The organism is Streptomyces sp. NPDC001920 (assembly GCF_053594495.1).
In genome coordinates, this window is the sequence record NZ_JBSFEP010000008.1 from 56619 (window position 1) to 112287 (window position 55669).

At 71.3% G+C, this 55669-nt stretch carries 53 protein-coding genes and 1 tRNA gene (2 of these 54 only partly in view); 35 read left to right on the forward strand and 19 right to left on the reverse strand.

Annotation, left to right across the window (positions count from 1 at the left end; all coding sequences use genetic code 11):
* The 3 genes in view from ACWCPI_RS15320 to ACWCPI_RS15330 are tightly spaced (at most 56 nt apart) and all read right to left on the reverse strand, a layout consistent with a single transcriptional unit that may run on beyond the window.
* On the reverse strand, positions 1-145 hold the 5' end (the start) of the coding sequence (locus ACWCPI_RS15320) for a serine hydrolase (RefSeq protein ID WP_451038578.1). 755 nt of this gene lie to the left of the window's left edge; 145 of the gene's 900 nt are visible here — the first part of the coding sequence; the start codon lies at positions 143-145; the stop codon falls past the left edge of the window.
* Between the two features lie 56 nt (positions 146-201).
* Positions 202-585 carry a hypothetical protein gene (locus tag ACWCPI_RS15325; RefSeq protein ID WP_451038579.1) on the reverse strand — a complete coding sequence of 128 codons (384 nt, stop codon included), beginning with the start codon at positions 583-585 and terminating at the stop codon, positions 202-204.
* Entirely contained in the window at positions 582-821 is a 240-nt protein-coding gene (locus ACWCPI_RS15330; protein ID WP_451038580.1) for a hypothetical protein, read from the reverse strand. Before ACWCPI_RS15330 ends, ACWCPI_RS15325 begins: the two co-directional genes overlap by 4 nt.
* Positions 822-983: 162 nt before the next feature.
* Between ACWCPI_RS15330 and ACWCPI_RS15335 the strand changes: the two genes are divergently transcribed.
* From ACWCPI_RS15335 to ACWCPI_RS15350, 4 genes are all read left to right on the forward strand, one after another.
* On the forward strand, positions 984-1778 hold the full coding sequence (locus tag ACWCPI_RS15335) for a helix-turn-helix domain-containing protein (RefSeq protein ID WP_451038581.1): 795 nt from the start codon (positions 984-986) through the stop codon (positions 1776-1778).
* A complete protein-coding gene (locus ACWCPI_RS15340; protein WP_451038582.1) occupies positions 1771-1995 on the forward strand; it encodes a DUF397 domain-containing protein in 225 nt (74 codons plus the stop codon). Before ACWCPI_RS15335 ends, ACWCPI_RS15340 begins: the two co-directional genes overlap by 8 nt.
* Before the next feature lie 193 nt (positions 1996-2188).
* A complete protein-coding gene (locus ACWCPI_RS15345; RefSeq protein ID WP_451038583.1) occupies positions 2189-2989 on the forward strand; it encodes an endonuclease I family protein in 801 nt (266 codons plus the stop codon).
* A 119-nt stretch (positions 2990-3108) separates the two neighbouring features.
* A complete protein-coding gene (locus tag ACWCPI_RS15350) occupies positions 3109-3336 on the forward strand; it encodes a hypothetical protein (RefSeq protein WP_451038584.1) in 228 nt (75 codons plus the stop codon).
* Between the two features lie 11 nt (positions 3337-3347).
* Here ACWCPI_RS15350 and ACWCPI_RS15355 read toward each other — a convergent pair whose 3' ends face one another.
* Both ACWCPI_RS15355 and speB read right to left on the reverse strand, forming a co-directional pair.
* Positions 3348-5042: a thiamine pyrophosphate-binding protein gene (locus ACWCPI_RS15355; RefSeq protein ID WP_451038585.1), complete on the reverse strand. Its 1695-nt coding sequence runs from the start codon at positions 5040-5042 to the stop codon at positions 3348-3350.
* Positions 5039-6019: an agmatinase gene (gene speB, locus ACWCPI_RS15360; protein ID WP_451038586.1), complete on the reverse strand. Its 981-nt coding sequence runs from the start codon at positions 6017-6019 to the stop codon at positions 5039-5041. The genes ACWCPI_RS15355 and speB overlap by 4 nt, the downstream gene beginning before the upstream one ends.
* A 216-nt stretch (positions 6020-6235) precedes the next feature.
* Here speB and ACWCPI_RS15365 point away from each other — a divergent pair, with 216 nt between their 5' ends.
* From ACWCPI_RS15365 to ACWCPI_RS15375, 3 genes are all read left to right on the forward strand, one after another.
* Entirely contained in the window at positions 6236-7696 is a 1461-nt protein-coding gene (locus tag ACWCPI_RS15365) for a PucR family transcriptional regulator ligand-binding domain-containing protein (RefSeq protein WP_451038587.1), read from the forward strand.
* A 74-nt stretch (positions 7697-7770) separates the two neighbouring features.
* On the forward strand, positions 7771-8559 hold the full coding sequence (locus tag ACWCPI_RS15370; RefSeq protein WP_451038588.1) for a phosphatase: 789 nt from the start codon (positions 7771-7773) through the stop codon (positions 8557-8559).
* A gap of 182 nt (positions 8560-8741) precedes the next feature.
* Positions 8742-9389 carry a DedA family protein gene (locus ACWCPI_RS15375; protein WP_451038782.1) on the forward strand — a complete coding sequence of 216 codons (648 nt, stop codon included), beginning with the start codon at positions 8742-8744 and terminating at the stop codon, positions 9387-9389.
* Between the two features lie 31 nt (positions 9390-9420).
* Here ACWCPI_RS15375 and tesB read toward each other — a convergent pair whose 3' ends face one another.
* The 4 genes from tesB to ACWCPI_RS15395 all read right to left on the reverse strand — a co-directional run bounded on the left by tesB (position 9421) and on the right by ACWCPI_RS15395 (position 12819).
* Complete coding sequence (gene tesB / locus ACWCPI_RS15380) at positions 9421-10287, reverse strand: acyl-CoA thioesterase II (protein ID WP_451038589.1); 867 nt, start codon at positions 10285-10287, stop codon at positions 9421-9423.
* A gap of 56 nt (positions 10288-10343) precedes the next feature.
* On the reverse strand, positions 10344-11501 hold the full coding sequence (locus ACWCPI_RS15385) for an acyl-CoA dehydrogenase family protein (RefSeq protein ID WP_451038590.1): 1158 nt from the start codon (positions 11499-11501) through the stop codon (positions 10344-10346).
* A gap of 97 nt (positions 11502-11598) precedes the next feature.
* Complete coding sequence (locus tag ACWCPI_RS15390) at positions 11599-12174, reverse strand: Uma2 family endonuclease (RefSeq protein WP_451038783.1); 576 nt, start codon at positions 12172-12174, stop codon at positions 11599-11601.
* A gap of 51 nt (positions 12175-12225) precedes the next feature.
* On the reverse strand, positions 12226-12819 hold the full coding sequence (locus ACWCPI_RS15395) for an SACE_7040 family transcriptional regulator (protein WP_451038591.1): 594 nt from the start codon (positions 12817-12819) through the stop codon (positions 12226-12228).
* A gap of 95 nt (positions 12820-12914) precedes the next feature.
* On the opposite strand from ACWCPI_RS15395, the gene ACWCPI_RS15400 reads away from it, so the two are divergent.
* From ACWCPI_RS15400 to ACWCPI_RS15445, 10 genes are all read left to right on the forward strand, one after another.
* Entirely contained in the window at positions 12915-14531 is a 1617-nt protein-coding gene (locus tag ACWCPI_RS15400; RefSeq protein WP_451038592.1) for a carboxyl transferase domain-containing protein, read from the forward strand.
* Positions 14532-14545: 14 nt separating this feature from the next.
* Positions 14546-16474, forward strand: a complete 1929-nt coding sequence (locus tag ACWCPI_RS15405; RefSeq protein ID WP_451038593.1) for an acetyl/propionyl/methylcrotonyl-CoA carboxylase subunit alpha — start codon at positions 14546-14548, stop codon at positions 16472-16474.
* Positions 16471-17406: a hydroxymethylglutaryl-CoA lyase gene (locus tag ACWCPI_RS15410; protein ID WP_451038594.1), complete on the forward strand. Its 936-nt coding sequence runs from the start codon at positions 16471-16473 to the stop codon at positions 17404-17406. Before ACWCPI_RS15405 ends, ACWCPI_RS15410 begins: the two co-directional genes overlap by 4 nt.
* A gap of 6 nt (positions 17407-17412) precedes the next feature.
* Positions 17413-18573, forward strand: coding sequence for an acyl-CoA dehydrogenase family protein (locus ACWCPI_RS15415; protein ID WP_451038595.1), 1161 nt, complete (start codon positions 17413-17415; stop codon positions 18571-18573).
* 194 nt (positions 18574-18767) lie between these two features.
* Entirely contained in the window at positions 18768-19814 is a 1047-nt protein-coding gene (locus ACWCPI_RS15420; protein ID WP_451038596.1) for an ABC transporter substrate-binding protein, read from the forward strand.
* Positions 19815-19935: 121 nt separating this feature from the next.
* Entirely contained in the window at positions 19936-20769 is an 834-nt protein-coding gene (locus ACWCPI_RS15425; protein ID WP_451038597.1) for a siderophore-interacting protein, read from the forward strand.
* A gap of 159 nt (positions 20770-20928) precedes the next feature.
* Positions 20929-22371, forward strand: a complete 1443-nt coding sequence (gene desA, locus ACWCPI_RS15430) for a lysine decarboxylase DesA (protein WP_451038598.1) — start codon at positions 20929-20931, stop codon at positions 22369-22371.
* Positions 22355-23632, forward strand: coding sequence for a lysine N(6)-hydroxylase/L-ornithine N(5)-oxygenase family protein (locus ACWCPI_RS15435; protein WP_451038599.1), 1278 nt, complete (start codon positions 22355-22357; stop codon positions 23630-23632). The genes desA and ACWCPI_RS15435 overlap by 17 nt, the downstream gene beginning before the upstream one ends.
* Positions 23629-24162: a GNAT family N-acetyltransferase gene (locus tag ACWCPI_RS15440; protein WP_388799940.1), complete on the forward strand. Its 534-nt coding sequence runs from the start codon at positions 23629-23631 to the stop codon at positions 24160-24162. Before ACWCPI_RS15435 ends, ACWCPI_RS15440 begins: the two co-directional genes overlap by 4 nt.
* Entirely contained in the window at positions 24159-25931 is a 1773-nt protein-coding gene (locus ACWCPI_RS15445) for an IucA/IucC family protein (RefSeq protein ID WP_451038600.1), read from the forward strand. Before ACWCPI_RS15440 ends, ACWCPI_RS15445 begins: the two co-directional genes overlap by 4 nt.
* Positions 25932-25995: 64 nt before the next feature.
* On the opposite strand, the gene ACWCPI_RS15450 is transcribed toward ACWCPI_RS15445, so the two are convergent.
* Positions 25996-27585, reverse strand: a complete 1590-nt coding sequence (locus ACWCPI_RS15450; RefSeq protein WP_451038601.1) for a beta-N-acetylhexosaminidase — start codon at positions 27583-27585, stop codon at positions 25996-25998.
* Positions 27586-27697: 112 nt separating this feature from the next.
* On the opposite strand from ACWCPI_RS15450, the gene ACWCPI_RS15455 reads away from it, so the two are divergent.
* The 3 genes from ACWCPI_RS15455 (at position 27698) to glmS (ending at position 30820) form a co-directional block, all read left to right on the forward strand.
* Positions 27698-28585, forward strand: coding sequence for a DUF4429 domain-containing protein (locus tag ACWCPI_RS15455; RefSeq protein WP_451038602.1), 888 nt, complete (start codon positions 27698-27700; stop codon positions 28583-28585).
* A 145-nt stretch (positions 28586-28730) separates the two neighbouring features.
* Entirely contained in the window at positions 28731-28988 is a 258-nt protein-coding gene (locus ACWCPI_RS15460) for a hypothetical protein (RefSeq protein ID WP_451038603.1), read from the forward strand.
* 14 nt (positions 28989-29002) lie between these two features.
* Positions 29003-30820 carry a glutamine--fructose-6-phosphate transaminase (isomerizing) gene (gene glmS / locus ACWCPI_RS15465; RefSeq protein ID WP_451038604.1) on the forward strand — a complete coding sequence of 606 codons (1818 nt, stop codon included), beginning with the start codon at positions 29003-29005 and terminating at the stop codon, positions 30818-30820.
* Positions 30821-30971: 151 nt separating this feature from the next.
* Here glmS and ACWCPI_RS15470 read toward each other — a convergent pair whose 3' ends face one another.
* The gene (locus ACWCPI_RS15470; protein ID WP_451038605.1) at positions 30972-31538 is read right to left on the reverse strand and encodes a GPR1/FUN34/YaaH family transporter; all 567 of its coding nucleotides are present in this window, start codon (positions 31536-31538) and stop codon (positions 30972-30974) included.
* Positions 31539-31688: 150 nt separating this feature from the next.
* Positions 31689-32216, reverse strand: a complete 528-nt coding sequence (locus ACWCPI_RS15475; RefSeq protein WP_388799960.1) for a universal stress protein — start codon at positions 32214-32216, stop codon at positions 31689-31691.
* Between the two features lie 358 nt (positions 32217-32574).
* Here ACWCPI_RS15475 and ACWCPI_RS15480 point away from each other — a divergent pair, with 358 nt between their 5' ends.
* The 4 genes from ACWCPI_RS15480 to ACWCPI_RS15495 all read left to right on the forward strand — a co-directional run bounded on the left by ACWCPI_RS15480 (position 32575) and on the right by ACWCPI_RS15495 (position 35410).
* A complete protein-coding gene (locus tag ACWCPI_RS15480; RefSeq protein ID WP_388799964.1) occupies positions 32575-32889 on the forward strand; it encodes a hypothetical protein in 315 nt (104 codons plus the stop codon).
* Positions 32890-33265: 376 nt separating this feature from the next.
* Positions 33266-34510, forward strand: coding sequence for a helix-turn-helix domain-containing protein (locus ACWCPI_RS15485; RefSeq protein ID WP_451038606.1), 1245 nt, complete (start codon positions 33266-33268; stop codon positions 34508-34510).
* A 107-nt stretch (positions 34511-34617) separates the two neighbouring features.
* Entirely contained in the window at positions 34618-35220 is a 603-nt protein-coding gene (gene orn, locus ACWCPI_RS15490) for an oligoribonuclease (protein WP_388799970.1), read from the forward strand.
* Between the two features lie 117 nt (positions 35221-35337).
* Positions 35338-35410, forward strand: a tRNA-His gene (locus ACWCPI_RS15495).
* A gap of 340 nt (positions 35411-35750) precedes the next feature.
* Here the strand turns inward: ACWCPI_RS15495 and ACWCPI_RS15500 are convergent.
* Positions 35751-36806, reverse strand: a complete 1056-nt coding sequence (locus ACWCPI_RS15500; protein ID WP_451038607.1) for a LacI family DNA-binding transcriptional regulator — start codon at positions 36804-36806, stop codon at positions 35751-35753.
* A gap of 379 nt (positions 36807-37185) precedes the next feature.
* Here ACWCPI_RS15500 and ACWCPI_RS15505 point away from each other — a divergent pair, with 379 nt between their 5' ends.
* The 4 genes from ACWCPI_RS15505 to ACWCPI_RS15520 all read left to right on the forward strand — a co-directional run bounded on the left by ACWCPI_RS15505 (position 37186) and on the right by ACWCPI_RS15520 (position 42004).
* Positions 37186-38508, forward strand: coding sequence for an ABC transporter substrate-binding protein (locus ACWCPI_RS15505; RefSeq protein ID WP_451038608.1), 1323 nt, complete (start codon positions 37186-37188; stop codon positions 38506-38508).
* The gene (locus tag ACWCPI_RS15510) at positions 38505-39536 is read left to right on the forward strand and encodes a carbohydrate ABC transporter permease (protein ID WP_451038609.1); all 1032 of its coding nucleotides are present in this window, start codon (positions 38505-38507) and stop codon (positions 39534-39536) included. The genes ACWCPI_RS15505 and ACWCPI_RS15510 overlap by 4 nt, the downstream gene beginning before the upstream one ends.
* The gene (locus ACWCPI_RS15515) at positions 39533-40435 is read left to right on the forward strand and encodes a carbohydrate ABC transporter permease (protein WP_451038610.1); all 903 of its coding nucleotides are present in this window, start codon (positions 39533-39535) and stop codon (positions 40433-40435) included. Before ACWCPI_RS15510 ends, ACWCPI_RS15515 begins: the two co-directional genes overlap by 4 nt.
* Positions 40436-40573: 138 nt before the next feature.
* Positions 40574-42004 (forward strand): GH1 family beta-glucosidase, encoded by a 1431-nt coding sequence (locus ACWCPI_RS15520; protein WP_451038611.1) that lies wholly within the window; start codon positions 40574-40576, stop codon positions 42002-42004.
* Positions 42005-42168: 164 nt separating this feature from the next.
* Here the strand turns inward: ACWCPI_RS15520 and ACWCPI_RS15525 are convergent, their stop codons facing one another.
* The 3 genes from ACWCPI_RS15525 to ACWCPI_RS15535 all read right to left on the reverse strand — a co-directional run bounded on the left by ACWCPI_RS15525 (position 42169) and on the right by ACWCPI_RS15535 (position 45848).
* Positions 42169-43635, reverse strand: a complete 1467-nt coding sequence (locus ACWCPI_RS15525) for a glycoside hydrolase family 18 protein (RefSeq protein ID WP_451038612.1) — start codon at positions 43633-43635, stop codon at positions 42169-42171.
* Positions 43636-43743: 108 nt separating this feature from the next.
* A complete protein-coding gene (locus ACWCPI_RS15530; RefSeq protein ID WP_451038613.1) occupies positions 43744-45147 on the reverse strand; it encodes a sensor histidine kinase in 1404 nt (467 codons plus the stop codon).
* Positions 45144-45848, reverse strand: a complete 705-nt coding sequence (locus ACWCPI_RS15535; RefSeq protein ID WP_388799994.1) for a response regulator transcription factor — start codon at positions 45846-45848, stop codon at positions 45144-45146. Before ACWCPI_RS15535 ends, ACWCPI_RS15530 begins: the two co-directional genes overlap by 4 nt.
* Positions 45849-45946: 98 nt before the next feature.
* Here ACWCPI_RS15535 and ACWCPI_RS15540 point away from each other — a divergent pair, with 98 nt between their 5' ends.
* Positions 45947-46468 (forward strand): hypothetical protein, encoded by a 522-nt coding sequence (locus ACWCPI_RS15540; RefSeq protein ID WP_451038614.1) that lies wholly within the window; start codon positions 45947-45949, stop codon positions 46466-46468.
* A 15-nt stretch (positions 46469-46483) separates the two neighbouring features.
* Here ACWCPI_RS15540 and ACWCPI_RS15545 read toward each other — a convergent pair whose 3' ends face one another.
* Both ACWCPI_RS15545 and ACWCPI_RS15550 read right to left on the reverse strand, forming a co-directional pair.
* Positions 46484-47353, reverse strand: coding sequence for a spermidine synthase (locus ACWCPI_RS15545; RefSeq protein ID WP_451038615.1), 870 nt, complete (start codon positions 47351-47353; stop codon positions 46484-46486).
* A 46-nt stretch (positions 47354-47399) separates the two neighbouring features.
* Complete coding sequence (locus tag ACWCPI_RS15550) at positions 47400-47837, reverse strand: hypothetical protein (RefSeq protein WP_451038616.1); 438 nt, start codon at positions 47835-47837, stop codon at positions 47400-47402.
* A gap of 301 nt (positions 47838-48138) precedes the next feature.
* Here ACWCPI_RS15550 and ACWCPI_RS15555 point away from each other — a divergent pair, with 301 nt between their 5' ends.
* Positions 48139-49635 (forward strand): hypothetical protein, encoded by a 1497-nt coding sequence (locus tag ACWCPI_RS15555; protein ID WP_451038617.1) that lies wholly within the window; start codon positions 48139-48141, stop codon positions 49633-49635.
* Positions 49636-49669: 34 nt separating this feature from the next.
* On the opposite strand, the gene ACWCPI_RS15560 is transcribed toward ACWCPI_RS15555, so the two are convergent.
* Positions 49670-50263 carry a histidine phosphatase family protein gene (locus ACWCPI_RS15560; protein ID WP_451038618.1) on the reverse strand — a complete coding sequence of 198 codons (594 nt, stop codon included), beginning with the start codon at positions 50261-50263 and terminating at the stop codon, positions 49670-49672.
* A 183-nt stretch (positions 50264-50446) separates the two neighbouring features.
* Between ACWCPI_RS15560 and ACWCPI_RS15565 the strand changes: the two genes are divergently transcribed.
* The 5 genes from ACWCPI_RS15565 to ACWCPI_RS15585 form a co-directional block, all read left to right on the forward strand.
* On the forward strand, positions 50447-51472 hold the full coding sequence (locus tag ACWCPI_RS15565) for a phosphatase PAP2 family protein (protein WP_451038619.1): 1026 nt from the start codon (positions 50447-50449) through the stop codon (positions 51470-51472).
* Positions 51423-52589, forward strand: a complete 1167-nt coding sequence (locus ACWCPI_RS15570) for a hypothetical protein (protein WP_451038784.1) — start codon at positions 51423-51425, stop codon at positions 52587-52589. The genes ACWCPI_RS15565 and ACWCPI_RS15570 overlap by 50 nt, the downstream gene beginning before the upstream one ends.
* Positions 52580-54184: a hypothetical protein gene (locus ACWCPI_RS15575; RefSeq protein ID WP_451038620.1), complete on the forward strand. Its 1605-nt coding sequence runs from the start codon at positions 52580-52582 to the stop codon at positions 54182-54184. Before ACWCPI_RS15570 ends, ACWCPI_RS15575 begins: the two co-directional genes overlap by 10 nt.
* Positions 54181-55515 carry an AAA domain-containing protein gene (locus tag ACWCPI_RS15580; RefSeq protein ID WP_451038621.1) on the forward strand — a complete coding sequence of 445 codons (1335 nt, stop codon included), beginning with the start codon at positions 54181-54183 and terminating at the stop codon, positions 55513-55515. The genes ACWCPI_RS15575 and ACWCPI_RS15580 overlap by 4 nt, the downstream gene beginning before the upstream one ends.
* Positions 55516-55629: 114 nt before the next feature.
* Positions 55630-55669: the beginning of a hypothetical protein gene (locus tag ACWCPI_RS15585; protein WP_388800021.1), read on the forward strand. The gene runs 326 nt beyond the window's last position; only the first 40 of its 366 coding nucleotides appear in the window; its start codon is at positions 55630-55632; its stop codon lies off the right edge, out of view.

A 55669-nucleotide genomic window follows, 5' to 3' on the forward strand; every position in this document is an offset into this window, starting at 1 on the left:
CCGCGGCCGCCGCGGCCGCCGGGGTGGCGGCCGCGACGGACGGTATGAGGATGCCGGCCCCCACGCCGACCGCCAGGAGCGCTCTCGCACGCCTGGCGCCTGTCGTCTTCTTGCTCGATGTCCCGCTCGATGTCCCATGAGTCATGTCCTGTTGACCAACGAGCCCATGGGGAAGGTTGTACGCGGATGACCGCTGACGGCCTACTGTCCGGGGGACGGTTGCCCCGAAAGGCCGAGGCCGGTGTCCGGATCGGCACTACGGCGGTCCGGTTCCGGGTCGTCCTCGTCCCACGCGGGCCCGGCGAGTCGCGCGCCCCGGCTCTCCGCGACGCGACGGACATCGGCCAGCGCCTCGCGTATCCGGGCGAGCAGGAACCGGAGCTGGTCGGGCGTCACCCGCCGGTCGGCGAGCACGTCGTCCACGTGGCCGAGAAGGTCGGCCGCCATGCCGAGCTGGACCTGCTCGGCGGTGTCGGCCAGGCGGGAGAGCCTGCCGGTTCCGTCGGTGTCGAGGTAGCAGGGCTTGCCGCCTTCCCCGGTCCACGGCAGCAGCCGTACGCCCGTCCGGTGGGGGGCGCGGTTCACGACGCCTTCCCCCGGATGATCACCGTGCACTCCTGGGGGATTCCGCAGGACCCGAAGCCGATACCGGGTACGGCGACCCGGGGCGCCCTCTCCCGGGACGTGTACGGGCCGGTGTGACGGACCGTCGGACCGGCCACGACGACGCCCGGCCGGACCCGGCTCGTGTGGTGGCCCCGGCGGCGCAGCAGACGCGAAAGCGGCGTGCGCAAGAGGGTGATGGCGATACGGTGACTCATGTCGTCGACTCCTGCTGTTCGTTGATGACCACGCCCCCGGACCGGTCGCGCGGTCGCGGGGGTATCGCTTTGCGTAGCGATCAACTCACAGACTGAGACGAAGCGGGCTAGCCTCGCCAGAGGGTCGCGTGTGACCAGGCATTCGTCGCAAAGGAGTTGGCCATGAGCAGCACGTACGGTGACTGGCTGAAGCAGCAGCGGGAGGCGACGGGGCTGACCCAGCAGCAGCTGGCCGAGCGGGCGATCATGACGCGTTCGCACATCGCGCACATCGAGGCGGGGCGGCGGGTGCCGTCTAAGGAGGATGCTCGGCGGTTGGATGTGGCCTTGGGCACGGGCGATGTGCTGAGCAGCTTTCTGCCGCAGCGCGACGCAGCGGTCGAGGACTATTTCGAGGCGGCCAGACAGCTCGAACAACAAGCCTCGGCCATCCGTGAGTTCGCACCCATTTTCGTGCCGGGCATCCTGCAGACGGAAAGGTACGCACGCGCCCTGCTGAGCGTGGGGTACCCCCCTGTGAGCGAGCAGGAGCGTGACAAGCTCGTCGTCACACGGCTTGAGCGTGCCCGAATCCTCGCCGACCCGGTGACGCCTGTGGTGTGGGCCCTGCTGGACGAGGCAGTGCTACGACGCCCGGTCGGCAGTCCCGGAGTCATGGCCGAACAGCTCACTCACCTTGTGCGCCTGGCCGAATCCGATCGGGTACGCGTCCATGTGATGCCGTACGGCGTGGGCGCATACCAGGTCCTCAACAGCATGCTGACGCTGATGTGGTTCGAGGACCAGCCCCCGGTCGCCTACACCGAGGGCCTGCAGATCGGCAAGGTTCACGACTCCCCCGCCATCGTCGAGCGGCTCCAAGGCGCCTACCATCTCGCTTTGAGCGATGCGTTGTCGCTGCAAGAGTCACTCGCCCTGCTGAGGGTGACAGCGAAGGGCTACGGACACCATGACTGAGCACGCGATCCCGGGTGCGGACATACCGATGGGTTGGCGCAAGTCGTCCTACAGCGGAACCGAAGCCAACAGCTGCCTCGAAGTCCTCGACAACCACCCCGCCGGCGTCCCCGTCCGCGACTCCAAGGTCCCGCAGGGCCCGGCACTGCTCTTCTCCGCCGCGAACTGGTCGGCCTTCGTCGCCGCCGTCAAGGAGTCGGGGCGCCGGGTGAGCTGAACACCGGCACACCCCCGCACCGGAAGGGCCCCGACTCGTCGGGGCCCTTTTTCACGGCCAACTCGCGTCGACAAGCGCCGATTTGCGATTTCCCGTCACCTGATCGACACATTCAAGCCATCGACATCGCCGCATGTCCATGCCACTCTCCGGTTGCCGCCTCCATTCAACCCGCGTAGATGGGACACCCCACATGCTGGCGACACGCATAGCCCGCCGCTGGAGACCAGTGGCGCTGACGACGGCCGCCCTCCTGGTCGGCCTCACCCCCGCGCTCACCGCGACCCCGGCCGCCGCGACGACGACGCAGTACGACGACACGTACTACGCCGGCGCGGTCGGCAAGACCGGTACGGCGCTGAAGGACTCGCTCCACACGATCATCAGCGAGCAGAGCACGATCTCGTACTCGGCCGTCTGGAATGCCCTGAAGGTCACCGACCAGGACCCGAACAACAGCAACAACGTGAAGCTGCTCTACAGCGGCATCTCCCGCAGCAAGTCCCTCAGCGGGGGCAGCACCGGCAACTGGAACCGTGAGCACGTGTGGGCCCAGTCCCACGGCGACTTCGGGACCACCGCCGGACCCGGCACCGACCTGCACCACGTGCGCCCGGAGGACGTCCAGGTCAACTCCATCCGCGGCAACAAGGACTTCGACCACGGCGGCAGCGGCTTCACCAACTCCGGCGGCAGCCTGACCGACTCCAACTCCTTCGAGCCCCGTGACGCCGTCAAGGGCGACGTGGCCCGCATGATCCTCTACATGGCCGTCCGCTACGAGGGTGACGACAGCTGGCCCGACCTGGAGGCCAACGACTCCATCAACGGCAGCGTCCCCTACCACGGCCGCCTCTCCGTCCTGAAGCAGTGGAACGACGAGGATCCGCCGGACGCCTTCGAGGAGCGCCGCAACGAGGTCATCTACGCCAGCTACCAGGGCAACCGGAACCCGTTCATCGACCACCCGGAGTGGGTCGAGGCGATCTGGTAGGCGAGCCGGACCTCTCCGGTCGCCCTGAGTGCGCCAGAGGCCTCACCGGCCCCCGGCGCACTCGGCCACCACCTGTGCAGCGGAGTGACCCGCGCCGATCCACCGCCGTTGACCCGGCTATGAAGAAGATCAGCGCGCTCGCCGCGCTCACCATGGCAGCCCTCGTACTCGCCGGTCCGGCACACGCCGACGACGGCGACCGGGGCCGTATCAACATCGCCGGCTACTCCGGCGCCAACCTCTGCCGGCAGGCACTCGCGCTCGTCCCGTTGGCCGCGCCGTGGACCAGCCCCGCGGTGGACGACGCCTGCTACAACCGCGACCACGTCGACGACACGCGCGACTAGACGCTGAAGCGTCACCCCGTCAGGTGCGTGGGCGCGAACATCCGCAGCACCGCCGGGAGCACCACCACCGAAGGGCCCGGCGCGGACAGCGCCTTCGCCAGGTCGGACTCCAGCGTCTCCGGGGTCGTACGGACCCCGGGGACGCCGAAGGAAGAGGCCAGCGCCACGTAGTCCGGCCGCGTCAGTTCCGTCGCCGTCGCCATCGTCTGCCCGAAGGCGTCCGTCATGTACTCGCGCAGGATGCCGTAGCCGCCGTCGTCCACGATGAGCCAGGTGACGTTCAGGTCGTACTGGCGGGCCGTCGCCAGCTCGGCGATGGAGTACAGGGCACCGCCGTCGCCGGACACCGCGAGGACCGGGCGGGTCGGGTCCGCCACCGCCGCGCCGAGCGCGGCCGGGAAGCCGTAGCCGAGGCCGCCGGAGCCCTGGGCGGAGTGCATGTGGTTCGGGCCCTTGGCGTCGAAGGCCGACCAGGCCCAGTAGGCCAGGATCGTCATGTCCCAGAAGGACGGCGAATCGGCGGGCAGGGCCCGGCGCACGGACGCCAGCACCTCCTGCTCCAGGGTGAGTTCCTGGGCGGCGATGCGCTCGGTGACCTTCGCGAGCAGCTCCCGGACCCGGTCCGGAGCCGACGGGTCCTCGCGCCGCGTCACCGTCTCCAGCAGCGCCTGCAGGGCGAGACGCGCGTCCGCGTGGATGCCCAGCGCGGGGTGGTTGGCCTCCAGCTTGCCGAGGTCGGCCTCGATCTGCACGACCCGGCCGCGGGGCTTGAACGTGTGGTAGTTGGAGGAGAGTTCACCCAGTCCGGAGCCGACGACCAGGAGGACGTCCGCGTCCTCCAGGAAGTCCGTGGTGTGCCGGTCCTCGATCCAGGACTGGAGGGACAGGGGGTGCGTCCAGGGAAAGGCGCCTTTGCCGCCGGGGGTGGTGACGACCGGTGCCTGGAGTTTCTCGGCCAGTTGCCTCAGCTTGCCGGAGGCGTCCGCCCGCACCACTCCCCCGCCCGCGATGATCGCCGGGCGGGCTGCCCTGGAGAGCAGATCGGCGGCGACCGCCGTCAGTTCGGGGCGCGGCGGCAGCTCCTCCGGGAAGGCGTCGCCGCCCGTCACCACCGGGATCACCGTCTCGGCGAGCAGGACGTCCTGCGGGATCTCCACCCACACCGGCCCGTGCGGGGCGGTCAGCGCCGACTTCCAGGCGGCCTCGATCGCGGAGGGGATCTGGGACTGCGCACGGACGGTGTGGACCGACTTCACCACGCCCCTGAACGAGGCCGCCTGGTCGGTGAGTTCGTGCAGATAGCCGTGCCGGCCACCGCCCAGTCCCGCCGTCGGGATCTGACTGCTGATCGCCAGCACGGGGGCGGAGGCCGCCGCCGCCTCCTGGAGCGCGGCCAGGGACGTCAGCGCGCCCGGACCCGTGGAGAGCAGCAGCGGCGCCGCCTCACCCGTGATCCGGCCGTACGCGTCCGCCGCGAAACCGGCGTTGTTCTCCACGCGCAGGCCGACGTACCGCAGGTCGGACCGGCGCAGCGCGTCGAACATGCCCAGCGCGTGCTGTCCGGGCAGCCCGAACACCGTGGTCGCGCCGAGTCCGGCCAGCGTCTCCACGACCAGGTCTCCGCCGTTGCGGCCGGCCGGAGGGTTCAGGGCGGCGGCGGTCTGCGCATCGGTCGGGCGGAGCACCAGGTCGTGGTCGTGGGTCACTTGGCCTTGTTCTCCTCGCGGGCCTGGGCGATCTGGCGGGACATGATGGTGGTCAGTTCGTAGGCCGTGTGGGACGCGGCCACCGACGTGATCTCGGCATGATCGTACGCGGGAGCCACCTCGACGACATCGGCGGAGACGAGGTTGCAGGACGCCAGGCCCCGCAGGATCTCCAGCAGCTCCCGGGAGGTCATGCCGCCCGCCTCGGGGGTGCCGGTGCCGGGCGCGTGGGCCGGGTCGAGGCAGTCGATGTCGATGGAGATGTACAGCGGGCGGTCGCCGATGCGCTGGCGCAGCTGGTCGGCCACCTCGTCGGCGCCGCGGCGGTAGATGTCCGCGGAGGTGACGATGCCGAAGCCCATCTTCTCGTCGTCGGTGAGGTCCTGCTTGCCGTACAGCGGGCCGCGGGTGCCGACGTGGGAGAGGGCGGAGGTGTCGAGGATGCCCTCCTCCACCGCACGGCGGAAGGGCGTGCCGTGGGTGTACTCGGCGCCGAAGTAGGTGTCCCAGGTGTCGAGGTGCGCGTCGAAGTGGAGCAGGGCGACCGGGCCGTGCTTCTTGGCGACCGAGCGCAGCAGGGGCAGCGCGATGGTGTGGTCGCCGCCCAGGGTCATCAGGCGGGCGCCGGTGCCCAGCAGCTCGTCGGCGGCCGCCTCGACGGTCTCCACGGCCTCGTTGATGTTGAACGGGTTCACGGCGATGTCACCGCCGTCCGCGACCTGGGCAAGGGCGAACGGGGAGGCGTCCTGCGCCGGGTTGTAGGGGCGCAGCAGCCGGGACGCCTCGCGGATCGCGTTGCCGCCGAAGCGGGCGCCCGGCCGGTACGAGACGCCCGAGTCGAACGGCACGCCGACCACGGCGACGTCGGCGCGGCCGACCTCGTCGAGGCGCGGGAGCCGGGCGAAGGTCGCGGGTCCGGCGTACCGCGGGATGCGGGAGGAGTCGACGGGGCCGCGGGGCGTCTCGGTGCCGGTCATGGTGGATTGCCTTCTTTCCTGCGTGTGGTCGTGTGTGCGCTTCCGCGGTGGATCGCGGGTGGCGGGGGGCCACGGGCCAGTGGCTCACGGAGACGTCCGCGACGTCCGCCCGCGCCCGCGCGCTGCCGGGTCCGAATCGACAGTAGATGGCCGGAAAGCGGCTGCGAAGTGTACGTTTCATCCATCCGAGGCTGTGTGACTGGAGGAAGCGTCCATATGCCGGAGCCCGCCGTTCCGCCGACCCCGCCGGTGCCTCTGTCGGCCCTCCTGGCCCGGGAGGACCTGGGCCTGCGCCAGATCGCCGGTCCCAGGGGCGCGGACACGGTGATCCACTGGGCCCACACCTCGGAGATGACCGACCCCTACCCCTATCTTCTGGGCGGCGAACTGCTGCTGACGGCCGGCGTGCACATCCCGCAGGCGGCGGGGCAGGGGACGTACTTCGACGACTACGTCACGCGGATCGTCGCGGCGGGCGGCGCGGCGCTCGGCTTCGGGCTCGCCCCCGTCCACGACACGGTGCCCGGCGCACTGGTCACGGCATGCGAGACGTACGGCCTTCCGCTGCTGGAGGTCCCGCCGCGGACCACCTTCTCGGGTGTCGCCCGCGCGGTCTGGCAGCTGATGGCCCGGGCCCGGCTCGCCGAACTGCGCCGTGTGACGGAGGCCCAGCAGAGCCTCGCGGCGGCGGCCGCACGCCCGGACCCGGTCCGCGCCGTGCTGCGGCAGCTGGCCCGGCGGGTCGGCGGCCGGGCGGTGCTGTACGGACCGGAGGGCGCGGTGGTCGGGCAGGCGGGGCGGGAGCCGGACGCCGAGGTCCGGGAAGGGCTGGCGAGGCTCGCGGGTGTCGTCACCAGCAGGTCCTCCACCACCGCCACCGACACCACCACCTCCGGCACCCACCTCGCCGCCTACGCCCTCGGGGCCGGCCGGGGCTTCGTGCTCGGGGTCGCCGCGCCGCGCCGCGACACCGGCGACCACACCATCGCCTCCGTCGCCGCCGTGCTGCTCTCCCTCCTCACCGGCGAGCAGCAGAGCGGCTCCGGAGCGGCCCGTTCGGCGGCGCTCGTACGGCTGCTGCTGGGCGCCGAGCCGGAGACGGTCGCCCCGCTCCTGGGCGTCGACCGCCTGCTCGTGGTCCACGCCCGCCCCGACACCGCGCCCTGCGATCCGGTGGCGGCCTCGGCGCTGGGCGCGGCCCTCGGCTCCCCGATGGTCGACCTGGCGCCGGACGTCGTGCGCGTCCTCGTGCCGGCGGACCGCGAGCCGGCCGCGCAGCCCGGCTGGACCCTGGGTGTCAGCGCCCCCGCGGAGCCCCGGGAGTGGCCGGCCGCCGACGCCCAGGCGGCCCGAGCGCTGTCCCGGGCGAGGGCCACCCGCGCGCCCCTGGTCCGGCACGGCGCCCACCGCCCGGCCCTGACCGACCTGCTCTCCCCCGACGAGGCCCGCGCACACGCCCGGTCCCTGCTCGCGCCGCTCACCGCCCCGCTCACCGAGACCCTGCGCACCTGGCTCTCCCTGCACGGCAGTTGGGACCGCACCGCGGTGGCCCTGTCCGTCCACCGCAACACCGTCCGCCAGCGGATCGCCCGGTGTGCCGCGCTGCTCGACACCGACCTGGACGACCCGGACGTACGGATGGAGCTGTGGTTCGCGTTGCGGCACACGGAGCGGTGACGCGCACAGTGACGCGCATCGCACGCGCACCGGACGCCGACGTTCGGGCAGTTGTCTGCCTCACAATGGGAACCATGCCGATACCCGGGACACCCAGCCGCGCCGAACTCGTCGACCACCTCGTCAGTACCCGTATCGCGGGCGATGTCGCGACGCCCCGCGAGAACAACCTCTCCCACTACCGCCAGCTGGCGAACGGCAACCGCCACTACTGGCTCGGCCTGGAACTCGGCGACCGCTGGACCGACGAGCAGGACGTGCTCGCGGTGATGGCGGAGCGGGTCGGTGTGAACGACGACGCGGAGCACCGCCACGGTCAGGACACGATCGATCCCGAGCTGACCGTGGCCGCGCTGGAGCGGATGGCGGCCCGCCTGCGCAAGGCGGCGGACGGCGGGCAGCGCGTGCTGTTCGCCACCGGGCACCCGGGTGGTCTGCTGGACGTCCACCGCGCCACCGCCGCCGCGCTGCGCACGGCGGGCTGCGAGATCGTGGTGATCCCGGAGGGCCTGCAGACGGAGGAGGGGTACGTCATGCAGTTCGCCGACGTGGCGGTCCTCGAACACGGCGCCACCCTCTGGCACACCCACTCCGGTGAGCCGATGAAGGCGATCCTGACGGGGCTCGAACGCGAGGGACGCCCGCTGCCGGACCTGGTGGTCGCCGACCACGGCTGGGCGGGCTGTGCCGGGCAGCACGGCGTCGACTCGGTCGGCTACGCGGACTGCAACGACCCTGCGCTGTTCCTGGCGGAGGCGGAGGGAACCGTGCAGGTCGTCGTGCCGCTGGACGACCATGTGGTGAGCCCCCGCCACTACGACCCGATGACGGCGTTCCTGCTGGCGGAGGCCGGGCTGTCGTAGGTGTCGGAGCGCGGCGGCGCCTCCGCCTCGGCCGGATCCGTGGCCGGACGGGCCCGGCCCAGCAGCAGTCGCGGCCGTCCTCACCGACCCTTTAGGTCAAGTCTTCGTAAAATACGCGCATGATCATCGCTGCCGTGTCCGGCGCACCCGTCGGCGGAGTCGCCGGCTGGGCGGCCGGCCTCATGGAGAAGCTGGGCGGTCCGGGCGCCGGACTGGCCATCGCGCTGGAGAACCTGTTCCCGCCGCTGCCGAGCGAGGTGATCCTGCCGCTGGCCGGGTTCACCGCGAGCCAGGGCCGGATGGACGTCGTCGCCGCCGTCGTGTGGACGACCGCGGGTTCGGTGGTGGGCGCGCTGGCCCTCTACCTGCTCGGCGCGCTCTTCGGCCGGGAACGTCTGATCGCCGTGGCCGCCAAGCTGCCCCTGGTGAAGGTCGCGGACGTGGAGCGGACGGAGGCGTGGTTCCTCCGGCACGGCACCAAGGCCGTCTTCTTCGGCCGCTTCATACCGATCTTCCGCAGCCTCATCTCGATACCGGCCGGTGTGGAACGCATGCGGCTGCCCCTGTTCCTCGCGCTCACCGCGGTGGGCAGCCTCATCTGGAACACCGCCTTCATCTGCGCCGGCTACGCCCTCGGCGCCCGCTGGCACCAGGTCACCGACCTGGTGGGCCTGTACTCCAAGGTGATCCTTGCGCTCGTGGCGCCGGCCGTCGTCGGGTTCCTGGCCCTGCGGGTGCTCCGGTCGGGCAGCGGCCGACGCCGCGGCGGCGACCGGTCGGCCGAGCGTCCGACGGTCACCGTGGAAGAGCGGGAGGCGGTAGGGCGTTAGGGCGGACGGGCGGGGGACGGGCGATCAGCCGTCACCGCGGGACGCGGACCACGCCCTCCTGGATCACCGACACCGCCAGCTGCCCGTCCTGCGTGTAGATGCGGGCCTGTCCCAGGCCACGTCCGCCGTGCGCAGACGGCGACTCCTGGTCGTACAGGAGCCACTCGTCGGCCCGGAAGGGCCGGTGGAACCACATCGCGTGGTCCAGCGAGGCGCCGACCACGTCCCCGACGGCCCAGCCGCCCCGGCCGTGCGCCAGCAGGACCGAGTCGAGCAGGGTCATGTCGGAGACGTACGTGGCGAGTACGACGTGCAGCAGGGGGTCGTCGGCGAGCTTGCCGTTGGTGCGGAACCAGACCTGGGAGTGCGGTTCGCGCGGCTCGCCGAACCGGCCGTACGGCGGCTCGTCGACGTAGCGCAGGTCGACCGCCTGGCGTGCCTCCAGGAACCTCTCGACGACCGCCGGGTCGAGGTGGTCGTAGCCGCGCAGGCGCTCCTGGGAGGTGGGGAGCGACGCCGGGTCGGGCGCGGGCGGCATCGGGGTCTGGTGGTCCAGCCCCTCCTCGTACGTCTGGAAGGACGCCGACAGCGCGAAGATCGGCTTGCCGTGCTGGACCGCGACGACACGGCGGGTGGTGAAGGAGCGGCCGTCGCGCATGCGGTCGACGTTGTAGACGATGGGCGCTCCGGGGTCCCCCATGCGCAGGAAGTACGCGTGGAGGGAGTGGGCGTGCCGGTCCCCGGGGACCGTGCGCCCGGCGGCGACCAGCGCCTGGGCCGCGACCTGGCCGCCGAAGACCCGCGGGACGACGGCGGACCGGGACTGGCCGCGGAAGATGTTCTCCTCGATCTGCTCCAGATCGAGCAGATCGAGGAGATCCTGCAGTGCCTGGTTCATGGCACCTTTTCTCTTGACCGGTGACTTCGGGTCCTGCTGGCCGGTGACGCCGTGCCTTACAGGCCCATGTCCTTCGCGATGATCGTCTTCATGATCTCGCTGGTGCCGCCGTAGATCCGGTTGACGCGGTTGTCCGCGTACAGGCGGGCGATCGGGTACTCGTTCATGAAGCCGTACCCGCCGTGCAGCTGCAGGCAGCGGTCGATCACGCGGTGCGCGACCTCGGTGCAGAACAGCTTCGCGGAGGCAGCCTCGGCCGGGGTCAGCTCGCCGGCGTCGAGGGCCTCCAGCGCGCGGTCGGCGACGGCCTCGGCGGCGTCGACCTCGGCCTGGCAGGCGGCCAGCTCGAACTTGGTGTTCTGGAAGGCGGCGACCGGCTTGCCGAAGACGGTGCGCTCCTGCACGTACTGCTTGGCGAACCGCACGGCCGCCTTGGCCTGGGCGTAGGCGCCGAAGGCGATGCCCCAGCGCTCGGAGGCCAGGTTGTGGCCGAGGTAGTAGAAGCCCTTGTTCTCCTCGCCGAGGAGGTCCTCGACGGGCACCTTGACGTCGACGAAGGCCAGCTCGGCGGTGTCGGAGGTCTTCAGGCCCAGCTTGTCGAGCTTGCGGCCCACCGAGTAGCCCTCGGACTTGGTGTCCACGGCGAACAGGGAGATGCCGTGGCGGCGGTCCTCGGCCGTCGGGGCGGCGGTACGGGCGCAGACGATCACGCGGTCGGCGTGCACACCGCCCGTGATGAAGGTCTTGGCGCCGTTGAGGACGTAGTGCGTGCCGTCCTCGGAGAGCTTGGCGGTGGTCTTCATGCCCGCGAGGTCGGAGCCGGTGCCCGGCTCGGTCATCGCCAGCGCCCACATCTCCTCGCCGGAGACGAACTTCGGCAGGAACCGCTTCTTCTGCTCGTCGGTGGCGAGCATCTTGATGTACGGCAGGCCGAGCAGCACGTGCACGCCGGAGCCGCCGAACTGGACGCCCGCGCGGGCCGTCTCCTCGTACATGATCGCTTCGAACTTGTACGAGTCGATGCCGGCGCCGCCGTACTCCTCGTCGACACGGATGCCGAAGACACCGAGCTCGGCGAGCTTGTAGTAGAAGTCGCGCGGCGCCTGGCCGGCCGCGAACCACTCGTCGTAGACCGGGACCACCTCGGCCTCGATGAAGGCCCGGATGGTCTCCCGGAACGCCTCGTGATCCTCGTTGAACACCGTACGGCGCACGCCGTCCACCTCCACCGGTACATGTCTAAGCGCTTGCTCATTCAACCGTACCGGCGGGTAGGGAGCGGCGTCCAGGGTGGGGCGGCCGTAACGCTCGTCACTCTCCTGGTCTGCCGTACCGCCGGAATTCGGAGGTCTCGACCCTCCAGGGCCCGAACGGCACCGAGTCGCCGTAGATGTAGGCGTCCTTGCGCATGTAGCGGCCCCCGCACGGATCGGAGTGGACCTCGACGGTGCCGGTGCGGGGGTCGACGATCATGCAGTCGGCGATACCCATGGCCGGGTAGTCGGCCAACTTGTCGACGAAGTCGCCGGTCGGGCCGGCCGGCGAGAAGACCTCCACGACGGCCGGCACCTGCACCGCGTCGACGGCGAAACCCTCCTCGTCGAGCGCAGCCTCCGGAAGGACGACCGCGTCCGGGAGCCGCATACGGCCGAGCGCCGGGTCCTCGATCACAGGGCCCCTGACGCAGATGTGGCCGGGATGCGTACGGGGCAGCTGCTCGTCCAGTTGCAGACGGATACGCAGGACCGTGCCCGCGTGCCGCTTCGGCAGGCGCCTCATGGCCAGTACCGGGCCGGAGGAGCCGATCTCGACGCTCCACGCCCCTTCGAGCCGTTCGGCGTAGGAATCAAGACGCTCGGCGATCGCGCGCATCCTGGCGTAGTCCATTGCCACGGCCGCAGCGTACCCAGTGCGCACGGATGGGCGTGTCCGCGCGGCTCAGCCCTCCGCCGCCCCGAACGCCCCCCGCGCCATCCGGTGCAGCAGCTCCGCCGTGACCCCGCGCCCCGGCAGCGCCCCCGGACGGCCCAGGTGAGGGGTCGAGTTCAGCAGCCCGAACACCGAGTGCACGGCCGAGCGGGCCGTCGGTTCCGCCAGGTCCGGGTACACCTTCCGGACCACCTCCACCCACAGCTCGACGTACTGCCGCTGGAGCTGCCGGACGAGCTTGCGGTCGCTGTCGCGGAGGCGGTCCAGCTCACGGTCGTGCAGGGTGATCAGGGGGCGGTCGTCGAGGGCGAAGTCGATGTGGCCCTCGATGAGGGAGTCGAGGACCGCCTCGGGCGGCACCCCGTCGGCCTCCGCCAGCCGCCGCTTCGCGCCCGTCAGCAGCTGGCCGCTGATGCCGACCAGCAGCTCGGCGAGCATGGCGTCCTTGCCGGCGAAGTGCCGGTAGAGACCGGGCCCGCTGATGCCCACGGCGGCGCCTATCTCGTCGACGCCGACGCCGTGGAAGCCGCGCTCGGCGAAGAGCCGCGCGGCCTCCTTGAGGATCTGTTCGCGGCGGGTCGGGGCGTCGGTTCTGGTGGCCATGCAAGCAATTCTAGACAGGGAGGTTAGCGGTCGTTAACCTGATGGAAATGGTTAACGCTCATTAACAGTCGATCACTGGGTGAGGGGACCGCAGGATGCACGAGGCACCGGAGCTTGCGAGCGCGGCAGATCCCGCGTCGGAGGCATGGCGGGCCAATGAAGAGGCCCACCGGGCGCTGGTGGAGGAGCTGCACGGCAAGCTCGCCGCCGCCCGGCTGGGAGGCGGCGAGAAGGCGCGCGCCCGGCACACGGCGCGCGGGAAGCTGCTGCCCCGGGACCGGGTCGACACCCTCCTGGACCCCGGCTCCCCCTTCCTGGAGCTCGCTCCCCTCGCCGCCGACGGCATGTACGACGGGCAGGCCCCGGCCGCCGGTGTCATCGCCGGCATCGGACGGGTCAGCGGACGCGAGTGCGTGATCGTCGCCAACGACGCCACGGTCAAGGGCGGCACGTACTACCCCATGACCGTGAAGAAGCACCTGCGCGCGCAGGAGGTGGCTCTGGAGAACCGCCTGCCGTGCGTCTACCTCGTCGACTCCGGCGGCGCCTTCCTGCCCATGCAGGACGAGGTGTTCCCGGACCGCGAGCACTTCGGGCGGATCTTCTACAACCAGGCCCGGATGTCGGGCGCCGGGATCCCGCAGATCGCCGCGGTCCTCGGGTCGTGCACGGCGGGCGGCGCGTACGTCCCCGCGATGAGCGACGAGGCCGTCATCGTCCGCGATCAGGGCACGATCTTCCTCGGCGGCCCCCCGCTGGTGAAGGCCGCCACCGGCGAGGTCGTCACCGCGGAGGAGCTGGGCGGCGGCGAGGTCCACTCCCGGGTGTCCGGCGTGACCGACCACCTCGCCGAGGACGACGCGCACGCGCTGCGCATCGTGCGCAACATCGTCGCGACCCTGCCCGCGCGCGGGGCGCTCCCCTGGGAGGTCACGCCCGCCGCGGAGCCGAAGGTCGACCCCTACGGCCTGTACGGCGCCGTGCCCGTGGACTCCCGCACCCCCTACGACGTCCGCGAGATCATCGCGCGCGTGGTCGACGGCTCGCGCTTCGCGGAGTTCAAGGCCGAGTTCGGCCAGACACTCGTCACCGGCTTCGCCCGGATCCACGGCCACCCGGTCGGCATCGTCGCCAACAACGGCATCCTGTTCTCCGAGTCCGCCCAGAAGGGCGCCCACTTCATCGAGCTGTGCGACCAGCGCGGGATCCCGCTGGTCTTCCTGCAGAACATCTCCGGGTTCATGGTCGGCAAGGACTACGAGGCCGGTGGCATCGCCAAGCACGGCGCCAAGATGGTCACGGCGGTGGCCTGCACCCGGGTGCCGAAGCTGACGGTGGTGGTCGGCGGGTCGTACGGCGCCGGGAACTACTCCATGTGCGGCCGGGCGTACTCGCCCCGGTTCCTGTGGATGTGGCCGGGCGCCAAGATCTCCGTGATGGGCGGCGAGCAGGCCGCCTCCGTCCTCGCGACCGTCAAGCGGGACCAGTTGGAGGCGCGCGGCGAGTCGTGGCCCGCCGAGGAGGAGGACGCCTTCAAGGCGCCGATCCGCGAGCAGTACGAGCGCCAGGGCAACGCCTACTACGCCACCGCCCGGCTCTGGGACGACGGGGTCATCGACCCGCTGGAGACCCGTCAGGTGCTGGGCCTGGCCCTGACCGCCTGTGCCAACGCGCCCCTGGGTGACCCCCAGTTCGGCGTCTTCCGGATGTGAGGGGGACGGAACCCATGTTCGACACAGTGCTCGTGGCCAACCGGGGCGAGATCGCCGTACGGGTCATCCGTACGCTCCGCTCGCTGGGCGTGCGCTCGGTGGCCGTCTTCTCCGACGCCGACGCCGACGCACGGCATGTACGCGAGGCCGACACGGCGGTACGGATCGGTCCGGCGCCGGCGTCCGAGAGCTATCTGTCCGTGGAGCGGCTGCTGGAGGCGGCCGCACGCACCGGCGCCCAGGCCGTGCACCCGGGTTACGGATTCCTCGCGGAGAACGCCGACTTCGCGCGCGCCTGCGCCGACGCCGGCCTCGTCTTCATCGGACCGCCCGCCGACGCCATCTCCCTGATGGGCGACAAGATCCGCGCCAAGGAGACGGTGAAGGCGGCCGGGGTCCCGGTCGTGCCCGGGTCCAGCGGCAGCGGGCTCACGGACGCCGAACTGGTGGACGCGGCCCGGGAGATCGGCATGCCCGTGCTGCTCAAGCCCTCCGCGGGCGGCGGCGGCAAGGGCATGCGCCTGGTGCGGGACGCGGTGGTGCTCGGGGACGAGATCGCCGCCGCCCGCCGTGAGGCCCGCGCCTCCTTCGGCGACGACACCCTCCTCGTCGAGCGGTGGATCGACCGTCCCCGGCACATCGAGATCCAGGTCCTGGCCGACGGCCACGGAGGCGTCGTCCACCTCGGTGAGCGCGAGTGCTCCCTCCAGCGGCGGCACCAGAAGATCATCGAGGAGGCGCCGTCCGTCCTGCTGGACGAGGCCACGCGCGCGTCGATGGGCGAGGCCGCGGTCCAGGCGGCCCGCTCCTGCGGCTACCGGGGCGCGGGCACGGTCGAGTTCATCGTCCCCGGCGGTGACCCGTCGTCGTACTACTTCATGGAGATGAACACCCGGCTCCAGGTGGAGCACCCGGTCACCGAGCTGATCACCGGGCTGGACCTGGTGGAGTGGCAGCTTCGGGTCGCCGCGGGCGAGCCGCTGCCGTTCACGCAGGACGACGTCCGGCTCACCGGCCACGCGATCGAGGCCCGGGTGTGCGCGGAGGACCCCGCGCGCGGGTTCCTGCCGTCGGGCGGCACGGTCCTCAGGCTGCGCGAGCCCCAGGGCGACGGCGTGCGCACCGACTCCGGGCTCAGCGAGGGCACCGAGGTCGGCAGCCTGTACGACCCGATGCTGTCCAAGGTGATCGCGTACGGCCCGGACCGGGCGACGGCGATCCGCAGGCTCCGGGCGGCGCTCGCCGAGACGGTCACGCTGGGCGTGCAGACCAACGCCGGGTTCCTGCGGCGCCTGCTCGCGCATCCGGCGGTCGTCGCGGGCGAGCTGGACACGGGCCTGGTGGAGCGCGAGGCGCCCGACCTGGTCACCACGGACGTTCCCGACGAGGTCTACGAGGCGGCGGCGGCCGTACGGCTGGAGGCGCTGCGCCCGAAGGGCGACGGCTGGACGGACCCGTTCTCGGTGCCGAGCGGCTGGCGGCTGGGCGGCGTCGCGAAACCGGTCGCGTTCCCGCTGCGGGTGCAGGAGCCCGTGGAGTACGTCCCGCGCGGCACGCACACCGTCACCCCGGACGGCGTGTCGGTCCTGCTGGACGGCGTCCGCCACACCTTCCACCGGGCCGGCGACTGGCTCGGCCGCGAAGGTGAGGCCTGGCACGTACGCGACCACGACCCGGTGGCCGCGTCCCTGACCGGTGCCGCGCACGCGGGCGCCGACTCCCTGACCGCGCCGATGCCCGGCACGGTGACGGTCGTGAAGGTCGCGGTCGGCGACGAGGTGAGCGCGGGTCAGAGTCTGCTGGTGGTCGAGGCGATGAAGATGGAGCACGTCATCTCCGCGCCGCACGCCGGGACGGTCGCCGAGCTGGATGTGGCGCCGGGCGCCACGGTCGCCATGGACCAGGTGCTCGCGGTCATCGAGCCGGTGGAGGAGGAGCGATGACGCTGCCCATGACGGTGCCGGCACCGAACCTGCCCGCCCGGGTGCGGATCCACGAGGTCGGCGCGCGCGACGGCCTGCAGAACGAGAAGTCGAGCGTGCCGACCGAGATCAAGGCGGAGTTCGTGCACCGGCTCGCCGAGGCGGGGCTGACGACGATCGAGGCCACCAGCTTCGTCCACCCCAAGTGGGTGCCCCAGCTCGCCGACGCCGAGCGGCTGTACCCGCTCGTCAGCGGCCTGGAAGGCGTGCAGCTGCCCGTCCTGGTCCCCAACGACCGCGGTCTGGACCGTGCCCTGGCCCTCGGTGCCCGGCGGGTCGCCGTCTTCGCCAGCGCCACGGAGTCCTTCGCCAAGGCCAACCTCAACCGCACACTGGACGAGTCGCTGGCGGTGTTCGAGCCGGTCGTGGCGCGGGCGAAGGACGAGGGCCTCCATGTCCGCGGCTATGTGTCCATGTGCTTCGGCGACCCGTGGGAGGGCGCGGTCCCCGTCCCCCAGGTGGTGCGTGTGTGCAAGGCGCTGCGGGACATGGGCTGCGACGAGCTCAGCCTCGGCGACACGATCGGGGTCGCCACGCCCGGTCATGTGCGCGGGCTCCTGTCCGCCCTCGACGCGGAGGGTGTGCCGACCGGCGTCGTCGGCGTCCACTTCCACGACACCTACGGCCAGGCGCTGGCCAACACCTACGCCGCCCTGGAGCACGGTGTCACGACCGTCGACGCCTCCGCCGGCGGCCTGGGCGGCTGCCCCTACGCCAAGTCCGCCACCGGCAACCTCGCCACGGAGGACCTCGTGTGGATGCTGCGGGGCCTCGGCATCGACACCGGAGTCGACCTCGGCCGCCTCGTCGCCACGAGCGCGTGGATGGCCGAACAACTGGGCCGACCCAGCCCGTCCCGCACCGTCCGAGCCCTCTCCCACAAGGAGCACTGAACAGCCATGAACCACCGTCTCTCCCCCGAACTGGAGGAACTGCGCCGCACGGTGGAGCAGTTCGCGCACGATGTCGTGGCGCCGAAGATCGGCGACTTCTACGAGCGTCACGAGTTCCCGTACGAGATCGTCCGGGAGATGGGCCGCATGGGCCTGTTCGGCCTGCCGTTCCCCGAGGAGTACGGCGGCATGGGCGGCGACTACCAGGCCCTCGGGGTGGCGCTGGAGGAACTGGCCCGCGTGGACTCCTCGGTCGCCATCACCCTGGAGGCGGGCGTCTCGCTCGGTGCGATGCCGATCCACCTCTTCGGCACCGAGGAGCAGAAGCGGCAGTGGCTGCCGAAGCTGTGCTCCGGCGAGATCCTCGGCGCCTTCGGGCTCACCGAGCCGGACGGCGGCTCCGACGCGGGGGCGACCCGGACGACGGCCCGGCTCGACGCGGAGACGAACGAGTGGGTGATCAACGGCACGAAGTGCTTCATCACCAACTCGGGCACGGACATCACGGGCCTGGTCACCGTCACGGCGGTCACCGGCCGCAAGCCCGACGGAAGGCCGCTGATCTCCGCGATCATCGTCCCGTCCGGCACAAAGGGCTTCACGGTCGCCGCCCCCTACTCCAAGGTCGGCTGGAACGCCTCCGACACCCGCGAGCTGTCCTTCTCCGACGTCCGGGTCCCCGCCGCCAACCTCCTGGGCGAGGAGGGCCGTGGCTACGCCCAGTTCCTGCGCATCCTGGACGAGGGCCGGATCGCCATCGCGGCGCTGGCGACGGGCCTGGCGCAGGGCTGCGTCGACGAGTCGGTGAAGTACGCCAAGGAGCGCCACGCCTTCGGCCGCCCCATCGGCGCCAACCAGGCGATCCAGTTCAAGATCGCCGACATGGAGATGAAGGCGCACACGGCGCGCCTCGCCTGGCGCGACGCCGCCTCGCGCCTGGTGGCCGGGGAGCCCTTCAAGAAGGAGGCGGCCCTGGCGAAGCTGTACTCCTCGACGGTGGCGGTGGACAACGCCCGGGACGCCACGCAGATCCACGGCGGCTACGGCTTCATGAACGAGTACCCCGTCGCGCGCATGTGGCGGGACTCCAAGATCCTGGAGATCGGCGAGGGCACCAGCGAGGTGCAGCGGATGCTGATCGCGCGGGAGTTGGGGCTGGCGGGCTGACGCCTACGGAACGCGCGAGGCCCAACTTTGCCTGAATGAAAGGAAGTTGGGCCTCGCAGGCTGAGACGCCAGGCTTCACAGGGTGGGCACACTTGGGAAAGCAAGGCCCCCGCCACTGGACATCAGCTCAGGTTAGGCTAACCTACCTTCGAATTGTCCGCGGGTGATCCGCCCTGTTCGAAAGCAGCGTAGCCATGTCCAACGCCAGAGCCACCCACCTCTCCCGCCGCGGCATCCTCGCCGCCGGCGGCGCCCTCGGCCTCGGGGCCGTGCTCGCAGCCTGCGGGGACGGCGACGCGAAAAACGGTGGTTCGGACGACGCCACGACGGCTGCCAAGTCCGGCCCCTGGACGTTCAAGGACGACCGCGGGACCACCGTGAAGCTCGACAAGGTGCCCACGAAGATCGTCGCCTTCGTCGGCGTCGCGGCCGCCCTGTACGACTACGGCATCGAGATCAAGGGCGTCTTCGGGCCCACCAAGACGCAGGACGGCAAGGCCGACGTGCAGGCCGGCGACATGGACGTCAGCAAGCTGACCGTCTTCGGCAACGTCTGGGACCAGTTCAACGTCGAGAAGTACGCGGCGTTCGCCCCCGAGGTCCTCATCTCCACGACCTTCGACAGCGCCGGCACCCTCTGGTACGTCCCCGAGGCCTCCAAGGACAAGATCGCCAAGCTCGCCCCGAGCGCGGCCATCTCCGTCTACGACCGCCAGCTGACCAAGCCGCTGGAGCGGATGTGGGAGCTGGCCGAGTCCCTCGGCGCGGACCTGAAGGCCGACAAGGTCGCCCAGTCCAAGAAGGACTTCGAGGCGGCGGCGGAGCGGCTGCGCAAGGCCGCGAAGGCCCGCCCCGAGATCAAGGTGATGGCCGGTTCCGCGAGCCAGGACCTGTTCTACGTCTCCGGCACCAACCTCTCCATCGACCTGGAGTACTTCAAGGCCCTCGGCGTGAACTTCGTCGAGCCGCCGGAGAGCGCCAAGAAGCAGGGCGGCGGCTGGTTCGAGTCGCTGAGCTGGGAGAACGTCGACAAGTACCCGGCCGACATCATCATGATGGACGACCGCTCCTCGACCATCCAGCCGGCCGACATCACCGAGGCGACCTGGAAGAAGCTGCCGGCGGTCAAGGCCGGGCAGGTCATCGCCCGTTCGCCCGAGCCGATCCTCTCGTACGCCAAGTGCACGCCGCTGCTCACCAGCCTCGCCGAGGCCATCGAGAAGGCCAAGAAGGTCAGCTGACCAGGCCCCAGCCACCCGGGGAGCCGTGGGCCGCCGCGGCCGCTCGCGCCCATGCGACACAGCCGCACACCGGTACACGGCCCCCGGGCAGCACCCCTGACGCCGATTCAGGAGTTACCCCATGACCACAGCCGTAGCCGCCCCGTTCCGGTTCTTCTCCCTGCACGTCGTACGGACGCGGCGGCTCGGTCCGTCCATGGTCCGGGTCACCTTCGGCGGGGACGATCTGCGGTACTTCTTCTCCGACGGGCACGACCAGTCCCTGTCGCTGTTCCTGCCGCATCCGGGCCAGAGCGAGCCGCGGGTCCCGCTGGAGCTCGGTGACGGCTGGTGGCAGGGCTGGCGTGAACTCCCGGACGACGTACGGGCCGTGATGCGGTCGTACACGCTGCGCGCGCTGCGCCGGGACCCCGGCGAGATCGACATCGACTTCGTCCTGCACACCCCGGCCGGCCCCGCCTCGCGGTGGGCCGCCCGCGCCGCCGCGGGTGACCGGGTCCTGCTGCTCGGCCCGGCGATCGCCGACAACCGGGCGATCCGGTTCCGGCCACCGGCGGACACCGACCTGCTGGTGATCTGGGGCGACGAGACCGCCGTACCCGCCGTCTCGGCCATCCTCGAATCCCTGCCCGCCGGTACCCGAGCCCGGGTCTGGCTGGAGGTGCGCGACGCCGCGGCCATGCAGGACATGGTGACCGTGGCGGACGCCGAGATCACCTGGCTGGTCCAGGAGGAGACGCGCGCCGAGGGCTCCCCCATGGCCCTCGACGCGATCCGCGCCGCCCGGCTCCCCGCCGCCGAGCACCCGTACGTCTGGATCGCGGGCGAGTCCGGCGGGGTGAAGGCGTTGCGCCGGCACTTCGTCGAGGAGCGCGGCGTCGACCGCCGGCGGGTCACCTTCGTGGGGTACTGGCGCCAGGGGCTGACCGAGGAACAGCTGCGCGAGCAGGGCTGAGCACCCACGAAACCAAGGCACTCGGGCATGCACTGCGACCGAAGTGATCGTAGTCACCCTTGATGCTGCCATCACCCAAGGGAACTTAGGTTAGGCTAACCTAAGTTGATCACAACTCCCCACAGCACTCACGGCCCGTCCCCACCGGAGGACCTCCCCATGCGCTCGCACCTGCTCAACGACACGACCGCGGAGCAGTACCGCCGTTCCGTGACCGAAGGCATCGAGCGGGTGGCGGCCAAACTCGCCACCACCGACCGTCCGTTCACCGGAGTCACGGTCGACGACCTCGCCCCCACCATCGACGCGATCGACCTCGACAAGCCGCTGCTCGACACCGCCGCGGTCCTCGACGAGCTGGAGGACGTCTACCTCCGGGACGCGATCTACTTCCACCACCCTCGCTACCTCGCCCACCTCAACTGCCCGGTCGTCATCCCGGCCGTGCTCGGCGAGGCGATCCTGTCCGCCGTCAACTCCTCGCTGGACACCTGGGACCAGTCGGCCGGCGGCACCCTCATCGAGCGCAGGCTCATCGACTGGACGACGGAGCGCATAGGGCTGGGCGAGAACGCCGACGGCGTCTTCACCTCCGGGGGCACCCAGTCCAACCTCCAGGCCCTGCTCCTGGCCCGCGAGGAGGCGAAGAGCAACTCCTTCGCCGACCTGCGCATCTTCGCCTCCGAGGTCAGCCACTTCAGCGTGAAGAAGTCGGCGAAACTGCTCGGCCTGGACCAGGACGCCGTGGTCTCCATCCCGGTCGACCACGACAAGCGCATGCAGACCGTCGCCCTCGCCCACGAGCTGGAGCGCTGCCGGAAGGACGGCCTCGTCCCCATGGCGGTCGTCGCCACCGCCGGCACCACGGACTTCGGGTCCATCGACCCGCTGCCCGAGATCGCCGAGCTGTGCGAGCAGTTCGGCGCCTGGATGCACGTGGACGCGGCGTACGGCTGCGGTCTGCTCGCGAGCCTCAAGTACCGGGGCCGCATCGACGGCATCGAGCGCGCCGACTCGGTCACCGTCGACTACCACAAGTCCTTCTTCCAGCCTGTGAGTTCCTCCGCCGTGCTGGTCCGCGACGCCTCGACCCTGCGCCACGCCACCTACCACGCGGAGTACCTCAACCCGCGCCGCATGGTGCACGAGCGCATCCCCAACCAGGTCGACAAGTCCCTGCAGACCACCCGCCGCTTCGACGCCCTCAAACTGTGGGTGACCCTGCGGACCATGGGCGCCGACGGCATCGGGCAGCTCTTCGACGAGGTCTGCGACCTGGCCGTGGAGGGCTGGAAGCTGCTGGCCGCCGACCCGCGCTTCGACGTCGTGGTCGAGCCGACCCTCTCCACCCTGGTCTTCCGCTACATCCCGGCGGCCGTCACCGACCCGGCCGAGATCGACCGCGCCAACCTGTACGCCCGCAAGGCCCTGTTCGCCTCCGGCGACGCGGTGGTCGCGGGCACCAAGGTGGGCGCCCGCCACTACCTGAAGTTCACCCTGCTCAACCCCGAGACGACGACCGACGACATCGCCGCCGTCCTCGACCTGATCGCCGGCCACGCCGAGCAGTACCTGGGAGAGTCCCTTGACCGCGCGTCCTGAAAACCCGACCACCACCCATGACTTCGTGGGGATCGGGCTCGGCCCGTTCAACCTCGGCCTCGCCTGCCTGACCGAGCCGATCGACGAGCTCGACGGCGTCTTCCTGGAGTCGAAGCCCGACTTCGAGTGGCACGCGGGCATGTTCCTGGACGGCGCGCACCTCCAGACGCCGTTCATGTCGGACCTCGTCACCCTGGCCGACCCGACCTCGCCGTACTCCTTCCTGAACTACCTGAAGGAGAAGGGCCGACTGTACTCGTTCTACATCCGCGAGAACTTCTACCCGCTGCGGGTCGAGTACGACGACTACTGCCGCTGGGCCGCGAACCAGCTGAGCAGCATCCGCTTCGGCACGACCGTGACGGAAGTCCGCTACGAGGACGAGCTGTACGTCGTGCACACCGCCGCCGGGGACACCTACCGCGCCCGCCACCTCGTCCTCGGCACGGGCACCCCGCCCCACATACCCGAGGCCTGCCAGGGGCTGGGCGGCGACTTCATCCACAACTCCCGCTATCTGCAGCACAAGGCGGAGCTGCAGAAGAAGGACTCGATCACCCTGGTCGGCTCCGGCCAGTCGGCCGCCGAGATCTACTACGACCTGCTCAGCGAGATCGACGTCCACGGCTACCGGCTGAACTGGGTCACCCGCTCCCCGCGCTTCTTCCCGCTGGAGTACACCAAGCTCACGCTGGAGATGACGTCACCGGAGTACGTCGACTACTTCCGCGAGCTCCCGGAGGCCACCCGCTACCGGCTCACCGCCGAGCAGAAGGGCCTGTTCAAGGGCATCGACGGCGACCTGATCAACGAGATCTTCGACCTGCTCTACCAGAAGAACCTCGGCGGCCCGGTCCCCACCCGGCTGCTCACCAACTCCGCCCTGACCAGCGCGGTGTACGAGAACGGCACGTACACCCTCGGCTTCCGCCAGGAGGAGCAGAACAAGGACTTCGAGCTCAGCTCGCAGGGCCTGATCCTGGCGACCGGCTACAAGTACGCCGAGCCCGAGTTCCTGGCGCCCGTCAAGGACCGCCTGGTCTACGACTCCCGGGGCAACTTCGACGTCGCCCGCAACTACGCCGTCGACGTCACCGGCCGCGGCGTGTTCCTGCAGAACGCCGGCGTGCACACGCACAGCATCACCAGCCCCGACCTGGGCATGGGCCCGTACCGGAACGCGTACATCATCCGCGAGCTGCTCGGCACCGAGTACTACCCCGTCGAGAAGACGATCGCGTTCCAGGAGTTCTCCGTATGACGTTCACGTTCCGCCCCCTCGACCCCCTGCAGGACGCCGAGCTCCTGCACGCCTGGGTGACCCACCCCAAGGCCGCCTTCTGGATGATGCAGGACGCGCGGCTGGAGGACGTCGAGCGCGCCTACATGGAGATCGCGGCCGACGAGCACCACCACGCCCTGCTCGGCCTCGACGAGGACGGCGTTCCCGCCTTCCTGATGGAGAAGTACGACCCCGCCCACCGGGAGCTGGTCGGCCTGTACGAGCCCCAGCCGGGTGACGTCGGCATGCACTTCCTCACCCCCGCGACCGACAAGCCCGTGCACGGGTTCACGAGGTCCGTCATCACCGCCGTGATGGCGCACCTGTTCGAGGACCCCCAGGTGCGGCGCGTGGTCGTGGAGCCCGACGTCTCCAACAAGGCCGTCCACGCCCTGAACGAAGCCGTCGGTTTCGTGCCCGAGCGCGAGATCCAGAAGCCGGAGAAGAAGGCGTTGCTGAGCTTCTGCACCCGCGAGCAGTTCGAGGCCGCCCGAGGAGTAGCCGTATGACCCTGTCCGACGCCGTGGCGCATCTGTCCCCCCACCGCTGGGCGCGGGCCAACCGCCTCCTGATCCGCAAGGCGCTCGCCGAGTTCGCGCACGAGCGCCTGATCACGCCGGAGGCCGGCGGCGACGGCACGTACGTCGTCCGCAGCGACGACGGCCTGACCCGGTACACCTTCAGGGCCGTGATCCGCGCCCTGGACCACTGGCAGGTCGACGCCGACTCGATCACCCGCCACCGTGACGGGTCCGAACTCCCGCTCGCCGCGCTGGACTTCTTCATCGAGCTGCAGAAGTCGCTCGGCCTGAGCGACGAGATCCTGCCGGTCTACCTGGAGGAGATCTCCTCCACCCTCTCCGGCACCTGCTACAAGCTCACCAAGCCGCAGGTACCGGTCGCCGAGCTGGTCAGGTCCGGCTTCCAGGCCATCGAGACCGGCATGACCGAGGGCCACCCCTGCTTCGTGGCCAACAACGGGCGGCTCGGCTTCGGCATCCACGAGTACCTCGCGTACGCCCCCGAGACGGCGAGCCCCGTCCGCCTGGTCTGGCTCGCGGCCCACCGCTCGCGTGCCGCGTTCACGGCCGGTGTCGGCATCGAGTACGAGACCTTCGTACGGCAGGAGCTGGGCGAGGAGACCGTCGAGCGCTTCCACGGCGTGCTGCGCGAGCAGGACCTCGACCCCGCCGACTACTTCCTCATCCCCGTCCACCCGTGGCAGTGGTGGAACAAGCTCGCCGTCACCTTCGCCGCCGAGGTCGCCCGCCGCCACCTCGTCGTCCTGGGCGAGGGCGACGACGAGTACCTGGCCCAGCAGTCCATCCGCACGTTCTTCAACCGCACCAGCCCCGAGAAGCACTACGTGAAGACGGCCCTGTCCGTCATCAACATGGGCTTCATGCGCGGGCTGTCGGCCGCCTACATGGAGGCCACTCCCGCGATCAACGACTGGCTGGCCCAGCTCATCGAGAACGACCCGGTACTGAGGTCCACCGGTCTGTCGATCATCCGCGAACGCGCGGCCGTGGGCTACCGGCACCTGGAGTACGAGGCGGCGACGGACCGCTACTCGCCGTACCGCAAGATGCTGGCCGCGCTGTGGCGCGAGAGCCCGGTGCCGCAGCTGAAGGAGGGCGAGTCGCTGGCCACGATGGCCTCCCTCGTCCACGTCGACCACGAGGGCGCCTCCTTCGCGGGCGCGCTGATCGAGCAGTCGGGGCTGGCGCCGACGGAGTGGATGCGCCGGTACCTGAAGGCGTACTTCACTCCCCTCCTGCACAGCTTCTACGCCTACGACCTGGTCTTCATGCCGCACGGCGAGAACGTGATCCTCGTCCTGAAGGACGGCGCCGTCGAGCGTGCGATCTACAAGGACATCGCCGAGGAGATCGCCGTCATGGACCCGGAGGCGGTACTGCCGCCGACGGTCGAGCGGCTGCGCGTGGACGTGCCCGAGGACACGAAGCTGCTGTCCGTCTTCACGGACGTCTTCGACTGCTTCTTCCGCTTCCTCGCCGCGAACCTCGCCGCCGAGGGAGTCCTGGAGGAGGACGACTTCTGGCGCACGGTCGCCGAGGTCACCCGGGACTACCAGCGCTCGGTGCCCGAACTGGCCGACAAGTTCACGCAGTACGACATGTTCGCCCCCGAGTTCGCGCTGTCCTGCCTCAACCGCCTCCAGCTGCGCAACAACCAGCAGATGGTCGACCTGTCGGACCCGGCCGGCGCCCTGCAGCTGGTCGGCACCCTGAAGAACCCCATCGCGGGGCTGTAGTCCACGGCCCCCTCGGACGGACGGGCACCCCGGAGTACGGTCCTTCGGGGTGCCCGTCGGCATGTCAGCCCCGCGAGGCGGGCCAGGGGACCTGCGGCGACCGGTAGTACCCGATCCCCAGTGCCTCCCACCGCGGCCCCTGCGCGGCGAGCCGCAGCCGGTAGCCGTCCCAGTCATGCGTGGAAGCCGGCGACCAGCCCAGCTCGGCCACGCCCGCCAGTCTCGGGAAGGCCATGTACTCGATGTCCGCGGACTTCGTGATCGTCTCCGTCCACAGCGGTGCCTCCACACCCCTGATGGCCGAAGCGGGCACCCCCGGCAGGTAGTCGCCCGGATCCCAGTCGTAGGACCGCCGCACCTCCACCAGGCCCGCCCAGTCCAGGCCCAGCGGAGTGTCGGCGGTGTACTTCATGTCCAGGTAGATCCGGTCGGCGGGCGAGAGAACGACCCCCGTCCCGTTCCGTGCGGCCTTCGCCACCTGCGCCTTCTCCTCGGCACTCGTACCGTCGAGCCCCCAGTACTGGGCGAGCGCCCCCTTCGCCGGAGTCGCGCCGGTCAGCTGGTGCCAGCCGACCACCGTCTTTCCGTACTCGGCGACGATGGGCTGCACCCGCTCCATGAACGCCACATAGTCCTGGTGGCTGGTGGAGTGCGCCTCGTCCCCGCCGATGTGCAGGTACCGGCCCGGCGTGAGCGCGGCGAGCTCCCGGATCACGTCGTCCACGAAGTCGTACGTGATGTCCTTGCCGACGCACAGCGAGCTGAAGCCGACCTCGGTGCCGGTGTACAGCGGGGGCGCCACGCCGTCGCAGTTCAGCTCGGCGTAGGAGGCCAGCGCCGCGTTCGTGTGGCCGGGCATGTCGATCTCGGGGACGACCTCCAGGTAGCGGGAGGACGCGTACCGGACGATCTCCTTGTAGTCGGCCTTGCTGTAGTGGCCGCCGGGGCCGCCGCCGACCTGCGTCGAGCCGCCGTAGGTCGCCAGGCGCGGCCAGGAGTCCACGGCGATGCGCCAGCCCTGGTCGTCGCTGAGGTGCAGATGCAGTTTGTTGATCTTGTAGAGGGCGAGTTGGTCGATGTAGCGCTTGACCTGGTCGACGGTGAAGAAGTGCCGGGACACGTCGAGCATCGCGCCGCGCCAGCCGTAGCGCGGGGTGTCCTTGATCGTGCCGCCCGCGACCAGCCAGGGGCCGGGCTGCACGGAGTCCTTCTCGACGGCCGCCGGGAGCAGCTGGCGCAGCGTCTGCACACCGTGGAAGAGGCCGGCGGGCTTCGCCGCGGTGATGGTGACGCCCTTGCGGCCGCTGTCGAGGCGGTAGCCCTCGTTCCCGAACGCGCCCTCGGCCAGGCGCAGCCGGATGCCGCCGCCGGCGCGGGTGGTGACCGGGAGGCGGTAGCCGGTGGAGGGGCGCAGGACGGTCGCGAGGTACTCGCCGATCCGGCGTGCCTCACGGGAGTCGTCGACGCGGATGTGCGTGGCGGGGGTGATGCGGTACGGGGCGCCACCGGGGGCGACCGACGCGGGCGCGGGGACCACGCGGTCGAGCGGGGCGGAGGATGCCGGTGGTGCGGGAGCCGCGCCTGTCACGCAGACGCCCATCGCGACCAGCAGCAGGGAACCGAGAAGGCGGAGCGTTCTGTGGTGCTGTCTCACACGGCCAGCTCTCACAAGCGTGTCCCTTCCATGAGCCGTCGAGTTCCATGAGCCGTTGAGCCCCAAAAGGTCTGGACCACTCTCTCGTGAGACTGGTGGAACAATCCACCCCATGGCGGAAATCATCCAGAAGGACGGCACATGGGTCTTCGACGGCGACGCCCTGCGCCTGATCCCCGGACGGGACAAGTCCGTCAGTCTGTTCCGCAGGACGCTGGGTGAACTGGTCGTGCCTCTGGGGGCGTTGGCGGGGGTCTCCTTCGAGCAGGGCAAGAAGGCCGGGCGCCTCAGGCTGCGCCTGCGCGACGGCGCCGACCCGCTGCTGCACGCCACCGGCGGCCGGCTCACCGAGCCCCACGACCCGTACCAGCTGATCGTCGAGTCCGACCGGTACGGCGTCGCGGAGTACGTCGTGGACGAGGTGCGAGGCGCCCTGCTGCTCGACCGGGTCCCCGCCGATCCGGTCGAGGAATTCCTGCTGCCGGGCCCCTCGGTGCCGCTGTCGGTCTCCGCCGGGGACGGCACCGCGAGCTTCGACGGCGAGCAGGTCCGGCTGGAGTGGAACTGGAAGACGGAGGACGCCAAGGCCGCCGCCGGCACCCGCTCCCTCCCCCTGTCCGACATCGCGGCCGTGGAGTGGCAGCCGGCGGTGGGCCTGGAGAACGGTTGCCTCCGCTTCACCGTGCGCAACGCGCCCACCAAGGCGCCGCCCAAGTACGACCACAACTCCGTGGAGCTGTGGGGCTTCAAGAAGGACCCGCTGATGGCCCTGGTCGCGGCGGCGGTCCAGGCCCGCCTCCCGCACCCGGCCCGAGCCACCGCCGCGGCCGCGGCCGCACAGGACGCGCCACCGGCGCTGCCGGCCCCGGCCGCGCCCGCCGAGGACGACCACGACGCCCTCCTGCGCCGTCTGCGCGAGCTCGGCGAACTGCACCGCACGGGCGTGCTGACGGACGAGGAGTTCAGCCTGGCCAAGCAGGCCGTCCTCAAGCGGATGTAGTACACCGGCCCGCCTGGGGTCGGCGTCCGGCCCGTTGCCGCGGAGCGCGAAGCGGGCCTCCCCACCCCTAGACTTTCCGCAGGCCACTGCCCGAAATCGGGCAGGTTTCTTGCGAAACCGGCTCCGGTACCCCAGGATCTACCGGGTGCACGAGGAACTTGTCGATCACCTGACGCGGTCCACGCCCCTGAACAGGGGCGAGGCGCTGCGGGTGATCCAGGACGTGCTCGCCTACTTCGACGAGACGACCGAGGACTACGTCCGTCGCCGCCACCGCGAGCTCCAGGCTCAGGGTCTGGTCAACGCGACGATCTTCGAGCGGATCGAGGCGGATCTCAAGTATCGCGCGGTGGCACCGCCGGACCTTTCGCTCCGGCAGCTGCGGCGCATCGTCTACGGCTAGGAATACGTATATATATGTGCGGAATCGTCGGATACATCGGGAAGCGTGACGTGGCTCCCCTGCTGCTGGAGGGCCTGCAGCGCCTGGAGTACCGCGGCTACGACTCGGCGGGCATCGCCGTCACCTCCCCGAAGGCGGCCGGCCTGAAGACGGTCAAGGCCAAGGGCCGCGTCCGTGACCTGGAGGCCAAGGTCCCGGCGCGCTTCAAGGGCACGACGGGCATCGCCCACACCCGCTGGGCCACCCACGGCGCCCCCTCCGACGTGAACGCCCACCCGCACCTGGACGCCGAGGGCAAGGTCGCCGTCGTCCACAACGGCATCATCGACAACGCCTCCGACCTGCGCCGCAAGCTGGAGGCGGACGGCGTCGAGTTCCTCTCGGAGACCGACACCGAGGTCCTCGTCCACCTCATCGCCCGCTCGCAGGCGGAGAAGCTGGAGGACAAGGTCCGCGAGACCCTCCGGCTCATCGAGGGCACGTACGGCATCGCCGTGCTGCACGCCGACTTCCCGGACCGTATCGTCGTCGCCCGCAACGGCTCCCCGGTCGTCCTCGGCATCGGCGAGAAGGAGATGTTCGTCGCCTCGGACATCGCCGCGCTGGTCGCCCACACCCGGCAGATAGTGACCCTCGACGACGGCGAGATGGCGACCCTCAAGGCCGACGACTTCCGCACCTACACGACGGAGGGCACCCGCACCACGGCCGAGCCCACCACCGTCGAGTGGGAGGCCGCCTCCTACGACATGGGCGGCCACGACACCTACATGCACAAGGAGATCCACGAGCAGGCCGACGCCGTGGACCGCGTGCTGCGCGGCCGCATCGACGACCGCTTCTCCACCGTGCACCTCGGCGGCCTCAACCTGGACGCCCGCGAGGCCCGCCGGATCCGCCGGGTGAAGATCCTCGGCTGCGGCACCTCGTACCACGCGGGCATGATCGGCGCCCAGATGATCGAGGAGCTGGCCCGCATCCCCGCGGACGCCGAGCCCGCCTCCGAGTTCCGCTACCGCAACGCGGTCGTGGACCCCGACACGCTCTACATCGCCGTCTCCCAGTCCGGTGAGACGTACGACGTGCTGGCGGCCGTCCAGGAGCTGAAGCGCAAGGGCGCCCGGGTCCTGGGCATCGTGAACGTCGTGGGTTCGGCGATCGCCCGCGAGGCCGACGGCGGGATCTACGTCCACGCGGGCCCCGAGGTCTGCGTCGTCTCGACGAAGTGCTTCACCAACACCACGGTCGCCTTCGCCCTCCTCGCGCTGCACCTGGGCCGCACCCGCGACCTCTCCGTCCGCGACGGCAAGCGGATCATCGAGGGCCTGCGCAAGCTGCCCGCCCAGATCGCCGAGGTCATGGAGCAGGAGGCGGAGATCGAGAAGCTGGCCAAGCAGTACGCCGACGCCCGCTCGATGCTCTTCATCGGCCGCGTGCGGGGCTACCCGGTCGCCCGCGAGGCCTCCCTGAAGCTCAAGGAGGTCTCCTACATCCACGCCGAGGCCTACCCGGCCTCCGAGCTCAAGCACGGCCCGCTGGCCCTGATCGAGCCCGCCCTCCCGACGGTCGCGATCGTCCCCGACGACGACCTGCTGGAGAAGAACCGCGCCGCCATGGAGGAGATCAAGGCCCGCAGCGGCAAGATCCTCGCGGTCGCCCACCAGCACCAGGAGAAGGCCGACCAGACGATCGTGGTCCCGAAGAACGAGGACGAGCTGGACCCGATCCTGATGGGCATCCCGCTGCAACTCCTCGCCTACCACACGGCCTTGGCCCTGGGCCGGGACATCGACAAGCCCCGGAACCTCGCCAAGTCGGTGACGGTCGAATAGCCGACCCCTAGGGGCGCCGCGGGGAACTGCGCGAGAAACCACGACGCACCCGCACAGGCCGACGAAACAAGACGGACCCCCCGTGATGCCACCCATCACGGGGGGTCCGTTTCGATGGCCGGGGAGCCGCCCAACTCCCCGGCCTGCGCGGCTAACCGGTGGCCGTCACCCCCCGGCCCGCAGCGCGTCGTGGCAGGGCCGTCGGCCAGTGGGCCAGGGCCGCGGTCGCCGCGTACCAGGCCACCGCCCCCGCGGCGACGGCGAACCAGCCGCCCGCCCGGGCGAGTACGTCGCCGTCGGCGAAGCGGGCGACCGCCATGAGAAGCAGGGACACGGAGAACAGCCCGTACGCGCCCTGCCCGAGCTGGTCGCCACCGGCGAGCGTGAGGGACAGCGCCACAAGGGCGAACAGCAGCAGGAAGAGCCCCGCCGCGTTGTCGGAGACCGCCGCGTCGGCCGAGACGGCCCAGGTGAACCAGAGGGCGCCGAGCGCCACGAACGCGGTCCCGTTCGCGGCGTCACGGTCGCGCAGGGCCATCAGGCCGGTGGCGAAGAGGGCGATACCGCCCACGTACTGGGCGATTGATACGGCGTCAGCAGCCGACACACCGTCGATCACACCGGTGTACCCCAGCCCGAAGGCCAACAGGGTGATACCCAGGGCGAGTCGGCCGACCACGGTGGTGGTTGCGCTTCCCGCGGAGACGTCGTTGTCCACGGCGGGCTCCCTTCGTGCATGTGCAGTTGTGCGGTGAGCGATATATGCCCTTCACAAAGGCACAAACACCTCTACGCGGCAGTAGGTTCACACATCGAGAAAGGGAGCCGCACTCTTCCCGGGCGTCATCCCGCCTGGGCCGACAAGGAGTTACGGGATCACGACGACGGGCCGCTTCGCCCGCTTCGCGAGCCGCCCGGCGACGGAGCCGAAGATCCGCCCGACGAGACCGTGCGTGGAACCGACGACGATCGCGTCCGCCTCGTACTCCCGCCCGACCTCCTCCAGCTCGTGGCAGATGTCGCCGCCGCGCTCGACGAGGATCCAGGGCACCTCGGCGAGATAGTCGGCACAGGCGAGTTCGAGGCCCAGCACCTCGGTGCGGTGGTCCGGAACGTCGACGAAGACCGGTGGCTCGCAGCCCGCCCACACCGTGGTGGGCAGCCGGTTGGCCACGTGGACGATGATCAGGCCCGACCCGGAGCGATGGGCCATGCCGATGGCGTACGCGAGGGCGCGCTCACTGGAGGTGGAGCCGTCGAAGCCGACGACGACGCCGTGCTTGAAAGCCGGATCGCAGGCGTGGCGTGGCTCATCCGCCGCCAGGGGATCGGCCGCCGTGGGATCGGCGACCGGCCGCTTGCGGTCCGCGGGTTCGAAGAATTCGTGACCGGCCATGGCTGTCTCGGCGTATTGATCCTTTATGGGTGGGCCCGCGAGCGGAGCTCGCTGACGGATCCAGCAGTGTGCGGCGGAGCTGTGTCCGGGAACGGTCTTCCCAACCCCATACCCCAAGGGTACGGCGGCACGCCTCCTTAACCCAGGTCCCCGCTCACGGTCGGTGCGGGTTCCAGGGAGCATGCACGAGGGGACGCCCGTAACGCAATGGTTGCTGCGGTGTACAGGCGGTTTGCACAGGATTCACTCGCCGGTACGGTCATGACCGCCACCGGGACGGCCCCGCACCAGTGACCGACCGCTCGAACCGGCGTTGATCACCGTGTCCACCGCCCAGGGAGCCCAGGAGCACGCATCGATGACCGGACCCCGCACCCCCTCCGAGGACAGCGCCACCGTGGTCCGGTGGGCGGTCTTCAGCTGCGTCCTGGTCCCGGTGGTCCTCCTCTGGTACGGCACTTCCCTGGCCGGCGCCGCGGGCACCGCCCTCGGTCTCGCGGCCGTGACGGCCGTCTGCCGCGTACTGCTGCGCGAGTCGGAACGCGGTGCGGCGCGCATGAAGGACGAGGATCGGGTCACCCAGTCGACGTCCCGTCGCGGTCGCCATCACAGGACCGGAACCGGGGCTCACAGAGGCGGACGTCACACTGGGGGAAATACACCGGTCGGCTGACCGGTTTCGGTGCACGGGAACGCTGCTTTTCAGCCAACTTCCAGCAGGCCCTCATCACCCCCTCACCACACCCCCCAACCCCCGTTCCACCTGCACGGAAAGGGTCTCCGGGGCCCTGCGCACCCTACGTGGATTGGCCACCGCCACGAGGCGCACTTCCCTGCACGGCTCGGGAGTGCAACGCTTCGTGATCGAATGCTTCACGCCAAGTTGCCAAGTCGACAATGCGCCGGGTGCCGAACCGGCCATTGCGGCGTGACACGACCCAGTAGATTCGATCTTGACTGTTACGGCGGGGGACTCGTGCAGGACCAAGGGGAAACGTGCAGGAGCGACACGACCGAGGAGCCGCGACCACCGAGGGGGGCTTAGCAGTATGAGCCACGACTCCACTGCCGCGCCGGAAGCTGCGGCCCGGAAGCTTTCCGGACGACGCCGCAAGGAGATCGTCGCGGTGCTGCTGTTCAGCGGCGGCCCCATCTTCGAGAGTTCCATACCGTTGTCGGTGTTCGGGATCGACCGCCAGGACGCCGGCGTGCCGCGCTACCGCTTGTTGGTGTGCGGCGGCGAGGAAGGCCCACTGCGGACCACAGGGGGCCTGGAACTCACCGCGCCACATGGCCTGGAGGCGATATCGCGGGCGGGCACGGTCGTCGTGCCGGCCTGGCGTTCGATCACCTCACCGCCACCGGAGGAGGCGCTCGACGCGCTGCGCCGCGCGCACGAGGAAGGCGCCCGCATCGTCGGGCTGTGCACCGGCGCCTTCGTGCTGGCCGCGGCCGGCCTGCTGGACGGCCGTCCCGCGACGACGCACTGGATGTACGCACCGACACTGGCCAAGCGCTACCCGTCGGTGCATGTGGATCCGAGGGAGCTCTTCGTCGACGACGGAGACGTCCTGACATCGGCGGGTACGGCGGCCGGAATCGATCTCTGTCTCCACATCGTGCGGACGGACCACGGCAACGAGGCGGCCGGGGCCCTGGCCCGCCGCCTGGTGGTCCCGCCGCGTCGTTCCGGCGGTCAGGAGCGCTACCTCGACAGGTCTTTACCGGAGGAGATCGGCGCCGACCCGCTGGCCGAGGTCGTCGCCTGGGCGCTGGAGCACCTCCACGAGCAGTTCGACGTGGAGACGCTGGCGGCACGCGCGTACATGAGCCGCCGGACGTTCGACCGCCGCTTCCGTTCGCTGACGGGCAGCGCGCCGCTGCAGTGGCTGATCACCCAGCGGGTGCTGCAGGCGCAGCGGCTGCTGGAGACGTCGGACTACTCGGTGGACGAGGTCGCGGGCCGTTGCGGCTTCCGCTCACCGGTGGCTCTGCGCGGTCACTTCCGCCGCCAACTGGGCTCGTCGCCCGCCGCCTACCGCGCGGCGTACCGGGCGCGGCGCCCCCAGGGCGACAGGCAGACGGACGCCGAGCCCGCGCTGGGCCACGCCCCGGCACCCTCGGGCCCGCCGCCGTCCCCGTACTCCGAGGGCGGTCCGGTCCCGATGCAGACCCGCCGCACACCGGCGCCGAGCACCATCGGGACCTCGGCGTCGCTGTCGGTCCCGTCGGACAACGGCCGCGAGGCGTACGCGGGCCGCGCGAGCCTGCCGGGGCAGCGCAGCGGTTCGTGAGGCGGACCCTCGAACGCCGGGTGGGCCGAGTGCGCTCGACCACCCGGCGTTTCGCCGGGCGCGACGCCGGGCAGCTCGCACACGGAGGTCGGCCGTAGGGTGGTCGCATGAACGATCGCATGGTGTGGATCGACTGCGAGATGACCGGCCTCTCGCTGTCCGACGACGCGCTCATCGAGGTTGCCGCCCTCGTCACCGACTCCGAGCTGAACGTCCTCGGCGAGGGCGTGGACATCGTCATCCGCCCGCCCGACTCGGCGCTGGAGACGATGCCGGAGGTGGTGCGTCAGATGCACACCGCGTCCGGCCTGCTCGCCGAGCTGCCCGGCGGCACGACGCTGGCCGACGCCGAGGAGCAGGTCCTGGCGTACGTACGCGAGCACGTGAAGGAACCCGGCAAGGCCCCGCTGTGCGGCAACTCCGTCGGCACCGACCGCGGCTTCCTGCTGCGCGACATGCCGACGCTGGAGGACTACCTGCACTACCGGATCGTCGACGTCTCCTCGATCAAGGAGCTGGCCCGCCGCTGGTACCCGCGCGCGTACTTCAACAGCCCCGAGAAGAACGGCAACCACCGCGCCCTCGCCGACATCCGCGAGTCCATCGCGGAACTGCGCTACTACCGCGAGGCCGTCTTCGTACCGCAGCCCGGGCCGGACTCGGACACGGCGAAGTCGATCGCCGCGAAGCACGTCCTGCCTGCTCAGTAGGTGCGCAAGGGGCCCGGACAGGGGGCGCCGCGAAAGCCGTGCGCGAGCACCCCTTCGGACCCTGTACACTTTTTCTCGGCCGGTCGGGGACTCCACGGAAGTCAACCGCCGGTCATGGTGGGTGTAGCTCAGCTGGTAGAGCACCTGGTTGTGGTCCAGGATGCCGCGGGTTCGAGTCCCGTCACTCACCCTGCTGGATACGAAGGGCTGACCTGTGAAAACGGGTCAGCCCTTCGTCATGTGGCGGGACTCTCCGGTACGACCCGGGCTGCGGGGGGTGTCCGAACCGTGGCCCCGCACGGCCACGGCCACCGGGGATCACACCGAGATCGTCTGGATGGCCGGTACGGCGTGGCAGGGCCGCGGGTTCCGCGTCCCCGGCCGACCACGTCCGGCGGCAGTCCGTCCGCGGTCGTCGGACGGCTCCGCCCCGGCCGCCTGGCCTCCGCCCGCCGTCGCCGCGGCGGCGCGCCGACCGGTGCACGCCGAATTCCGCCGCGGGTTCCGCGGAGTGGAGCGGCGGGTGGCCGTCAGGACGACGCCCGCGTCACCAACTCCGTGGCCAGCACCACCTGCGGGCGCTCCAGGCCCCGGGAGGCCGCCGGGCGGCGATCGGCGATCTCCGCGAGGAGGAGGTCCAGCATCCGGCGGCCCATGTCCTCGATGGGCTGGCGGACGCTGGTCAGCGGCGGGTCCAGGTGGCGGGCGATGGCCGAGTCGTCGTAGCCGACGAGGGCGACGTCGTCGGGGATGCGGCGGCCCGCCTCGCGCAGCGCCTGCCGGGCGCCCGCCGCCGTCACGTCGGACGCCGCGAAGACCGCGTCCAGGTCGGGGCAGCGCTCCAGGAGCGCCGTCATCGCCCGGGCACCGCCCTCCTCGGTGAAGTCGCCCGCCTCGATCAGCCGCTCGTCCGTCCCGTACCCGGCGTCGCTCATCGCGTCGCGGTAGCCGTCGACGCGGCGCTGGGCGCCGTAGACGTCCAGGCGGCCGGTGATGTGGGCGATGCGGGTCCGGCCGCGGGCCACCAGGTGCTCGACGGCCGAGCGGGCGCCGCCGTAGTTGTCCGAGTCGACCGAGGTCAGGGTCTCCGCGGCGGATCTGGGACCGCTGATCACCGCGGGGATCTCCAACTGGGCCAGCAGGTCCGGCAGGGGGTCGTCGGCGTGGACGGAGACCAGGAGCACTCCGTCGACGCGGTGCGCCGCGAGGTACTGGGCCAGCCGGCGTCGTTCCCGGTCGCTGCCCGCGAAGGTGAGCAGCAGTTGCATCTCGGTGTCGGCCAGTTCGGCGCCGACGCCCTTGAGCATGTCCGAGAAGTAGGGTTCCGCGAAGAACCGGGTCTCCGGTTCGGGGACCACCAGCGCGATCGCGTCCGTGCGGTTCGCCGCCAGGGCACGGGCCGCCGTGTTCGGGACGTAGCCGAGTTCCGCCACCGCCGCCTCCACCGCCGCGCGCGTGGCGTCACTGACCCGTGGCGACCCGTTGATCACCCGGGAGACGGTGCCGCGGCCGACACCCGCGCGGGCCGCCACCTCTTCGAGGGTGGGCCGGCCGCCGCTGCGGCTCCGCGCTCCATGGCTTGCCATTGGGCCCCGCCTTCCGCCGTTGTCATCACGCTGGCCTGGAATTTAACAGCCCCGTACGGGAGAGTGACCGCCGCCGGGTGCCGGCGCCCGAAGACCTCCGCCGCGGCCCGGACGCCTCGCCCCGGTCGCCGGGCGGTCTCGAGCGGGCCCAGTTAACAGGCCGATAACTGAACGCATCTCTCCGCGTCGACTCCCTTGACACCCCCGCTCGGACCGGCGAACCTTCAACACATCACACGTGGGAGCGCTCCCACGGTACCTGACACATACACATCCCGCACGTTCCCCGCCCGAGCCGCAGCGATGCAAGATGACGTTTCAACGGGCCCAACAAAGCCGTTGGCCGGGGGGTCGGCACGTCAGGCAACAGGAGGACGCAATGCGCACGAGTACCCGCGGGTCCCGCAGGCTGACGACCCTCGCGGTCGTCGCCGCGCTGACGACAGGGCTGCTCGCCGGCTGCGCCGAGGACTCGGCCGACCCCTCGGACGAGGGCGGTGACAACGGCGGCGGTGGCAAGACCACCCTCACCATCGGCACCTTCGGCACCTTCGGCTACAAGCAGGCCGGCCTCTACGACGAGTACATGAAGGCCAACCCCGACATCACCATCAAGGAGAACGTCACCACCCGTACCGACGTCTACTGGCCCAAGGTCCTCACGCGTCTGCAGGCCGGCGCCGGTACCGACGACATCCAGGCGATCGAGGTCGGCAACATCACCGAGGCCGTGCAGACGCAGGCCGACAAGTTCGTCGACCTCGGCAAGGAGGTCGACAAGTCCCAGTGGCTGGACTGGAAGAACGCCCAGGCCACCACCCAGGACGGCAAGCAGATCGGGCTCGGCACCGACATCGGCCCGATGGCCATCTGCTACCGCAAGGACCTGTTCGAGAAGGCCGGCCTGGAGACGGACCGCACCAAGCTCGCCGAGCAGTGGAAGGGCGACTGGAACAAGTACGTCGACCTGGGCAAGGAGTACATGAAGAAGGCGCCGAGCGGCACCAAGTTCGTGGACTCCGCCTCCTCGGTCTACAACGCGGTCCTCAACGGCGAGAGCGAGCGGTACTACGACAAGGGCGGCAACGTCGTCTGGGAGAAGTCCGCGGGCGTGAAGAAGTCGTGGGACATCGCCATGAAGGTCGCGACGAGCGACATGTCGGCGAAGCTCAAGCAGTTCGACAAGCCGTGGGACCAGGGTTACGCGAACGGCACCTTCGCCACGGTGGCCTGCCCGGCCTGGATGATCGGCTACATCCTGGAGAAGTCCGGTGACGCGGGCAAGGGCAAGTGGGACGTGGCCGTCGCACCCACCTCGGGCAACTGGGGCGGTTCGTTCCTCGGGGTGCCGACGGCGAGCAAGCACCAGAAGGAGGCCGTCGCCCTGGCGAAGTGGCTGACCGCGCCGGAGCAGCAGGCGAAGGTGTTCGCCAAGCAGGCCAGCTTCCCGTCGACCCCGTCGGCGTACGGGAACCTGAAGCCGGCCGCCGCCACCACCGAGTACTTCTCGAACGCGCCGATCACGGAGATCTTCTCCGCCTCGGCCGAGGCGATCCCGACCACGTACCACGGCCCGAAGGACCAGCCGATCGGCACCGCGATCACCGACATCGGCATCCTCCAGGTCGAGCAGAAGGGCAAGAGCGCCGACGAAGGCTGGGACGCGGCGTCCGAGGAGATCAAGGACGTGCTCGGCCAGTGACCAGCCCCAAGCAGGCCCTCACGCATCCCGCGTCGAGCGCCGACGCCGCGCCCGGTGACCAGCCGGGCGCGGCCGGCCGCGCGCACGGTCGCGGTACGCCGCCTCCGCCGGGTTCGGGTTCCCGGCGGAGCCGGCTGTACCGCTGGGACATGAAGGCGTCGCCGTACGCGTTCATCTCCCCCTTCTTCATCGTGTTCGGGGCGTTCGCGCTCGTCCCGCTGCTGTACACGGCCTGGTACTCGCTGCACGACGTGCAGCTGTCCAACCTGGACGGCCAGACCTGGGCGGGGCTGAAGAACTACGAGAACCTGCTGTCCTCGGACTTCTTCTGGAACTCGCTGTGGGTCACCTTCACCATCGGCGTGATCTCCACGGTGCCGCAGCTGCTGATGGCGATCGGCCTGGCGCACCTGCTCAACTACAAGCTGCGCGGCTCGACCGTGTGGCGGGTCGTGATGCTCACCCCGTACGCCACGTCGGTCGCGGCGGCGACGCTGGTGTTCGTGCTGCTGTACTCCTGGGACGGCGGCATGATCAACTGGATGCTCGACTTCGTCGGGATCGATCCGGTCAACTGGCGTGAGTCCGACTGGGGTTCGAAGTTCGCCGTGTCGACCATCGTGATCTGGCGGTGGACGGGCTACAACGCGCTGATCTATCTCGCCGCCATGCAGGCGATCCCGTCCGATCTGTACGAGTCGGCGGCGCTGGACGGCGCCAACCGCTGGCAGCAGTTCATCCATGTGACGATTCCGCAGCTGCGGCCGACGATCCTGTTCACGGTGGTCGTCTCGACCATCGGCGCGACCCAGCTCTTCGGTGAGCCCCTGCTGTTCGGCGGGGTCAGCGGCTCGAAGGGCGGCTCGGACCACCAGTACCAGACGCTCGGCCTGTACATGTACGACCAGGGCTGGATCATCGGCAACCTCGGCAAGGCGTCCGCCATCGCCTGGTCGATGTTCCTGATCCTGCTGATCGTCGCCGCGATCAACCTGCTGATCTCACGACGGCTGAGGAAGTCCCTATGACAGCGACCGATCTGACTCCCTCCCAGGCCGCGAAGAAGACCACCTCCGGGCGGGGACGGCCGCGGGTGATACGCGCGGGCAAGCAGCTGCACGCGGGCCCCCTCACCTACATCGTGCTGACCCTGTTCGCGCTGGTCTCGCTGGCCCCGCTGGTGTGGACGGCGATCGCCGCCTCGCGCACCAACACCCGGCTGGCGCAGACTCCGCCGCCGCTGTGGTTCGGCGGGAACCTGTTCAAGAACATGGAGACCGCGTGGGAGGAGGCCGGGCTCGGCACCGCGATGGTCAACACGACGGTCGTCGCGGGCACGATCACGGTGGCCACGGTGCTGTTCTCCACGCTCGCCGGCTTCGCCTTCGCCAAACTGCGGTTCAGGTTCTCCAACGTCCTGCTGCTGCTGACCATCGGCACGATGATGATCCCGCCTCAGCTGGCCGTCGTGCCGCTGTACCTGTGGATGGCGGACCTCGGCTGGTCCAACCAGTTGCAGACGGTCGTCCTGCCCACGCTCGTGACCGCCTTCGGTGTGTTCTTCATGCGGCAGTACCTGGTGCAGGCGCTGCCGACGGAGCTGATAGAAGCGGCGCGTGTGGACGGCGCGAGCAGTCTGCGGATCGTCTGGCACGTGGTGTTCCCGGCCGCCCGGCCCGCGATGGCCGTCCTCGGCCTGCTGACCTTCGTGTTCGCCTGGAACGACTTCCTGTGGCCGATCATCGCCCTGAACCAGGAGAATCCGACCGTTCAGGTCGCGCTCAACTCGCTGGGCACCGGCTACGTCCCCGACCAGTCGGTCATCATGGCGGGCGCCCTGCTCGGCACACTGCCGCTGCTGATCGCCTTCCTGCTGTTCGGCAAGCAGATCGTGGGCGGCATCATGCAGGGCGCGATCAAGGGTTGACGCCCACTCCTTCCCGTCGGCCGTACCAGTCGTCCGTCTTCGGGGGCCGGGTCACCGCCGCCTCGGCCCCCCGTACCGCCTTCCCCCCTCTCCTTCTCCGACCCGTCGGTCTCAACGACCCCCTATGGGAGCGCTTCCATGCCTGAGCCCATGACCTCCGTGTCCTTTCCCCCCGCCTTCCTCTGGGGCGCCGCGACATCCGCGTACCAGATCGAGGGGGCGGTGCGGGAGGGCGGTCGCACGCCCTCCATCTGGGACACCTTCAGCCATACGCCGGGCAAGACGGCCGGTGGCGAGCACGGTGACATCGCTGTCGACCACTACCACCGCTACCGCGACGACGTGGCGCTGATGGCCGAACTCGGCCTGAGCGCGTACCGCTTCTCCATCTCCTGGCCGCGCGTGCAGCCCACGGGCCGGGGCCCGGCGGTGCAGGTGGGCCTGGACTTCTACCGCCGCCTGGTGGACGAACTGCTGGCGCACGGCATCAAGCCCGCCGTCACCCTCTACCACTGGGACCTCCCGCAGGAGCTGGAGGACGCGGGCGGCTGGCCGGAGCGCGACACCGCGTACCGGTTCGCCGAGTACGCGCAGATCGTCGGCGAGGCCCTCGGCGACCGCGTGGAGCAGTGGATCACGCTCAACGAGCCGTGGTGCAGCGCGTTCCTGGGCTACGGCTCCGGGGTCCACGCACCGGGCCGCACCGAGCCGGCTGCCTCGCTGCGCGCGGCGCACCACCTCAACCTGGCGCACGGGCTGGGCTCGTCGGCCCTGCGGTCGGTGATGCCGGCCCGCAACTCGGTGGCGCTCAGTCTCAACTCCGCGGTGGTGCGGCCGCTGTCCCAGGACCCGGCGGACCTGGCCGCGGCCCGGAAGATCGACGACCTGGCCAATGGGATCTTCCACGGTCCGATCCTGCACGGCGCCTACCCGGAGTCGTTGCACAAGGCGACCGCACCGCTGACGGACTGGTCGTTCGTCCTGGACGGCGACCTGGCGGCGATCAACCAGCCGCTGGACGCGCTGGGCCTGAACTACTACAGCCCGTCCCTGGTCTCGGCGGCGAAGCCCGATGCCGGCAGTCCGAGGGCCGACGGCCACGGGGCGAGCGAGCACTCGCCGTGGCCGGCCGCGGACGACGTCGCCTTCCACCAGACGCCGGGCGACCGCACGGAGATGGGCTGGACGGTCGACCCGACCGGCCTGCACGAGCTGATCATGCGGTACACGCGGGAGGCGCCGGGGCTGCCGCTCTACATCACGGAGAACGGGGCGGCCTACGACGACAAGCCGGACCCCGACGGCCGCGTGCACGACCCGGAGCGCATCGCCTACCTGCACGGGCACCTCTGCGAGGTGCGCCGGGCCATCACCGACGGCGCCGACGTCCGGGGCTACTACCTGTGGTCCCTGCTGGACAACTTCGAGTGGGCGTACGGCTACGGGAAGCGGTTCGGCGCGGTGTACGTCGACTACTCGACCCTGGAGCGGACGCCGAAGTCGAGCGCGCGCTGGTACGCGGACGCGGCACGCACGGGGACGTTGCCGGCGGTGGAGCGGGAGCTCTAGGGCACACCCGGCCGGGGGACGGGGCGCGGCACACCCGGGGGGTTGCCGCGCCCCGGCGACGATCCGGGTCCGCCGGGTCCTCGGCCTCGGCGCACACGCGTGCCCCGGCCGGTTGGGGGGAGCCGGCCGGGGCACGCCCCCCGTGGTCCGAGAGGCCGCCCGGGTCAGTTGTAGGCCGCGAACGCCTTCGAGAACGCGAACCTCTCCTGGAGGATCGAACTGCACGTCGCGTCCGCCGCCGGCTTCTCGCCGCCCGCGCACTGCTTGTCGCGGGTCGCCGACCACATCGACAGCCAGCCGAGGCCCCTGGATTCGGCGAACTCCACCAGCTGGGCGGCGTCGTCGACCTTGAAGATCTCGGTCGTGACGTCGTTGACGCCGATCATCGGGGTCACGGCGACCGTCTTCCAGGCCGCCGTGTCGGAGAGGCCGAGCACGCCCTTGATCTGGGCCTGGGTGGCGGTGGCCGCCTGTTCGGCGTACGTGCCCATGTCGCCGCTGTAGGCCGGGCCGTAGTCCATCGCCATGATGTTGACGGCGTTGATCTTCACACCGTTCTTCGCCGCGTCGGCGAGGAGGTCGACGCCCGGCTGGGTCAGGCCCTCCGGCATGACGGGGAGGGTGAAGGAGACGTCCAGGTCCGGGTGCTGCCGCTGGAGCCGGGCTATCGCCTGGGCCCGGCGGGTGTTGGCCGCCTTGTCGGGCAGCGCGCCGCCCTCGACGTCGAAGTCGACCTTGGTCAGCTTGTAGGCGTCCACGACCTTGCCGTACGCCGCGGCCAGCGCCTCCGCGGAGGAGCAGGTCGTGGCCAGCTCGCTGCCGGCCGCGCCGCCGAAGGAGACACGGACGTCACCGCCCTTGGCGCGCAGGGCACCGATCTGCGCGGCCACCGCGTCCCGGCCGAGGTCCGTGACCCCGCCCCACTTCGGGGTGCAGCCGCCGCCGTCGGTGACGAAGGCGAGGTTGTAGTTCTTCACGCCGGTCGCCTCGGCGCCGGCCACCAGGTCGAAGGCCGGGTGGAGGGAGGTGTCGACGTACGGGGCGAAGCCGGCGGTGGTGCCGGTGCCGGTACCGGGGCTCTGCGAGGGCTTCCCGGTGGGCGTCGCGGACTGGGTGGGGGGCGTCGCGCCCGGCTCGGTCGCCGTCGGGGTGGGCTTCGGAGGCTGGGACTGAGTCGGGCGGCCGCTGGGCTCCGGGGTCGCGCCGTCGTCCGTGGAGCACGCGGCGTCGTCGATCCGGCAGCCGGTGGGGGCGCCCGTGCCGTTCACGACGAAACCGACCGTCACCGACTCGCCGGCGGCCAGCCCGTCCTTGTCCCACTTCGGCGGCGTCACGGTGACGTGCTGCCCGCTCACCCGCGATTGCGCGTTCCACAGCGAACTCAGCTTCGAGCCCGCCGGAAGGTCGAACTCCAGCGTCCAGTCCTTCTTCGCCGCACCGCTGTTGTTCGTGACGACGTACTGCGCGGTGTAACCCGTCGACCAGTCACTGGTCTTCGTGTACGCCGCTCCGGTCGCGGCCGCCTGGGCGGTACCGGTGAACACGAGGGCGCCGCCGCCGACCACGGCCGCGGCCACGAGGCCGCCGATCGCCTTGTTCCTGCCACTGAGCCTGCGCCGGTGGGTGCTCATCGCGTGCCTGCCTCACTGTTCACGGGGGTGGGGTGCGGCAGCACGCTAGCGATCCGGAATCGGGCAAAACGCCTGATCGAGGCCGGAGTTGAGGATCTTAGGGCGCGCTTAAGGAAGGGATCGGGGACGGTTAAAGGTGGGGACGGATCTGCGGGGACGCCGTCTGCGGACCGCCCCTCGATGCCCCTTGCGCACAGGCGCCCGCCCGTCCAGCTGGATCCAGATCCGCACCTCGGTGCCGCCGAGCACCGACGACCCGATCCGCACGTCACCGCCCGTCGACTCCGCGAGCCGCCGCACGATGTCCAGCCCGAGCCCGGTCGACCCGTCGCTGCCCGAGCCCCGCCCGCGTGCCATCGCCGCCTCGGGATCGGCGATGCCGGGCCCCGCGTCCGAGACCAGCACGATCACCGCGTCCTCGCCGTTGTGCACGTCGACCGCGAACGCCGTGCCCTCGGGCGTGTGCCGGAACACGTTGCCGAGCAGGGCGTCCAGCGCGGCCGCCAGGTCCGCCCGGGCCACGGGTATGCGCACCGGCCGGTCCACGCCGGCCACACGCACCTTGCGGCCCTCGTCCTCCGCCAGCGCCGACCAGAACGCCATGCGCTCGCGCACCACCTCGGCCGCGTCGCACCCGGCGCCCGGACCGGCCGCAACCGTCTGCGGCTTGGCCTCCCGGGCCGTACGGATGATGGTGTCGACCTCGCGCTCCAGCTGGGCCACGGCGGCCCTGGTCTGCTCGGCGGCCGGGCCGTCCCCCAGTGACGCCGCGTTCAGCCGGAGCACGGTGAGCGGGGTGCGCAGCCGGTGCGACAGGTCGGCCGCCAACTCGCGCTCGTTCGCCAGGAGCTGGACGACTTGGTCGGCCATCGAGTTGAACGCGACGGCCGCCAGCCGCAGTTCGGTCGGTCCCTCCTCGGGCACCCGGGCGCCCAGCTTGCCCTCCCCCAGTTCGTGCGCGCCCTCGACCAGACGCTGCGCGGGCCGCACCATCCGCACGCCCAGCCGGTCGGCGACCGCCACCGAGCCGACGATCAGCGCGACCCCCACCCCGGCGAGCACCGCCCAGGCGGTGGCCAGCCCGTTGGTGACGTCGGAGTCGGGGACGTACACCTCGACGACGGCGATCTCGCCGGAGCTCAGCGCGACGGGTTGGAGCAGGGTGGATCCGCCGGGCACCTCGGAGGTCGAGGCGCGGCCCAGCCGCCGCACGGTGGCGATGTCGTCGGCGGCGGCGCGCCGCCGGCCGAGGTCGACGGCGGCCGCGTCACCGGAGGCGGGTATGTGCACGGCCATGCCCGCGTCCGACCCGGCCGAGGCGACGACCCGCTCCAACTGGTCCCGGTCGGTGGTGATGGACAGGGCGGGGGCGACGGCCGCGGCCTCCCGCTCGGCGTTGGAGAAGGCGCGGTCGCGGGCCATCTCCCGGATGACGAGTCCTAGCGGCACCGCGAAGGCGACCACGACCATGGTGGTGACCGCCAGACAGACCTTGACCAGTGCCCACCTCATCGCGGCGGCTCCTCACCGGGTGGTTCGAGTTTCACGCCGACGCCGCGCAGGGTGTGCAGATAGCGCGGTCGTGCGGCGGTCTCCCCGAGCTTTCGCCTGAGCCACGACAGGTGGACGTCGATGGTCTGGTCGTCGCCGTACGACTGCTGCCACACCTCGGCGAGCAGTTCCCTGCGGGGTACGACCACCCCGGGCCGGGCGGCCAGGAAGGCGAGCAGGTCGAACTCGCGCCGGGTCAGGTCGAGTCGGGCACCGTCCAGCTCGGCCTGGCGGCGCAGCGGGTCGACGCTGAGGCCGCCGACGCGCAGCACGGTCTCCGGCGGCACGTCACCCGCGGAGGCACGGGAACGCCGCAGGACGGCGGCCATGCGGGCCGAAAGGTGTTCGACGGAGAAGGGCTTGGTGAGGTAGTCGTCCGCCCCGGCGTTCAACAGCCGCACGATCTCCGTCTCGTCGTCCCGCGCGGTGGCGATGATCACAGGGACGTCGGTGATCCCGCGCAGCATCTTCAGGGCCTCGGAGCCGTCCAGGTCGGGCAGGCCGAGGTCGAGGACGACCACGTCGAAACGGAAATGGGCGACCTCGCGCAGCGCCTCCAGCGCTGTCCCGACACTGCGCACGGCGTGCGCCGCGTCGGTCAGGTGCCGGATGAGCGCCGAGCGAACGAACGGGTCGTCCTCGACCACGAGCACACTTGCCATGCGCCGCACCGTACGCCATGCGGCGGACGGGCATCCGGGCCTGTGGATAACTCAGTCCGTGTGCGGTCCGTGTGACGCGTGGGGCAGTATGGCCCGCGATGCGCAGAGGACTCGTACACGTACTCGCCTGGTCGCTCGCCACCGGCGCGGCGGTCACGCTGTCGTGGTGGGGTGTCCACACGGTGATGGCCGGCACGGTGTACGACCGGCCGCGCGCCCTGCCCATCACGGCGGCCGACGCGACCGCGCGGAAGTCGGAGCCGCTGGCCTCGTCGACGAATCGGCCGACCCCGTCGAAGAGCCCGTCGAGTCCCGCCCCGAAGCCGACCGGGACGCCCCGCGAGCCGAGCCCGTCGAGGACCCCGCCGAAGAGCGCCGGTCCCGCCCCCACGCCCGCGGGCCAGGTCAAGGGCTATGACACCGAAGGCGGCCGGGTGGTCTTCGACATCGGCGAGAGCTCCGCGTCGCTGGTCTCGGCCACCCCGGGCGCGGGCTGGTCGATGCAGGTGTGGAAGACGCAGACGTGGATCCGGGTGGAGTTCGCCGCGGGCACGGACCGGGTGTCGGTGTTCTGCACCTGGCACGACGGGCCGCCGCGGGTGGACATCGGTACCTACTGAGTCAGCGGCGCGCGGTCACCGGAAGACGGACGGGGGCGGGGCCGGGGAGGCCACCGCCGCGAGGTCGGTCACGGGGGCGGCGCCACCGGTGAAGTCGGTGAGCGCCTTGCCGTGCTCGACGCGGGCGGGGTGCGGGTCGGAGGCGGCGCTGCGGGTCAGTTCGGCGACCGGCAGTGGCCGGTCGGAGGCGACGAGTACGGCGTTGCCGAAGCGCTTGCCGCGCAGTACGGCCGGGTCGGCGACCAGCGCGAGTTCCCCGAAGCGGGCGGCGGCGGTGGCGATCTGCCCCCGCAGGTGGCCGAGCGGCGGGCCGTCGGCGAGGTTGGCGGCGTACACACCGCCGGGCGCCAGCACCCTGCGAACGTCGTCGAGGAACTCGGTCGAGGTCAGATGGGCAGGGGTGCGGGCCCCGCTGAAGACATCGGCGATGACGAGGTCGGCCCACCCGTCGGGCACCTTGGCGAGCCCGTCCCGGGCGTCCGCCGAGCGCACCCGGATCCGGGCTCCGGGATCCAACGGCAGCTCCCGCCTGACCAGTTGGACGAGGGCTGCGTCCCGCTCGACGACCTGCTGGGTGGAGCGGGGCCGGGTGGCGGCGACGTAGCGGGCGAGGGTGAAGGCGCCACCGCCGAGGTGCACGGCCCGTACCGGCCTGCCGGGCGGGGCGACGAGGTCGATGACGTGCCCCAGGCGCCGCTGGTACTCGAAGGAGAGGTGGCCCGGGTCGTCCAGGTCGACGTGCGACTGCGGCGCCCCGTCGATCAGGAGCGTCCAGGCCCGGGCTCGATCCCGGTCGGGTATCAGCTCGGCGAGCCCACCGTCGACGCTCTCGACGACGGCTTCGGCTGCGGCCGACCGGCGCCGGGCGTTCCTGGACTTTCCCATGGGCTCATTCTCGCAAGGCCGTGGTCGGGCCGCCCGGGCAGCCGGGTCAGCGGCAGTTGTCGGCCGCCTCGATCAGGCGTGCCGCCTCCCCCAGCGCCGCCCGCAGCGCCGTGGGGTCCGTGGCCAGGTCCGCCTCGCCGGGCGGCAGCAGCCAGTCCGAGCCCTCGACCGGCGGCTCGGGGTCGAGGTCCAGGCTCAGGCCCCGGCCGTCGGTCTGCGTGCAGGTGCTGCCCGGCAGGTCCCAGGCGGCCGCCGTGCCCGAGGGGACCACGAAGCCCAGGGTGTCGCCACCGTCGTCGTGCAGGACAGGTCCCACCGCGTCGGCGGTGCCCCGCCGCAGGATGTCGACCGCCTCCAGGCCCTGCCGGGCCGGAACGGTGACCACGTCGCAGCCCGTTCCCGGCGGCTCGCTGCACCGCGCGCCCGGCGCGTGCCCCGCCGTTGTCGACGGCGTGCGAGGAACGACGCTCTGGCTGGTCTCCATCCCGACCTCCACCACGGAACCCCTTTTACGGAACCCCTTTTGCAGTCCGAGGAGTTCAACGCGGCGCCGCGTCAACGGCTACGGCGGAAGTGCGCCGCAAAGGATGGCAGTTCATGGCAGATCTTGTATGAGATATCCGGTTTGTAGCCAAACCCAGCGTGGCGAGTCCGACACAGCAGGTACGTTCTTGCCCGCCGGAGACAAGGGGCACCACACGGATATTCGGCCCGACTCGCCGATGCCCGAGGCGACTTGGCCCCCCTCCTGCATGGTTCGACGGTTCGCACGAGAGGACCCGGCCATGGCGTCGTCAGAGCTGACCTCGTCCCAGCCCCCGAGGCCGCTGCGGCCGAATCTCGCGTTCCGGCAGTTGCGCGGACAGCGCTCGCCGGCCGAGTTCGCCGCCGCGGTGCGGCGGGCCGCCCGCGAGATCGGTGAGCGGGTGAGCTGTGACGCGCGCTATGTCGGGCGGGTCGAGGCAGGCGAGATCCGCTGCCCCAACTACGCGTATGAACGGGTGTTCCTGCACATGTTCCCCGGCCGCACGCTCACCGACCTCGGCTTCGCGCCCCGCTCGTCCGTCCGCGGACGCCGGGCGCACGCCGACGAGGACGCGCCCTTGGTGCACACCACGCTCCAGGTGCCCGCCTCGTCCGAGACGTGTGCGGGCCACGTGCCGTATGACCCGCTGAACCCTCAGGACCCGTACGGCTTTCACGACCCGTACGGCGCACAGCAGAACGACCGGAACCACCAGAACCACGAGAACCACGAGGAGAGCGACGTGCTGCGTCGCGCATTCATGACCGGCGGAGGCGCCACGATGGCCGCCGCCTCGCTGAGCCCACTGGGGCTCGCCTTCGACGCCGCGGCCGCGGAGCGTCCCGTCAGACGGGTCGGGGGTCGTGAGGCGGACGCGCTTGAGGAAGCCGTACGCCGAATCCGGCTGCTCGACGACCGGCACGGTGCCGACGGCCTGTACCGGCGTGCTGCCGCCCCGCTGCGGGCCGCCTACGAACTGCTCGACGCCGGGGCGACCCGGCAGGCGACCAGCGAGCGGATCCACGCGGGCGCGGGGGAGCTGGCCATCTCGGTGGGCTGGCTGGCGCACGACTCGGGACGGTTCGACGACGCGCGCTCGCACTACGCGGAGGCACTGGCGACGGCCCGGATGGCCGGGGACGCGGCTGTCGAGGCGCACGCCTTCTGCAACACCTCGTTCCTCGCGCGGGACGCGGGCCGGCCGCGTGAGGCGGTGCGGGCGGCGCAGGCCGCACAGCGTGTCGCGCGTGCCCTGGGCTCCGCCCGCCTGATGTCGCTGCTGGCGCTGCGCGAGGCGGGCGGCTGGGCGGGGCTCGCCGATCGCACCGGCTGCGAGCAGGCCCTCGTCCGCGCCCAGGCGCTCTTCGAGCGGGGCCGTTCGGACGCCGACCCGGAGTGGATGACCTTCTACGGCGAGGCCGAGCTGGAGGTCCTGGAGGCGCAGTGCTGGTCGACGCTGGGCAACTGGCAGCGGGCGGCGCGGCACGCGGGGCGGGCGGCCAAGCTCCAGGATCCGCACTTCACGCGCAACATCGCGCTGTACACGGCGGAGCTGGCGGACGATCTGGCCCGTGGGGGGCGGCCCGACGAGGCCGCCGCGGCGGGGATGCGGGTGCTGGACCTGCTGGACCAGGTCCAGTCGTCCCGGGTGCAGACGATGCTGGCGGGAACGGCGCGGGTACTGCTGCCGCACCGGCGGGCGAGCGGGGTGTCGGCGTTCCTGGAACGGCATGCCTCGACGCCGCGGACCGTGTGAGCGCTGCGGCCGGGCGGTTCGCCGGTGCGCTTCGCTACGCCAGGTGCCCCAGGTCGTTCCAGCTCTCGACGGCCGGCTGTCCGTACGCCCAGCCCAGCACCGACAGCGACGTGGGATTGAGGCGTATCCGGGCCGCGAAGTCGAGCGGCAGCCCCAGCCAGCGCGCCCCTATGGACCGGAGTATGTGCCCGTGCGCGAAGACCAGGACATCGCGGTCCCGCTCACGCGCCCAGGCCACCACCTCGTCGGCACGGGCGGTCACCTCGGCCAGGGTCTCGCCCTCGGGTACGCCGTCGCGCCAGATGAGCCAGCCGGGCCGGACGGCCTGGATGTCCGCCGGGGTCATGCCCTCGTACGCGCCGTAGTCCCACTCCATGAGCGTGTCCCAGGCACGCGCGCGTTCACCGAAGCCGGCGAGTTCGCACGTCTCACGCGCGCGTGAGAGCGGGCTGGTGCGCACCTCGACCCCTGCCAGCCCGTCGTACGGCGGCCGGTGCAGGCGTTCACCGAGGAGCTTCGCGCCTCGGCGGCCCTCCTCCAGGAGCGGTACGTCGGTCCTGCCGGTGTGCTTGCCGGACAGCGACCACTCCGTCTGTCCGTGCCGGGCCAGCAGGATGCGCGGTGCCATGAAAGGGCCTTCCGGGAAATGAGAGGCGGAACCCCTCCATCATCGCGCACGCTGTGCGGGGGCAACCCGCGGGGCGATCTCTGCGTCTTGAGGGCCGGGGCGCCCGAAAGGGGCGCACGCATACACCGTAAAGTGGAACGGCCGGTCAACCGGGCGCCGTGACGAGAAGGGGGAGGCGATCGGATGCCACACGCCGAGACAGCTGGCGTGGAGGCGACGCCACGGACCCGCCTGCGCTGGTGGACCGAGCTGCCGCTGATACTCCTGGTCTACGCCTGCTACTCGGCGGGCCGCCTCCTCGCCCGGGGCGACGTGTCCACCGCCGTCGACCACGGCCTGGCGATCCTCGACTTCGAGAAGGCCCTGTACCTCAACGCCGAGCACCCCCTCAACCGGCTCTTCACCCGTGAGCCCTGGATCGGCGTCCCGGCCGACTTCTGGTACGCCTCGCTGCACTACCTGGTCACGCCGGTGCTCCTGGTCTGGATCTTCCGATCGCGCACCGTGCACTACCGGGCGGCCCGCACCTGGCTGATGACGTCGACCTTCATCGGCCTGATCGGCTTCACCCTGCTGCCCACCTGCCCGCCGCGGCTGCTGGACGCGAGCCACGGCTTCGTGGACACGATGGCCCACTACAGCTCGTACGGCTGGTGGGGCGGCGAGGCCAGCGCGCCCCGGGGGCTCGGCGGTATGACGAACCAGTACGCGGCCATGCCGAGCCTGCACGTCGGCTGGGCGCTGTGGTGCGGGGTGATGCTGTGGCGGTACGGCGGGACGCGCCTGGCCAAGGCCGCGGCGATCGCCTACCCCCTGATCACCACGATCGTGGTGATGGGAACCGCCAACCACTACTTCCTCGACGCGGTGGCGGGCGCCGCCGTGATGGGCGTCGGGCTGCTGCTCGCGCCGCTCGTCATGCGGACCGCTGACCGGGTCCGGGCCCGGTTCGCCACGGCGTCCGCGTCGGTCGCGACGGCCTCCGGCGGCACGGCCCGTACCGGCTCGGCCGGGGCCGCGGCCCGGGTCGCCGCCGACCCCGTCACAGTGGGCTCTGCCGACGCTCCTTCCTCGATTGTCAGTGACGGATGCCAGACTTCCGCGGGTGAGCGAATTCCACGGCAGCGCGATTCCCGGTTCGGAGCCGGAGCCGAGCCGAGTGCCGTCCCCCAGGACGCGGGGGACGGCGCTCCGGCACCGGCTCGCTGAGCTGCGCGGTCCCGACGTACCGGCCAAGGCGCTGGACGCCCGCGCCCTGGCCGCCCTCGCCGCCAACCCCGGGTGCAGACGCCGCGCGATCCTGGACGGCGCGGGGGTGAACAAGGCGGCACTGGCGAGCGCGCTGGGCGCGCCGTCGGTGTTCGGGCAGTCCCAGTTCGCCCTCACGCGCGGGAACGCCTTCGAGGCCAAGGTCAAGGCGGACGGCGGCGCGGAGCTGCTGCGGCTGGTCCACGAGAGACTGGACCGCACCAGCGAGCCGCCCGCCGGCACGCGGGTGCCCGACCTCACCGCGACCGGCCCCGAGGGCCGCACGGCCCGTACCGCGCTGGCGCTGCGCGAGGCCACCGAGGCGCGCGGCGAGTGGACGCTGCTCGACCACCCGATGCTCGCCCTGGACGTCGCCGGCTCGCCCGCCTTCCTGGAGCCGGACGCGGTCGTCGTGCACCCGGACGGCAGCTGGACGGTCGTGGAGATCAAGTCGTTCCCGATGCTGGACGGCTCGGCGGACCCCGCCAAGGTGGGCGCGGCGGCCCGGCAGGCAGCGGTGTACGTGCTGGCGCTGGAGCAGGTCGCCGCGCGGCTCGGCGCGATGCCGCAGGGGCCCGCCTCGCAGGGCGCCCCCGCGTCCCGGGTGCGCCACCGTGTCCTGCTCGTCTGCCCCAAGGATTTCTCCAACCTGCCCACCGCCTCGGCCGTGGACGTCCGCAAGCAGCGCGCGGTGACCGCCCGCCAGCTGGCCCGTCTCACCCGCATCGAGGACATCGCCGATGCCCTGCCCGCCGGCACCTGCTTCTCCCCGGAGCTGCCCGCGGCCGACCTGACCGCCGCCGTCGAGTCGGTCCCGGCGACGTACGCGCCCGAGTGCCTGTCCGCCTGTGAGCTGGCCTTCCACTGCCGCGCCCGGTCGCGCGCGTCCGGCGCTGTGACATCGCTGGGCCGCTCGGTGCGGGCGGAGCTGGGCGGCCTGACGACGGTCGAGGACGTCCTGTCCGCGGCCCGCGGCGAGACGGGCGACCCGGACGACCCGGCGGTGGCCGCCCTGCGCAGAGCGGCCCGACTGCGCGCCGAGGCCCTCGGGCAGGAGGCGGTGGTCCCGTGTCGCTGATCTCCACCCTCGCCCGCCTCGAAGCCGTCAGCACGGGCCGCGCCCAGCGCGCCGCCACCGTCCGCCACCGGCACCTGTCCGACCGTCCCCTGGTGTTCGTGCCCCTCACCACCGCCGGTGAGGCGGGCGCCCCGCTCGGCGCGCTGGTCGGCACCGACCGGGACGCCCCGCACCTGCTGGTGGTGCCCCAACCACGGGACCGCGACCTCCGGTTCGCCTTCCTGGCCGAGCTGGCGGACGTCGTCCTGCCGTACATCGACGCGTACGCGACGGACGTCGAGGCCGCCGAACGCAACGAGACCGACCCGGAGACCGGTAAGCGGGTCAAGGTCGAGGTCGAACTGTGCGCCGACGCGCCGCAGTTGATCGTTCCGAGCCGCGGAGGCGTCGACTTCGTACGGCTGCTCGGCCGCTCCATGCGCTTCAGGCGTACGGCGGAGCAGGACCCTGAGGCCCCCTATCCCGCTCCCCCGCGCGTGCCGCTGCTCGGCCGCTGGCTGACCCACTTCGGCGAGCGGGCGCGGGTGCCCGGCTCCTCGCTGCTGCTGGCCATGACGGACGTCCTGGCCCGGCACTGGGTGACCGGCCAGTCCACCCTGGAGGACCAGCACCTGGGCGCGCTGCTCGCCTGGATCGACCCTCCGGAGGGTGAGACGGGCGCCGAGGCGGCGCTGCGGGCGGAGTTGGCGAGGGACCCACAGGGCCAGTTGCTGTGCCCGCCGGCCGGTCCGGCCACCGACCCGGCGTTCGACAACAGGTTGCTCGCCCCCGCCATCGAGCGTTACGACCGCGCCCGCACCGCCCTCGCCGCCGCCGAGGACGGTCTGGAGGCGGACGACCGGTTCGGTGACCTGACCGCCGCCGAACGGGAGATCCGCGGGCTCGTCGAGAGCCGGACCCGCCCCACCTGGGACGCGGTGTGGCGGGCCCTGGACCTGCTGCGGGAGCTGCCGGAAGCCGGGCGGGTCGAGGAGCGCTGGACCCGCGACCGCTGGTCGTTCACCGGCCACCGCGACCGTGTCCTCGCCGGTGAGCCCCCGCAACCGCGTCGCGACGACGCGGTCACCGCGGCCAACAAGCTCGCCGCGCGGGAGCGTGAACAGGCCCGCCTGGAGGCGCAGGAAGCGCTCGACGACCCGCTGGTGATGGCGGGGCGGCGGCTCGCCGGGGAGGCGTTCGCGGGCGAGGTCACCGAGGTGGTCATGGCCTACAGCGAGGGCAAGCGGCCCAGCCCGCGCCCCCTGGTCACCGTCCGCACGGAGGACCGGCCGTATCTGGGCGAGCGGGCCAAGGTGTTCCGGTCGCTGGGCGGCAAGCCCCAGTCGGCGGAGTTCGTCGGCTACGAGGGGGCCGTCGGGGACGACGGCGCGCTGGTCGTGCTGCGGGTGCTCGACAAGATGGGCCGCGGCCGGGAACCGGAGGAGGGGTCCGTGCCGGAGAAGGGCGACCTGGTCTGCTTCACCTTGTTCGAGCACGAGCAGCGCGGTGGCGCGAAACTGCCCGAACCGGAGGAGACGCCGTGGACGCACGGCGGGCCGCCCGGCGAGCAGGTGACCGAAGCCGCCGACCCGATGACCCAGGAGGACGTCCTGTGACCGCCGTGTTCGACCCCGGTGCAGCGGCGGCCCGGGCCACCGACGCGATCCTCGCCGACACCCTGCACGGCAGCGCGCGCGGCGTCGTCGTCGACTCCCCGCCCGGCGCGGGCAAGTCCACGCTCGTCGTCCGCGCGGCCCTGGAGCTGGCCGACGCGGGCCGCCCTCTGATGGTCGTCGCGCAGACCAATGCGCAGGTCGACGACCTGGTGCTCAGGCTCGCCGAGAAGAACCCCGAGCTGCCGGTGGGCCGGCTGCACAGCAGTGAGGCCGACCCGTACGACAAGGCGCTGGACGCCCTGCCCCATGTCCGCAAGTCGGCGAAGGCCGGTGATCTCACCGGGCTGGCGGTCGTCATCTCCACCGCGGCCAAGTGGGGGCACGTGAAGGCCGACGAGCCCTGGCCGCACGCGATCGTGGACGAGGCGTACCAGATGCGCTCGGACGCACTGCTGGCCGTGGCCGGCCTGTTCGAACGGGCCCTGTTCGTCGGTGACCCCGGTCAGCTGGACCCGTTCGCCATCGTGGGCAGCGAGCAGTGGGCCGGGCTGTCGTACGACCCGTCGGCCTCCGCGGTCACCACGCTCCTCGCCCACAACCCGGAGCTGCCCCAGCACCGTCTGCCGGTCTCCTGGCGCCTGCCCGCCTCCGCCGCGCCCCTGGTCTCGGACGCCTTCTATCCGTACACCCCGTTCCGCAGCGGCACGGACCACGGCGACCGCCGGCTGTCCTTCGCGGTGCCGTCGGACGGCTCGGGCCCCGACCGGGTCATCGACGAGGCGGCGGAGGCGGGCTGGGGCCTGCTGGAACTGCCCGCCCGGCACACCCCGCGCACGGATCCCGAGGCGGTACGAGCGGTGGCGACGGTCGTACGGCGTCTGCTGGACCGGGGTGGGGCGGCCACGTCGGAGCGCTCACCCGACCCCGCTCCCCTCACCACCGAACGGATCGCGGTCGGCACGGCCCACCGGGACCAGGCGGCGGCCGTCCGGTCGGCGCTGACCGAACTGGGCGTGACGGATGTCACCGTCGACACCGCGAACCGTCTGCAGGGCCGTGAGTACGACGTGACGGTGGTCCTCCACCCGCTCTCCGGCCGCCCCGACGCCACCGCGTTCCATCTGGAGACGGGCCGTCTGTGCGTCCTCGCCTCCCGGCACCGGCACGCGTGCATCGTGGTGTGCCGGGCAGGCGTGAGCGAGCTGCTCGACGACTACCCGTCGACCGAGCCGGTGCAGCTGGGAACGGTGGTGAAGTTCCCGGACGGCTGGGAGGCGAACCATGCCGTGCTGGCGCGGCTGGCGGAGCATCGGGTCACGTGGCGGGCGTGAGTGGTGCGATGACCCGGACTCACTTGCGCGAGCGCGGGACAATGGACGGTGGACCGGTCCACGGGCTGGGTAGCGATGGCCTACGAGACCGGTGACGCACGAGGAGGAGAAAACATGGCGGAGCCCACGCCGCGACGGAACGAACCGCGGCTAC

Excerpts from the sequence above, each read along its gene's own strand:
- ACWCPI_RS15395 (WP_451038591.1), bottom strand. The coding sequence starts at position 12,819 with ATGGCCACCAGAACCGACGCCCCGACCCGCCGCGAACAGATCCTCAAG.
- ACWCPI_RS15560 (WP_451038618.1), bottom strand. The coding sequence starts at position 50,263 with ATGGCACCGCGCATCCTGCTGGCCCGGCACGGACAGACGGAGTGGTCG.
- ACWCPI_RS15350 (WP_451038584.1), top strand. The coding sequence starts at position 3,109 with ATGAAGAAGATCAGCGCGCTCGCCGCGCTCACCATGGCAGCCCTCGTA.
- ACWCPI_RS15565 (WP_451038619.1), top strand. The coding sequence starts at position 50,447 with ATGCCACACGCCGAGACAGCTGGCGTGGAGGCGACGCCACGGACCCGC.
- desA (WP_451038598.1), top strand. The coding sequence starts at position 20,929 with ATGCGCTCGCACCTGCTCAACGACACGACCGCGGAGCAGTACCGCCGT.
- ACWCPI_RS15415 (WP_451038595.1), top strand. The coding sequence starts at position 17,413 with ATGAACCACCGTCTCTCCCCCGAACTGGAGGAACTGCGCCGCACGGTG.
- ACWCPI_RS15410 (WP_451038594.1), top strand. The coding sequence starts at position 16,471 with ATGACGCTGCCCATGACGGTGCCGGCACCGAACCTGCCCGCCCGGGTG.
- ACWCPI_RS15335 (WP_451038581.1), top strand. The coding sequence starts at position 984 with ATGAGCAGCACGTACGGTGACTGGCTGAAGCAGCAGCGGGAGGCGACG.
- ACWCPI_RS15400 (WP_451038592.1), top strand. The coding sequence starts at position 12,915 with ATGCACGAGGCACCGGAGCTTGCGAGCGCGGCAGATCCCGCGTCGGAG.
- ACWCPI_RS15480 (WP_388799964.1), top strand. The coding sequence starts at position 32,575 with ATGACCGGACCCCGCACCCCCTCCGAGGACAGCGCCACCGTGGTCCGG.
- ACWCPI_RS15330 (WP_451038580.1), bottom strand. The coding sequence starts at position 821 with ATGAGTCACCGTATCGCCATCACCCTCTTGCGCACGCCGCTTTCGCGT.
- ACWCPI_RS15540 (WP_451038614.1), top strand. The coding sequence starts at position 45,947 with ATGCGCAGAGGACTCGTACACGTACTCGCCTGGTCGCTCGCCACCGGC.
- ACWCPI_RS15440 (WP_388799940.1), top strand. The coding sequence starts at position 23,629 with ATGACGTTCACGTTCCGCCCCCTCGACCCCCTGCAGGACGCCGAGCTC.
- glmS (WP_451038604.1), top strand. The coding sequence starts at position 29,003 with ATGTGCGGAATCGTCGGATACATCGGGAAGCGTGACGTGGCTCCCCTG.
- ACWCPI_RS15375 (WP_451038782.1), top strand. The coding sequence starts at position 8,742 with ATGGAGAAGCTGGGCGGTCCGGGCGCCGGACTGGCCATCGCGCTGGAG.
- ACWCPI_RS15515 (WP_451038610.1), top strand. The coding sequence starts at position 39,533 with ATGACAGCGACCGATCTGACTCCCTCCCAGGCCGCGAAGAAGACCACC.
- ACWCPI_RS15445 (WP_451038600.1), top strand. The coding sequence starts at position 24,159 with ATGACCCTGTCCGACGCCGTGGCGCATCTGTCCCCCCACCGCTGGGCG.
- ACWCPI_RS15340 (WP_451038582.1), top strand. The coding sequence starts at position 1,771 with ATGACTGAGCACGCGATCCCGGGTGCGGACATACCGATGGGTTGGCGC.
- ACWCPI_RS15345 (WP_451038583.1), top strand. The coding sequence starts at position 2,189 with ATGCTGGCGACACGCATAGCCCGCCGCTGGAGACCAGTGGCGCTGACG.
- ACWCPI_RS15535 (WP_388799994.1), bottom strand. The coding sequence starts at position 45,848 with ATGGCAAGTGTGCTCGTGGTCGAGGACGACCCGTTCGTTCGCTCGGCG.
- ACWCPI_RS15505 (WP_451038608.1), top strand. The coding sequence starts at position 37,186 with ATGCGCACGAGTACCCGCGGGTCCCGCAGGCTGACGACCCTCGCGGTC.
- ACWCPI_RS15455 (WP_451038602.1), top strand. The coding sequence starts at position 27,698 with ATGGCGGAAATCATCCAGAAGGACGGCACATGGGTCTTCGACGGCGAC.
- ACWCPI_RS15370 (WP_451038588.1), top strand. The coding sequence starts at position 7,771 with ATGCCGATACCCGGGACACCCAGCCGCGCCGAACTCGTCGACCACCTC.
- tesB (WP_451038589.1), bottom strand. The coding sequence starts at position 10,287 with ATGAACCAGGCACTGCAGGATCTCCTCGATCTGCTCGATCTGGAGCAG.
- ACWCPI_RS15365 (WP_451038587.1), top strand. The coding sequence starts at position 6,236 with ATGCCGGAGCCCGCCGTTCCGCCGACCCCGCCGGTGCCTCTGTCGGCC.
- ACWCPI_RS15485 (WP_451038606.1), top strand. The coding sequence starts at position 33,266 with ATGAGCCACGACTCCACTGCCGCGCCGGAAGCTGCGGCCCGGAAGCTT.
- orn (WP_388799970.1), top strand. The coding sequence starts at position 34,618 with ATGAACGATCGCATGGTGTGGATCGACTGCGAGATGACCGGCCTCTCG.
- ACWCPI_RS15420 (WP_451038596.1), top strand. The coding sequence starts at position 18,768 with ATGTCCAACGCCAGAGCCACCCACCTCTCCCGCCGCGGCATCCTCGCC.
- ACWCPI_RS15525 (WP_451038612.1), bottom strand. The coding sequence starts at position 43,635 with ATGAGCACCCACCGGCGCAGGCTCAGTGGCAGGAACAAGGCGATCGGC.
- ACWCPI_RS15545 (WP_451038615.1), bottom strand. The coding sequence starts at position 47,353 with ATGGGAAAGTCCAGGAACGCCCGGCGCCGGTCGGCCGCAGCCGAAGCC.
- ACWCPI_RS15390 (WP_451038783.1), bottom strand. The coding sequence starts at position 12,174 with ATGGACTACGCCAGGATGCGCGCGATCGCCGAGCGTCTTGATTCCTAC.
- ACWCPI_RS15425 (WP_451038597.1), top strand. The coding sequence starts at position 19,936 with ATGACCACAGCCGTAGCCGCCCCGTTCCGGTTCTTCTCCCTGCACGTC.
- ACWCPI_RS15520 (WP_451038611.1), top strand. The coding sequence starts at position 40,574 with ATGCCTGAGCCCATGACCTCCGTGTCCTTTCCCCCCGCCTTCCTCTGG.
- ACWCPI_RS15550 (WP_451038616.1), bottom strand. The coding sequence starts at position 47,837 with ATGGAGACCAGCCAGAGCGTCGTTCCTCGCACGCCGTCGACAACGGCG.
- ACWCPI_RS15405 (WP_451038593.1), top strand. The coding sequence starts at position 14,546 with ATGTTCGACACAGTGCTCGTGGCCAACCGGGGCGAGATCGCCGTACGG.
- ACWCPI_RS15555 (WP_451038617.1), top strand. The coding sequence starts at position 48,139 with ATGGCGTCGTCAGAGCTGACCTCGTCCCAGCCCCCGAGGCCGCTGCGG.
- ACWCPI_RS15500 (WP_451038607.1), bottom strand. The coding sequence starts at position 36,806 with ATGGCAAGCCATGGAGCGCGGAGCCGCAGCGGCGGCCGGCCCACCCTC.
- ACWCPI_RS15530 (WP_451038613.1), bottom strand. The coding sequence starts at position 45,147 with ATGAGGTGGGCACTGGTCAAGGTCTGTCTGGCGGTCACCACCATGGTC.
- speB (WP_451038586.1), bottom strand. The coding sequence starts at position 6,019 with ATGACCGGCACCGAGACGCCCCGCGGCCCCGTCGACTCCTCCCGCATC.
- ACWCPI_RS15475 (WP_388799960.1), bottom strand. The coding sequence starts at position 32,216 with ATGGCCGGTCACGAATTCTTCGAACCCGCGGACCGCAAGCGGCCGGTC.